At 51.0% G+C, this 49,574-nt stretch carries 39 protein-coding genes, 2 tRNA genes and 6 pseudogenes; 14 read left to right on the top strand and 33 right to left on the bottom strand.

What is annotated here, in order from left to right; genetic code table 11:
• Nucleotides 1–361: 361 nt before the first annotated feature.
• The 6 genes and pseudogenes from DXB00_RS12465 to DXB00_RS12440 all read right to left on the bottom strand — a co-directional run bounded on the left by DXB00_RS12465 (nt 362) and on the right by DXB00_RS12440 (nt 7,285).
• A complete protein-coding gene (locus DXB00_RS12465) occupies nt 362–592 on the bottom strand; it encodes a KH domain-containing protein (RefSeq protein WP_110435982.1) in 231 nt (76 codons plus the stop codon).
• Nucleotides 593–606: 14 nt separating this feature from the next.
• Complete coding sequence (gene rpsP, locus DXB00_RS12460; RefSeq protein WP_110435981.1) at nt 607–849, bottom strand: 30S ribosomal protein S16; 243 nt, start codon at nt 847–849, stop codon at nt 607–609.
• Between the two features lie 64 nt (nt 850–913).
• Nucleotides 914–2,271 (bottom strand): annotated as a pseudogene (ffh, locus tag DXB00_RS12455) (signal recognition particle protein).
• A 1-nt stretch (nt 2,272) separates the two neighbouring features.
• A complete protein-coding gene (ylxM, locus tag DXB00_RS12450) occupies nt 2,273–2,644 on the bottom strand; it encodes a YlxM family DNA-binding protein (protein ID WP_110435979.1) in 372 nt (123 codons plus the stop codon).
• A gap of 181 nt (nt 2,645–2,825) precedes the next feature.
• On the bottom strand, nt 2,826–5,819 hold the full coding sequence (locus DXB00_RS12445; protein WP_119215011.1) for a GGDEF domain-containing protein: 2,994 nt from the start codon (nt 5,817–5,819) through the stop codon (nt 2,826–2,828).
• 14 nt (nt 5,820–5,833) lie between these two features.
• Entirely contained in the window at nt 5,834–7,285 is a 1,452-nt protein-coding gene (locus DXB00_RS12440) for an extracellular solute-binding protein (RefSeq protein WP_243107221.1), read from the bottom strand.
• A gap of 256 nt (nt 7,286–7,541) precedes the next feature.
• On the opposite strand from DXB00_RS12440, the pseudogene DXB00_RS12435 reads away from it, so the two are divergent.
• Nucleotides 7,542–8,191 (top strand): annotated as a pseudogene (locus DXB00_RS12435) (DUF5662 family protein).
• 281 nt (nt 8,192–8,472) lie between these two features.
• Here DXB00_RS12435 and DXB00_RS12430 read toward each other — a convergent pair.
• From DXB00_RS12430 to DXB00_RS12400, 7 genes are all read right to left on the bottom strand, one after another.
• Complete coding sequence (locus DXB00_RS12430) at nt 8,473–9,486, bottom strand: sugar ABC transporter substrate-binding protein (RefSeq protein WP_118729649.1); 1,014 nt, start codon at nt 9,484–9,486, stop codon at nt 8,473–8,475.
• Nucleotides 9,487–9,565: 79 nt separating this feature from the next.
• Nucleotides 9,566–10,510 carry a sugar phosphate isomerase/epimerase family protein gene (locus DXB00_RS12425; RefSeq protein ID WP_118729648.1) on the bottom strand — a complete coding sequence of 315 codons (945 nt, stop codon included), beginning with the start codon at nt 10,508–10,510 and terminating at the stop codon, nt 9,566–9,568.
• Between the two features lie 96 nt (nt 10,511–10,606).
• Complete coding sequence (locus DXB00_RS12420) at nt 10,607–11,614, bottom strand: Gfo/Idh/MocA family protein (protein WP_118729647.1); 1,008 nt, start codon at nt 11,612–11,614, stop codon at nt 10,607–10,609.
• Between the two features lie 218 nt (nt 11,615–11,832).
• Complete coding sequence (locus tag DXB00_RS12415; RefSeq protein ID WP_118729646.1) at nt 11,833–12,867, bottom strand: LacI family DNA-binding transcriptional regulator; 1,035 nt, start codon at nt 12,865–12,867, stop codon at nt 11,833–11,835.
• 502 nt (nt 12,868–13,369) lie between these two features.
• A complete protein-coding gene (locus tag DXB00_RS12410; RefSeq protein WP_118729701.1) occupies nt 13,370–14,743 on the bottom strand; it encodes a YARHG domain-containing protein in 1,374 nt (457 codons plus the stop codon).
• Between the two features lie 3 nt (nt 14,744–14,746).
• Nucleotides 14,747–15,079 carry a DUF2085 domain-containing protein gene (locus DXB00_RS18290; RefSeq protein WP_442861148.1) on the bottom strand — a complete coding sequence of 111 codons (333 nt, stop codon included), beginning with the start codon at nt 15,077–15,079 and terminating at the stop codon, nt 14,747–14,749.
• A gap of 7 nt (nt 15,080–15,086) precedes the next feature.
• Nucleotides 15,087–15,776 carry a hypothetical protein gene (locus tag DXB00_RS12400; protein WP_110435973.1) on the bottom strand — a complete coding sequence of 230 codons (690 nt, stop codon included), beginning with the start codon at nt 15,774–15,776 and terminating at the stop codon, nt 15,087–15,089.
• 146 nt (nt 15,777–15,922) lie between these two features.
• Between DXB00_RS12400 and DXB00_RS12395 the strand changes: the two genes are divergently transcribed.
• Together DXB00_RS12395 and cas9 are read left to right on the top strand one after the other, a co-directional pair.
• On the top strand, nt 15,923–16,288 hold the full coding sequence (locus tag DXB00_RS12395; protein ID WP_118729644.1) for a helix-turn-helix domain-containing protein: 366 nt from the start codon (nt 15,923–15,925) through the stop codon (nt 16,286–16,288).
• 233 nt (nt 16,289–16,521) lie between these two features.
• A complete protein-coding gene (gene cas9 / locus DXB00_RS17355; RefSeq protein ID WP_119215010.1) occupies nt 16,522–18,516 on the top strand; it encodes a type II CRISPR RNA-guided endonuclease Cas9 in 1,995 nt (664 codons plus the stop codon).
• Here the strand turns inward: cas9 and DXB00_RS18285 are convergent.
• From DXB00_RS18285 to DXB00_RS12345, 8 genes and pseudogenes are all read right to left on the bottom strand, one after another.
• Nucleotides 18,516–18,719: pseudogene (locus tag DXB00_RS18285) on the bottom strand (N-terminal phage integrase SAM-like domain-containing protein); the annotation flags it as partial. The gene cas9 and the pseudogene DXB00_RS18285 sit on opposite strands and share 1 nt — an antisense overlap.
• A gap of 965 nt (nt 18,720–19,684) precedes the next feature.
• Nucleotides 19,685–20,695, bottom strand: a complete 1,011-nt coding sequence (locus DXB00_RS12380) for a succinylglutamate desuccinylase/aspartoacylase family protein (RefSeq protein ID WP_110435970.1) — start codon at nt 20,693–20,695, stop codon at nt 19,685–19,687.
• A 21-nt stretch (nt 20,696–20,716) separates the two neighbouring features.
• Nucleotides 20,717–21,760, bottom strand: a complete 1,044-nt coding sequence (locus tag DXB00_RS12375) for a M28 family metallopeptidase (RefSeq protein ID WP_158581319.1) — start codon at nt 21,758–21,760, stop codon at nt 20,717–20,719.
• Nucleotides 21,761–21,852: 92 nt separating this feature from the next.
• Nucleotides 21,853–22,386 (bottom strand): hypothetical protein, encoded by a 534-nt coding sequence (locus tag DXB00_RS12370; protein ID WP_119215008.1) that lies wholly within the window; start codon nt 22,384–22,386, stop codon nt 21,853–21,855.
• 3 nt (nt 22,387–22,389) lie between these two features.
• Complete coding sequence (locus DXB00_RS12365; RefSeq protein WP_158574692.1) at nt 22,390–23,586, bottom strand: amidohydrolase; 1,197 nt, start codon at nt 23,584–23,586, stop codon at nt 22,390–22,392.
• A gap of 81 nt (nt 23,587–23,667) precedes the next feature.
• Nucleotides 23,668–24,725: pseudogene (locus DXB00_RS12355) on the bottom strand (YfcC family protein).
• A 29-nt stretch (nt 24,726–24,754) separates the two neighbouring features.
• The gene (locus tag DXB00_RS17760; protein WP_119215005.1) at nt 24,755–25,069 is read right to left on the bottom strand and encodes a hypothetical protein; all 315 of its coding nucleotides are present in this window, start codon (nt 25,067–25,069) and stop codon (nt 24,755–24,757) included.
• 387 nt (nt 25,070–25,456) lie between these two features.
• Nucleotides 25,457–26,517: pseudogene (locus DXB00_RS12345) on the bottom strand (DinB/UmuC family translesion DNA polymerase); the annotation flags it as partial.
• Nucleotides 26,518–26,600: 83 nt separating this feature from the next.
• Between DXB00_RS12345 and DXB00_RS16200 the strand changes: the two are divergent.
• Nucleotides 26,601–28,280, top strand: coding sequence for a hypothetical protein (locus tag DXB00_RS16200; RefSeq protein ID WP_147358091.1), 1,680 nt, complete (start codon nt 26,601–26,603; stop codon nt 28,278–28,280).
• Between the two features lie 51 nt (nt 28,281–28,331).
• On the opposite strand, the gene DXB00_RS12335 is transcribed toward DXB00_RS16200, so the two are convergent.
• Nucleotides 28,332–29,552: a tyrosine-type recombinase/integrase gene (locus DXB00_RS12335; protein WP_118729638.1), complete on the bottom strand. Its 1,221-nt coding sequence runs from the start codon at nt 29,550–29,552 to the stop codon at nt 28,332–28,334.
• A gap of 118 nt (nt 29,553–29,670) precedes the next feature.
• Here DXB00_RS12335 and DXB00_RS12330 point away from each other — a divergent pair, with 118 nt between their 5' ends.
• Both DXB00_RS12330 and DXB00_RS16195 read left to right on the top strand, forming a co-directional pair.
• Nucleotides 29,671–30,093: a helix-turn-helix transcriptional regulator gene (locus DXB00_RS12330; protein ID WP_147359218.1), complete on the top strand. Its 423-nt coding sequence runs from the start codon at nt 29,671–29,673 to the stop codon at nt 30,091–30,093.
• A 23-nt stretch (nt 30,094–30,116) separates the two neighbouring features.
• Nucleotides 30,117–30,866 carry a hypothetical protein gene (locus DXB00_RS16195; RefSeq protein WP_147358090.1) on the top strand — a complete coding sequence of 250 codons (750 nt, stop codon included), beginning with the start codon at nt 30,117–30,119 and terminating at the stop codon, nt 30,864–30,866.
• Here the strand turns inward: DXB00_RS16195 and DXB00_RS12325 are convergent.
• From DXB00_RS12325 to DXB00_RS12310, 4 genes are all read right to left on the bottom strand, one after another.
• The gene (locus DXB00_RS12325) at nt 30,785–31,336 is read right to left on the bottom strand and encodes a recombinase family protein (protein WP_118729636.1); all 552 of its coding nucleotides are present in this window, start codon (nt 31,334–31,336) and stop codon (nt 30,785–30,787) included. The two genes, DXB00_RS16195 and DXB00_RS12325, sit on opposite strands and share 82 nt — an antisense overlap.
• A gap of 235 nt (nt 31,337–31,571) precedes the next feature.
• Entirely contained in the window at nt 31,572–32,510 is a 939-nt protein-coding gene (locus tag DXB00_RS12320; protein WP_118729635.1) for a class II glutamine amidotransferase, read from the bottom strand.
• 2 nt (nt 32,511–32,512) lie between these two features.
• On the bottom strand, nt 32,513–33,604 hold the full coding sequence (locus DXB00_RS12315) for an amidoligase family protein (protein ID WP_118729634.1): 1,092 nt from the start codon (nt 33,602–33,604) through the stop codon (nt 32,513–32,515).
• 264 nt (nt 33,605–33,868) lie between these two features.
• Nucleotides 33,869–34,888 carry a hypothetical protein gene (locus DXB00_RS12310; protein ID WP_118729633.1) on the bottom strand — a complete coding sequence of 340 codons (1,020 nt, stop codon included), beginning with the start codon at nt 34,886–34,888 and terminating at the stop codon, nt 33,869–33,871.
• A gap of 59 nt (nt 34,889–34,947) precedes the next feature.
• On the opposite strand from DXB00_RS12310, the gene DXB00_RS12305 reads away from it, so the two are divergent.
• The 3 genes from DXB00_RS12305 (at nt 34,948) to DXB00_RS12295 (ending at nt 38,590) form a co-directional block, all read left to right on the top strand.
• Complete coding sequence (locus tag DXB00_RS12305; protein ID WP_147359217.1) at nt 34,948–37,062, top strand: DNA primase family protein; 2,115 nt, start codon at nt 34,948–34,950, stop codon at nt 37,060–37,062.
• Between the two features lie 4 nt (nt 37,063–37,066).
• Entirely contained in the window at nt 37,067–37,261 is a 195-nt protein-coding gene (locus DXB00_RS12300) for a helix-turn-helix domain-containing protein (RefSeq protein ID WP_118729631.1), read from the top strand.
• A gap of 150 nt (nt 37,262–37,411) precedes the next feature.
• Nucleotides 37,412–38,590, top strand: coding sequence for a tyrosine-type recombinase/integrase (locus DXB00_RS12295; RefSeq protein WP_118729630.1), 1,179 nt, complete (start codon nt 37,412–37,414; stop codon nt 38,588–38,590).
• A gap of 113 nt (nt 38,591–38,703) precedes the next feature.
• Here the strand turns inward: DXB00_RS12295 and DXB00_RS12290 are convergent.
• The 6 genes from DXB00_RS12290 to DXB00_RS12260 all read right to left on the bottom strand — a co-directional run bounded on the left by DXB00_RS12290 (nt 38,704) and on the right by DXB00_RS12260 (nt 43,765).
• A tRNA-Ser gene (locus tag DXB00_RS12290) sits at nt 38,704–38,794 on the bottom strand.
• Between the two features lie 66 nt (nt 38,795–38,860).
• Nucleotides 38,861–38,949 (bottom strand) — tRNA-Ser (locus tag DXB00_RS12285).
• A gap of 516 nt (nt 38,950–39,465) precedes the next feature.
• A complete protein-coding gene (locus tag DXB00_RS12280; RefSeq protein WP_118729629.1) occupies nt 39,466–39,816 on the bottom strand; it encodes an arsenate reductase family protein in 351 nt (116 codons plus the stop codon).
• A 17-nt stretch (nt 39,817–39,833) separates the two neighbouring features.
• A complete protein-coding gene (locus DXB00_RS12275; RefSeq protein WP_118729628.1) occupies nt 39,834–40,673 on the bottom strand; it encodes a hypothetical protein in 840 nt (279 codons plus the stop codon).
• Nucleotides 40,674–41,016: 343 nt separating this feature from the next.
• Complete coding sequence (locus DXB00_RS12265) at nt 41,017–42,243, bottom strand: cation:proton antiporter (RefSeq protein WP_119215002.1); 1,227 nt, start codon at nt 42,241–42,243, stop codon at nt 41,017–41,019.
• 1,351 nt (nt 42,244–43,594) lie between these two features.
• On the bottom strand, nt 43,595–43,765 hold the full coding sequence (locus tag DXB00_RS12260) for a DUF362 domain-containing protein (protein WP_110435960.1): 171 nt from the start codon (nt 43,763–43,765) through the stop codon (nt 43,595–43,597).
• 317 nt (nt 43,766–44,082) lie between these two features.
• Between DXB00_RS12260 and DXB00_RS12255 the strand changes: the two genes are divergently transcribed.
• The 5 genes from DXB00_RS12255 (at nt 44,083) to DXB00_RS12235 (ending at nt 49,381) form a co-directional block, all read left to right on the top strand.
• Complete coding sequence (locus DXB00_RS12255; RefSeq protein ID WP_118361133.1) at nt 44,083–44,538, top strand: CtsR family transcriptional regulator; 456 nt, start codon at nt 44,083–44,085, stop codon at nt 44,536–44,538.
• Nucleotides 44,539–44,597: 59 nt separating this feature from the next.
• The gene (locus DXB00_RS12250) at nt 44,598–45,143 is read left to right on the top strand and encodes a UvrB/UvrC motif-containing protein (RefSeq protein WP_118729625.1); all 546 of its coding nucleotides are present in this window, start codon (nt 44,598–44,600) and stop codon (nt 45,141–45,143) included.
• Complete coding sequence (locus DXB00_RS12245; protein WP_118729624.1) at nt 45,140–46,141, top strand: ATP--guanido phosphotransferase; 1,002 nt, start codon at nt 45,140–45,142, stop codon at nt 46,139–46,141. The genes DXB00_RS12250 and DXB00_RS12245 overlap by 4 nt, the downstream gene beginning before the upstream one ends.
• 137 nt (nt 46,142–46,278) lie before the next feature.
• Entirely contained in the window at nt 46,279–48,774 is a 2,496-nt protein-coding gene (locus DXB00_RS12240) for an ATP-dependent Clp protease ATP-binding subunit (protein ID WP_118729623.1), read from the top strand.
• A gap of 202 nt (nt 48,775–48,976) precedes the next feature.
• The gene (locus DXB00_RS12235) at nt 48,977–49,381 is read left to right on the top strand and encodes a hypothetical protein (protein WP_118729622.1); all 405 of its coding nucleotides are present in this window, start codon (nt 48,977–48,979) and stop codon (nt 49,379–49,381) included.
• Nucleotides 49,382–49,454: 73 nt separating this feature from the next.
• On the opposite strand, the pseudogene DXB00_RS17345 reads toward DXB00_RS12235, so the two are convergent.
• Nucleotides 49,455–49,574, bottom strand: a pseudogene (locus DXB00_RS17345) (acryloyl-CoA reductase electron transfer subunit beta); the annotation flags it as partial.

The raw sequence follows: 49,574 nt of genomic DNA, 5'->3' as shown, positions 1-49,574 counted from the left end.
ACCTAGGTTGTCCTTCCTTTTGCCCCGCCGCGGGCGCGGCAACTCCCGCGCTCCGCACGAGCGCAACTCCCCGCTGAATCGCAGAGCGCAACTCCCCGCTGAATCTCAGTGAAAAACACCCTGCCCGTTAGGGACGAATACGCTTACGCAGTTCGTGCCCCCCCCGTTGAGTCAGTGCCAAAAAGGGTGCCTCCCAGACAGAGCGTATTGCTGACGCAACTCGTGTGCCCCGCATAATCGGTGCCCGATAAAAACAAAAAATCGCCGCGCTGCGGCGATTTTCGGAAAAAGCCAGCGCCTGACGGCACCGGCTCTTCATTCAAGTTGAAGTGATTAACACTTCGGCGCGATCCGCGCAGGCTCAGTCGAGAATATCAACTGTGACGCGCTTGTTCTCGCGATTGCCTGCCGCTTTCATGAGTGTGCGGATTTCCTTTGCGATGCGGCCGTGGCGACCGATAACGCGACCCATATCTCCCGGTGCTACACGCAGCGAGTAGGTGATGTTATCGCCGTCGATCTCCTCAGTAATGGCAATCGCAGCCGGATCGGAAACCAGATTTTCGACTATATAAGTCAGTAACTCTTTCATTTCGACGACCTCACTCAATTCAGCACACCGGCCTTCTTCAGAATACCGCGAACGGTATCGGTCGGCTGAGCGCCGTTCTTGATCCACTCCTGAGCGCGGTCAGCGTTTACGTTGACAACAGCCGGCTCTGCCAGCGGATTGTAAGTGCCGATCTCCTCGATGAAACGACCGTCACGCGGGTAACGGGAATCAGCGACAACGATGCGGTAGAACGGAGTCTTCTTAGCGCCCATGCGACGCAGTCTGATCTTTACCATTGAAATTTCACCTCCTGTTATAGAAATTTATCTATTGTAAATTTACTTTACAAACGAATAGCGATTAAAACGGCAGCTTGAAGTTGCCCAGTCCCGGGAAGCCGCGGCGCTTTTTGCCCTTGCTGCGTGCCATGCTGGTAAGCTGCTTGGTCATCTTCTGCATGGCCTCAAACTGCTTGAGCAGCTTGTTGACCTGCTCAACCGACAATCCGCAGCCGTTTGCAATGCGCTTCTTGCGGGAGTAGTTGATGATGGAGGGATTATCTCTCTCCTTCGGGGTCATAGACTGGATGATGGCTTCGGTATGCGCCATCTGCTTTTCGTCGATCTTTGCACCGGCGAGGGCTTTTGCGTCCACACCCGGCAGCATGCCGAGCATTTCCTCCATCGAGCCCATGTTTTTCATTTTCTGCAGCTGATCGTAAAAATCGGTCAGCGTCAGCTTGCCGGCCATCATCTTCTTGGCGGTTTCGGCTGCCTGCTTCTGATCAAAGGACTCCTGCGCCTTTTCGATCAGCGTCAGCACATCGCCCATGCCGAGGATGCGGCTTGCCATACGGTCCGGGTGGAACGGCTCGATATCGCCGAGCTTCTCGCCCGTGCCGATGAACTTGATCGGCTTGCCGGTAACGGCCTTGACCGAAAGCGCTGCACCGCCGCGTGCGTCGCCGTCCATCTTGGACATAAGCACGCCGTCGATACCGAGGGCTTCGTCAAAGGTCTGTGCGACCGTTACGGCGTCCTGACCGGTCATTGCGTCCACAACGAGGATGATCTCGGTGGGCTTAACCGTTGCTTTGATGTTCTTCAGCTCGTCCATCAGCTTTTCGTCGATGTGCAGGCGGCCTGCGGTATCGAGGAAAACCAGATCATAGCCGTTCTTGCGGGCAAAGTCGATGCCGTGCTTTGCGATCTCGACCGGATCGCCCTGACCTTCGTCAAAAACGGGGATGTTAAGCTGTTTGCCAACTACCTTTAACTGTTCGATAGCTGCCGGACGGTAAACGTCACAGGCTACGAGCAGCGGTCGGCGCTGCTGCTGCTTGCGGAGCAGAGCGGCCAGCTTTGCGCAGTTGGTGGTTTTGCCGGCGCCTGCAGACCGGCCATCATCACGATGGTGGGCGGGTTCGGCGATATAGTCAAACGAGTGGTCTGGCCGCCTAAGAGCGAAACCAGCTCCTCATTTACGATCTTGATGACCTGCTGGGTCGGAGACAGGCTTTCGAGGATCTCCGCGTCCGTTGCCTTTTCGTTAACGGTCTTGATGAAGTCCTTTGCGACCTTGAAGTTGACGTCCGCCTCGAGCAGTGCCATGCGGATTTCCTTCATTGCGTCCTTGATATCGGACTCGGTCAGCCTTCCCTTGCTGCGCAGGTGCTTAAAAGCAGATGAAATTTTTTCGGTAAGCCCTTCAAATGCCATGTTAAGCCTCCTGCCTGAGCTGTTCGAGCAGTGCCGTCATGCGGGAAACGATCTCGTCCGCCTCGGCACTGTGCAGTTGTGCGGCGTTCAATTCATGCAGCTGCTCAACCTCGTGCTGAAGTTCCTCTGCGCACCGCTCGGTGTCGCCGTATCGGGCCACCAGACCGAGCTTGTCCTCCATCTCATGAAGGGCGTGCTCCGCTCGCTTGATGCTGTCGCGCACACCCTGACGGGTGATGCCGGCGTGCTCGGCGATCTCGGAAAGCGAAAGATCTTCATTGTAATACAGATCAAACAGCTCGCGCTGCTTCTCGGTGAGGGTTTCGCCGTAGAAGTCAAACAGCAGGCTCATTTCAAGCGGTGTTGCCTTCATGGTGATCCTCCCTCCGAAGTGTAAAGTGTTTTGCCTTTACATCGAACGTGTTTATTCTATCTTATATCGGCTCTTTTGTCAAGAGGAAACTTTTCATATTGTAAAGTTTTTTTCGTGCCGGTTGCATCATCGGGAATTGCGGATGGAAACTGCAGCTTCTCCCGCTTTGCAAGCGACCCGCTCACCGATTCATCCACCGAATCACGCTCAGCGCCTGCGGCGCAATCTCACTCGGAGACGCCGCCGGCTTCGCCAGAAAATATCCCTGCAGCAGATCAACGCCCAACTCAATAACCTTGCGCAGCTCGGCTTCGGTTTCGATGCCCTCGGCAACGATCTTCATGCCGCGTCCGTGTGCGTATTCCACAATATCCTTGACCAGCTGTTGCTTATCCGCATCGGTGTCGATATCGCAGATGATGGTGATATCCACCTTGATATAGTCCGGCGACAGCTCGAGCAGACTGTTGCTGTTGCTGCAACCGCTGCCCCAGTCATCCAGCGCGAACGCGCCCTGATCGCCCAGTGCCCTGCGCTTGCGCTCCAGCGCCTCGCGGTCGATCTCCTCTTCCTCGGTGATCTCGATAACCAGATTATTCAGCAGCTCGGCAAACTGCGCCTTGAATTCCGCAACATCCTCATCCGTCAGACTGCTGTTGGCAATCGAGTTGAGAAACAGCTTGGTGTTACTATGCAGTCGCCCCCTGTTCTGCATCATCACAAACGTGGATGCCGCCTTGAAGGCGGTCAGCCGCTCAACCTCGTACAGCTTGTCCATCTCGCGCGCCAGCTTCATCACGGTCAGCGGCGAACTCAGAAGCGGCATTTTCACACGCAGCAGCGCCTCATACGCCTCTACCCTGCCGGTATGCGCTGAGAAAATCGGCTGAAAATGGTAGTCTGCACTGCTCTCACGCAGCATCTGCAGGAATTCCCTGCGCAGCTGTGCTGCGTAGACCTCCTGATTATAGGCACCGATATCAAATTCACCCATTTCGCCCTTGGACTCATGCTTCACCTGATACATGGCAAAATCCGCATACTTTTTGAGCGTAGCCAAATCCCTGCCGTTCTCCGGATACCACGCGATACCGCCGGAAATGCTGATGCGCATGGTGTCGCCGTTCGGCAGAAGCGCCGTGCGCTCCTTTATTGCTTCGGAAAGCCTGTTCAGCACCTGACGGATTTCGTCTCGTTCATCGTAATCATAGAACAGCACAATGAATTCATCTCCCGACATACGGGCGCAAATGGTATTCTGGGGCAGCGTCTGTGCAAAGCACTGACCCGCCAGATTGATATATCGGTCGCCCCAGTCATGGCCGAACGTGTCGTTGATCTGCTTGAGGTTATCCATATCCATCATCAGCATTGCAGCATGCCCCAGCTTTTCCGGCATACGGAACAATTTTTTCGCCCGTGCATCAAAGGCACGGCGGTTGTACAGACCGGTCAGCACATCGTAATCGCGCTCATGCTCGATGCGGCGGCGCTCAAGTGTCGCTGCAGTCACATCCTCGACCAGACCGACCTGCACCTCGTCCTCGCCGGTGATGCGCAGCATGACAAACCGCTCACTGCCGTCCTTTTGCGGAATGGTGAACACACAGCCGCCATCCTGCAGACTGAAGCTCTCCTTCTGCAGCACCAGCTCCTCCATCAGCATCTCAAACCGCTCCCGCGTCACATCATTCGGGTTGGCGTCCTGCATGCCGAGCATGGAGAAAAAGTTGTCGGTCACGAATACTTTATCGCTGTCCTCACGGATTTCATAGCCGCCGAGTTCAATACTTGCCATGTCCATAATACGCAGGAATTTCGTGGAGGTATCCAGAATATCCTGACTGAGCTGGGTGATTGCGGTGGAAAAGCCGTCTATCTCGCGGATGCCGGTGCGCGAGAGCTTTGGGATTTCCGTTCTCTTATCCTGTATAGCGGCTACCTCGTCGGACAGCTGCCGGATCGGATGCGCCAGTCCGCGGCTGACCAGATAGCTGCATACCAGACCAACACCCAGCGTCAGCACGACTGCCACCAGCAGCAGACTCTGCATATCGTTGGATATTTTATACAGCGTGCTGTTGGGCACAATGCCGAGCAGCAGCCAGTGCTCATTCGAAAATGGTGCGTTGCGGTCGTACAGCGTCAGCGGTTCCGCACAGGCGAAGTATTTTGTCTTATTGACGACAATGGTGCCGGCAGCACTGCTGTCCTGCATGACAATGCTCTGCGCGCTTTTCAGCGAACGATCCTGCGTAGAAAACGTCACCGGCTGCAGCGGAATGCTGCCGACCGGCTTTTCATCAGTCATTACGGCGAGCAGGTATGCGCCGGTGCCGTCATTCTGCAGCTCGGTCAGCGGCAGCTGCTCCTCCAGATAGCTGCACAGCAGCTCCACGCCGACAACGCCGTACACCGTGCCGTCCGGCAGGATGAGCGGCTGCGCGTATGCGATTGCTTCCCGCTTGTCTCCCGGCAGAACATACGGCGAGGTCGTCCAGCGGCCGTACTGCGCCATCAGCAGCTTGCCGCCGTCCTGATAGGCGGTCATGAACGGCTGATACACAAAATCATCAAGCTCTTCATAGTCCAGCGCGGGCTGCCAGCAGGAGTCCGTCGTAATACGCATGGACTTCACGATTCCTGCCGGTGCAAACGACAGCATCAGATCCTCGTTGCGCTCGGAAGCCGCCGCATTCGGGTCCAGATCGCGCAGATAAATGCCCGGCAGACGCCCATTGGTCTTGCGGGCATCCAGATCGCATGTATTGAGCACCACGAATACGCCCGTCACCGACGAGCTGCGCAGCTGCGTCACCAAATCATCCGCAATCGCTTCAAGCAGCGGCTCGCTCGAAGCGCTGCTCTGTCCCAGCGTATCCTTTGAGATTTGACCGGAGGTCAGCAGCGCTTCGGTCTTCTCGTTGATCCGATTCGGCATATCGCCGAGATTCTGCGCCTGCACGAGAAAATCCTCCAGATATCTGCTGCGGTTCTCAACCTGTTTGGCTAAAATATCCTCCGCATTCCGGTCCAGCTGCTGCGGCACGCGGCTTACCGCGATGGAGCCGATCAGCAGTGTGACCTCGACCGCCAGAATGACCAGTACCGATATAAATATAGTGGAAAAGACCGATCTTTCCCGTTTTTCTGTTGGCTTACTGCGAGCCTTCATACCGCACCGCCTGTTCAAACCTGATCTCTCGAGCTGTTTCTCTTATCCTTCGTGTGCCTGAAGCTGCGCCAGCGTATCCCGATACCAGCTGTCAAATATGCATCTGTCAGAAATTCCGCCTCGGCCTGCTCCGCGCTCTGCCCGGCTGCAATGCGCTGCTCCACCGTGTCGCGGTCTGCCACAGCAAGATCACTCATCGCGTATTCCAGCACCTTGCGCGCGTTCTTGCTGCCCTCGAAGGCACGGGTGGTGTACAGCTTATTCTCGTTTACCGTCTTGACCGCCATCTGCAGAACGGACTTGACCTCGGGTGTCATAGCAACCTCGCTGTCAGCCAGCATTTCTTCTTTATTCGCTTCCCGGGTGACCGGCAGATAACCCGAGCTGATCGAGAACTGAATGTTGTTCTCCGGTGCAGTGAAATACTTGAGGAAGATTACGCTCGCCTTGATCTCCGCCTCATCGCCCTTGGTGACAACCATGCCCGCACCCTGCTGCACCGAAACCGGTTCACAACCCGCAAAATGCGGATTCGGCAGCACTTTCAGCTCGATCGAATGGCTGTCGTCATCACTGGTCATTACGCTGTCCGGAAAGAAGGTCGCGCTCGAGCTGGAGCCGACATAGGACAGGATCGTACCGGTTTTGATGTCATCGCTGCGGAAATGGCCGTTTGCCTCAAAATAGCCCTTGATAAACGGCACATAGTAGTTGTCCCACAGCTTACGGATAACATTTTTATCAAAATCAAGCGTCATTTTGCCGTTCTGCACGTCAAAAATCGTGCAGCCAAGCTCCTTTGCACCGATGAGCAGATAGTTTGCCATCGCATCTCTGCCAAACAGAGCACGGCCGTCATCCGGCGCTTCGGTCTGCGCGTCCGTCCAGTTATAGTATTTCTCGGCTGCTGCGGTCAATCCCTCAACCGTCGCAAGATCGTCATAGGTCGTGCCGGTCGCCTGCGAAAACGCCTGCCAGTCGGTATCGTTCAGATAGAGCACCTCGGTGGCCTTTGCGGTCGGGAAAATCTTGATGCTGCCATCACCGTCAAAGTCGCCCTCGGTGAGATAGCCTTCGATGTACTCGCTTTTTTCGCTTTCGGTCAGGTAGTCATTCAGGTCCACGACCATGCCCTGCTGATCGAGCGCATAGGCGGTATCCGCATAGCCGGAGAAGATATTCGGCAGCTCTTCCGCACCGACCTTGCCTTCCGCAGCGTTCAGCACGTTAGTCTCCAGATCATTTACACTGCCCTGACTGGCGCTTTCCACCGTGATCCCCTGCTCTTTGCCGACCGTATCGTTGAACTTCTGCACCATCCGGTTGAATGCTTCGAGCTGCTCACCGTTATAGTAGTTCCAGATTGTGATCGTCACCGGCTTCTTTTCCGCACCGCAGCCGCCACATGTCAGCGCCAGCATGACCGCAGCCGCCGTTCCGGCGATCAACCGCTTGTATGCCTTCATAGTTTCCTCTTTTCCTCATGATAGTATGTAAACAAATTCATCCGATTCTATGTATTTTCCCATATGCACGGAATTTTTCTTTTTCCATTCCTATAAGGCAACACCGCACAATTAAAGCAGCGTGCACCGCGCGTAAAGAGCGCGGAAATTTTACGCGGGCATACTGCCGCATGGCAAATGAAATTGATAATGGTATTTGTGTGCTGTATGCATGCACCCGATGCAGTATCTGTCTGAACTGCTATAGTTTATCACAATGCGCAAAAAACGTAAAGCGCGAGTTCCCTGTGACACACATTGCACATTGTTTTTTGCTTTTCTTTTTCCGCACAGCATGGTAGAATACTATCAGTCCGAAAAAAGGAGGGCGCATGCCATGAAATGGCTTTCACATCTGCGCACGGTGCAGCACCATCGTTTTCTGGTTCTCCGGCACTGCTGGCGCGTTGGATTATACTGGCAGGGACTGACGCACGATTTGAGCAAGTTCAGTCCGGTGGAGTTTTCCGCCGGTGCAAAATATTATCAGGCAACCGCAGCCCGAACGAAATCGAACGCCGCGAAAAGGGCTACAGCGCAGCATGGCTGCATCATAAGGGCCGGAATAAGCATCATCTGGAGTACTGGATCGACTACGCCGCCGACGGCTCCGGTATGTGCGGCATGAAAATGCCCATTCAATATGTAATAGAGATGTTCTGCGACCGCGTAGCCGCCAGCAAGACCTATCGCGGTGCTGCCTACCGCGACAGCGATCCGTATGATTACTATGCACACTCGGTCGATCACTATATCATCCATCCGGATACCGCCGCCGCGCTGGAATCCCTGCTGCGTATTCTGCGCGACGAGGGCGAGGAAAGGGCGTTTGCGGCTGCACGAAAACTGCTTAAAACGGGATATTGAGCAAAAAGGAATCAGCCGACCGGCTGATTCCTTTTTATAATATGATGTGCAGCCGCAAAAGTATCCACAGGCTGTGGATACTTTTTGTTTATGTCCGCTTTGCAAGCAAAGAACCGAAACAGCGCACAGGACCTTCGTCCTGTGCGCTGTGTGTTTCAGCATTATCACCCTTGGGCAAATACCGCCGTCCCGAGGCGGTACGATTGGGAACGTTGGAGCGTCAGACCCGACCGTTTTTCCAAAGGAAAAAGAGATTTAACAGCGTGCAGCCGGTCTGCGAATTACTCCCACAGACCCTTAGCCTTCATGTCGTCGATGTACTCATCGCAGTTGGTGGAGTCAACGACCTTGGAACCGGAGTCGATGAAGGAATCAACCTGTTCGCCTTCCAGCGCCTTTACCGCAGCTTCCACTGCCTTATAGCCCATGTCGTAGCCGAGCTGGGCGATATCCATGCCGAGCGTACCGTCCTTGATGGCGGAGATAGCGGAGGTATTGCCGTCAAAGCCGCACACGATGGTGTCGGCATACTTGGCGTTGCCGGAGTCCTTGATGATCTTAACAACGCTCATTGCCATGTCATCGTTGGAGGAAAGAACAACATCAATGCCGTCCGGATACATCTGCATAACGGATTCCATTGCGGTTGCAGCCTTCTCAGCCAGACCGTCGCAGTACTGCACCTCAATGACCTCGCCGCCGGCTTCCTCAACGCCTTCCTTGTAGCCGGCCAGACGTGCTTCGTGCGTCTCGTCGCCCTGTACGCCGGTAACGATAAGGACAGTCGGCTTGTCAACACCGTTCGCCTTGGCGGCTTCTACGGCTGCCGTGCCGCCGCTCTTGGCAGCGTCCTTGTTGCCGGTGCCGACAAACGCGAGCTTCTTGTCCGAGGTAAAGTCGGTATCGAGTGCGATTACAACCTTATCGGTGTTCGCAACCAGCGTGGAAGCAGAATTCGACTGCAGCGGAGCCAGTACCAGCGCGTCAATGCTCGGGTTGCCGAGCGAGGTCTCGATCATGTTGACCTGCTCATCGTAGGACGTTGCCGACGTCGGAGACTGGATATCTACGTTTACGTTGTCGTGCTCATCGGCGTATGCTTTTGCACCTGCCATAACCTTGTTGAAGTGGCCGTCGGTCAGCTTTACGATAACCGAGATGTTGTAAGCGTTACCGCTGCTGCCGCTGTCTGCGGAGGAGCCGCCGTTGTCGCTCGCAGGGGAGCCGCCGCAGCCCGCCAGCATACCTGCACACAGTGCGCTTGCCAGAGTCATCGCTAACAGTCTCTTTTTCATGATAATTGTCCTTTCTTTCCTCTCGTTTTTCTCTTCAGGGGTCTCTCTTTTTTATTCAATAGCGCCGAAGCGTTACTTTTTACAGATCGCAGGGCATTGCTTCCTTGAGTACGGTGGTGGACTTTTTCAGTCCGGTCAGTGCCGGCATAGTCAGATCCTCCATCTCTTGGCTGATCGGGCCGTCATAGCCCTCCATGCTCAGGCAGGACAGGAATTCCTTCCACCAGCTGACATCATGGCCGTGACCGAGTGCAACATAGTTCCATGTGCGCTTTGCAAACTGGTCGATGGTCTTGGTGTCGAGTACGCCGTCCGGACCGATATAGTTGCGTTCGATGCGGACGTCCTTGGCGTGTACATGGTAAATGCGGTCCGCGCCCAGCTTGTGTACTGCGGCGACCGGATCGCCGCCCATCCACATCAGATGGCTCGGATCGAGGTTCATGCCGACCATCGGGCCGACTGCGTCACGCAGACGAATGAGCGTTTCCGGATTGTAGACCATCTGGCAGCCGTGGTTCTCGAGTGCGATCTTCTCAATGCCGTTGGCCTTTGCCAACTCGACGGTTTTCTTCCAGTACGGAATGAGCACCTCATCCCACTGCCAGTTGAGAATCTTGGTGGTGATCGGCGGCCAGCTCGTTACGATCCAGTTCGGGGTGTGATCCTCCGCCGAACCGCCCGGGCAGCCGCTCATCATAACGATTTTCTTGACGCCGAGTAGACCTGCCAGCTTAAAGGTCTTTTCGACTACCTCCTGATGCAGCTTGCCCTCCTCGTTCGGTGCAAGCTGGTTGCCCGAGCAGTTGAGCACCTCAAGCACCAGTCCGCGCTTTGTAATCGCATCCATGTAGTTCTTGCGGGTCTCCTCGCTTGCCAGCATGGCATCGAGGTCAATATGCGGCGCTTTGGACCAGTTGCCGCAGGCGATTTCGATGGACTCGTAGCCGAGTTCCGCAACGGTATCAAGCATTTCTTCAAACGGCATGTAGCCGAGACAGTCGGTATTTAAGCAGAATCTCATTTTGCATATCCTTTCAGAGTGTTCTTCGCTCGTGCCGCGGCGTCCGATGCACCGCGGCACGCGAAAGAGAAGTAGAAAATAAAAAGAGAAGATAAGTTATTTCTTATAGAAGTCCGGCATTGCGTCATACTTGATTTCAACAACAGACTGGGTGTCACGCGCCTCGGAAGCGGCCTTTGCAGTTACCTGTGCGGTATAGCCGTCCCACGCGGACGGACCGTCTACGCGGCCTTCCTTGCAGGCGTTGATCCAGGACTGGAATTCGATATTGTACGCTTCCGGGAAGCGCTCGGACCAGTCGTGGCAGATGGGCGTTACGCGGGAATCGTTGGTACGGATCATGGCGTTTGCCGGCTCGGGCAGGTTGATGCAGCCCTCCTCGCAGACGACCTCGCAGCGGACGTCATAGCCGTAGCGGCAATTTACGAAGGATTCTACATCAATGCGCACGCCGGATTCGGTGGTCAGATACATGATCTGCGGGTCGCGCAGCTCGCCTTCCGCGTTGCGGGTGGTCTTGGGGAATACGACCTCGGCAGTCTTGTAGTTTTCACCGAGCAGCCAGCGCAGAACGTCGATTTCGTGGATCATGGAGTTCTCAACCGGCATAGAAGTGGTAAAACCCGGTGCGTCATAGTTGCGGTGTACGCAGTGCAGCATGAGCGGCAGGCCGTACTTGCCGGAATCGATAGCTTTCTTGAGCTGATTGTAGCCCGGGTCATAGCGGCGCATGAAGCCGACCTGAACCAGCTGCTTGCCGGCGGCCATCTCAGCCTCTACGATGCGCTTGCAGGCATCCGCCTCGGGTGCCAGCGGCTTTTCGCAGAATACATACTTGCCGGCCTTGATTGCCGCCATGACGTACTGCTCGTGAAACGGATCGAGCGTGGTAACAACAACGGCGTCGATTTCGTCCGAAGCGATCATCTCCTCGCCGCTCTCCCAAGCCTTGATGGCGTACTTCTCGGCAACCGACTTGCAGAAATCAACATTTGCGTCCGCGCAGCCGACTACCTTTGCACCCTGCAGGGTGTTGTTGATACGCTCAATGTGCGTGCGGCCGATTGCGCCCGTGCCTACCAGACCGATTTTCAGTTCTTCCATGATATTTCCTCCTCAAGTATGTAATTTCTTCTCATTTATGCAATTTTTTCTTTACGAGGACGTACTCGTAATTCTCTATAAAAAATATCTGCTGTTATTTAGCAAATATCTTTTGACGGGATTTTATGTTTTTATCGCTGTATCAGCCGATTTTTCGATTTACGAGTACGTACTCGTAAATCTCTACAAAAAAATATCTGCGGGATTCGCAAATATTTTTATGAAAAACATTCCTTAACCAGAATACGGATGTCGGTAAAAATACGGTGGATCACGGGTTTTCTACCGAATACGAGCTGATCCATGATCAGCTTGACCGGAAGCGCGCCCTGCTCGTCTTTTTCACCGCCGAGTGTCCAATCTACAACGCCCTGTCGCATCAGCTCTACGATTTCGGGATAATCCTCGTAGCAAAGCACACGAACATCGTTCGCACGACCGGTTTCGATCAGCGCCCTGCCGACCTGTGCTACGCCGCCGCAGGTAATGTAAATTCCGCGCAGATTCGGCTGTTCTGCTAACAGCTGCACCGTTTTTTCATAGGTGATCTGCGGATTTTCGAAGCTCTCCACGCGCGATACGATCTCAATCTGCGGATACTCCACTTTCAGAAAATCCGCAAATCCCTGTTCACGCATCTGCACATAGTAGTTGTTGTTTTCTGTCTCAATCGCACTCGAAATGATGGCAATCTTGCCGTTTCCGTTCAGAAACTGCCCCATCAGCCGACCGGCAATGCGGCTGGCTCTTGCGCTGTCAATGCTGACACAGCAGGTACGGCGCGAACCGGCGATATCCGAATCGGTGGTGATAACAGGAATACCTGCATCAGCCGCCCGGTTAATCGCTCGACGCACACAATCTGCGTTGATCGGACTGAGGATGATGCCGTCGGACTGCTCGTTGATGGCCTTGTCGATATACTCGCTCTGCCTCTTGGCTTCCTGGAACCCGGTAACTGCATAGCTGACTTCAATATCGAAACCAGTCTGCTCTTTTACACCGCGTTCGATACCTTTTTTCAGGTACGGCAGTGCATCCACCTGCACCAGAATGGCAGAAATGCGGTACACTTTGCCTTGACGCTGCAGCACACGGCCGCTCGGATTGGGCGTATAGCCCAACTCGTTAATAATGGCCTGCACTCTTGCGCGGACCTCATCGCTGACACCTACACGGTGATGTACGACCTTATCGACCGTTGACGGATGAACGCCGGCACGCTCGGCGATTTCCTTCATGGTAACTCCCATGCCGAACGACACCTCACTTTCATCGGCATAACAGTGCTTTATTGGTTAACGTGTACGTCCTCGTTATTTTACGAGTACGTCCTCGTTATCTTACGATGTTATTGTAGCGCGATAAACACGCAGCTGTCAACTGTTTTTTACGAAGTTTTTGAAGTTTCATCTTTTTCATAAAAGCCATGCTATGTTTTTGGTGTTTTACAACAAATTCTGTCACGATTGCTGTCAAGGAAAGTTAAGTCGTTCTAAAAGTTATCGTTTTCCATTTATAAATGCAGAAAAGCTGCACTTCTCATAACAAAAAGTGCAGCTTTCATGGCGGAGACAGAGAGATTTGAAAAGCAAAGTTTTGATTTTTTGCATCTTTTTCTGTGTTATTCCGTCTTATTCAGTTCATCATCCCGTTTTTTGAGTACATATAGCACATACAGTTTCGGTTGTTTTTATCGTGATTGCTGTCACGTTGCTGTCAGCCCGAGCGGTTTCCCGCTCGGGCTTTTGGCTTTTATACCGGTCTAAACACACCGCCGTCCAGACGGCCGATTACCCATGCGTCAGAGCCGTTGACCTCTACAATATATTCGGCCTCCCATTCATACTCACCAATCTTTGCACAGACCAAATATTCGTTCTCTGCATATGGTCTAACATAGTCGAAACCGGTACAGTAATCGCCTTGGCTCTCCACATAGCTGCTGACCGCACCCTGCGCCAACTTTGTCGGCGAAACATCCTGCTCGGTCCAGCCCATCTTCTGCTCATATGCAGAAATAGTATCGACATTCGCCTTTTCTACATCACTCAAATCGCTTCCATCATAGGACGAATTTGGCGTATACCACGATTTAGCCGCAAAGTAATTCTGGATTTCCTGCGTCTTGAACACATAACCATGTCGAGCATAAATCTCATTGCGGGCCAGCAGCGCCGTCTTTTGATTCCAGCCTGCCATATTGTCCTCGGTGATGTACTGCCGATCACTCGGAAAAATGTAATCAGCCGACGAAGCATCCGCAGTCGATGCCGGTTCTACTGCTGTCGTATCAGCAGTGTCCTGCTGTGCATAGTCGTTCATATCCAGATAGCCATACGCATCCAGTACCCACGGAACCGAGGTTTCCAATGCGTCCTCACCAAACAGTGTACAAAGCTGTGCGCGATCACCCGTATAGTTTGCTGCCGCACCATACAACACTGCAGAACCAGAGATCTGATCCAGCTGATCAATAAAGACTTTCATCTTCTCTGCGCTGTCGAGTTCTGTTTCATGCTTTGTGGTGTAAGCCATAAAGTATAGACTGTTTAACTCTGCCGCAAGGTCGCTTGCCTTTTCAATCTCTGTATTGGGATCATGAAAAGCAGAAATTTTGAACACCTGCTCGTCCAGCATTTTGAACTGAATCGTTGTGTCGCCCACAGTTTCATCTGTATATTTTACTTCAACAATCTGCTGACCATCATCGTTCTCTCCGCCGTCCCACTCGGCTGTGCATCCCAGCAGATCTTCATAGTAGCTGCTGAGCAATTTCTGCACCGTCATATCGGTAAATTCGCCGAGATAGCCATTTTGTACGGTTTCGATATAAGTGTCCGTGCTGGTCGAGCCTGTATTACCACCAGACGTACCAATCATCACTGCAATCAAAATCAGTACAACCGCCACAATACCGCCGATGATAAACTTCTTTTTACCGCCCTTTTTCGATGGTACTGGCGCTCCCTGTGGTGGTATTACATTCTCATGAACGTTTTCTGTGCTTGCAGCAGCTTCCACCGTCTTTGTGTCCTCTTGAACTGCCTCTACGCCCAGCGGAGAGCCGCATTTCGGACAAAATGTTTTCTTCTCCTTAATTTCCGTACCGCAATTTGGACAGAACATCTTTTACCAACTCCTTAGCATTAAATTTTTTACGAATAACAGCAACGTTATCGCCATGGAGCAGATACCATATCCCGCTAAAGCGCCTGTTGCAAATCTTCTTCGATTGGTAGACACCCGCCACTCCCATAGCTGAGTTAAACCGTCTATCACCAGTGGGATACAGCAAACGGCATACACGCTCACGTTCTTTCTACAAACCGTATACGCTGGCACAGCGAGAATATATCCAACCAGAACACCTGTACAGCGGGCACACAGCGGAAACTTCCTGCCTTTCCAGTAAAAGCTCCTATCTGCGCGTTGATGACAGCCTGCTCGATGGCCGACTGCCATCAGCCATTCATACACCGTTTTCTTCATCACGAGCCTTTTTCAGTCTATCTAAATACTCTTTATATTTCTTTGCATTTTCGACTGCTTCGTTTAACTCGGTTAAGGCTGGTGATAGCTTTATGTAATACGGCGGCATCATGCACATTACTCCAATCACCATTGCAGCAAGAAACCAGATAATTATCGTAATCAGTTCGTCCATATCAATAGCCAGAAATGCTATAAAGCCCATCAATGCAATGATGATTCCTCTCCCAATCATCCGGAATGTATTCTGTACCTTACACGCCGGGTACTCTTGCAAAAATGCCTGCTTATCCGCTTTCAGGCGAGCTTTCAAAGCCTTATAGCGGTTTTCAGCTTCTATCACTTCGTTGTCGATATTCTGGAGTATTACTGGATTCGCTGCCGACAGCAATGCTTTTCGCCTGGCTTTTGCATTAAGTTCTTGTTGAATTTTCTCCTGCCGAGCCTTTTCCGCTGCTTTCGCAGTCCCCGCTTGAAACTTTTTACCGCAGGAATGGCACACCCAGTAATCATCGGTAAATCCCGGACTTGCTCCGCACAGGCCGCACAATATGCCGATCGGCCCGAAAATCATCATACCGCAGCAGGCATCTGTAAACGATCCGCTGCTGCCAGAATGATGAACAGCCACATACTGCGTATTTTCCGAACCGCACTTTGGACACTTCACGCGATCCCCTCCCCTTTGCTTTCTTATGCACAGTATATCATTTCCAGCCTCATTTGTGAATGATATAACAATCACTATTTACAAGTGTATATATCAATTTGCCGATTGGAACAACTACCTCTATGATGGTATGAGAGGTGTTGCCAATGACTGATATTTCGGCTGCAATCGGCAAACGAATCCGGACTTTCCGCAACGCACAGGGCATCAGCTTGGAAGAATTATCTTTCAAAGCCGATCTGAACGCTGCACACTTGGGACAAATCGAACGCGGTCTGCGCAATCCGACGATCGAAACGCTGAACCGTATTGCCACCGCATTGGATATATCGTTTTATGAATTGATCGTTCCTGCCGAGGAAGTCCCACAGAAACAACCGGAAACCAATGAGATCAAACGGAAAATCGACGCACAGTTGTCCTCCATGACTTTGGACGAGCAGAAGGATATACTGCGCATCATTCGCATATTCCGCCGCCGTTTTGATGAAGAAAACAAAAAGACTGACTGATATACTTATGTGGTATCAGTCAGTCTTTTATATTTTGTAGTTTATACACATTGTAAAATATTGCTATTTGATGCCCATTGTGGTAATATTAAACCAATAAAAGTTAAATTGTCGCAAAATAATTGGACAAAATACAAAGAGATCTCCTAAGAGATCTCTTGTTCCACACACTGTGGAGCCGCATACACGGCGCTTGCGCTAAAAGCTTATTTGAACTTGTAGTGTAATACCTAATGGTAGTAAATCATTGGTACATCGTTATTATCCACCAAAACCACCAATTTGTCAATCAGGGAGATAAAGAAAATGAAAGAAAAACACAGATTCCTTATTATCTCGGAATAGATGCCGGCAGCAGTTCTGTCGGCTGGGCCGTTACAGATACCATGTATCATGTTCTAAAATGTAAAGGGAAAGCCATGTGGGGTGTTCGTCTGTTCCCCGATGCATCAACTGCTGCAGAGCGCCGTACTCATCGTGCTGCAAGGCGTCGCTTGCAGCGCAGAAAACAACGTCTTGATATTTTAGAAATGCTCTTTGCTCCTGCATTAAATGAAAAGGATCCTCAATTTTTAGCCCGTATGCATGAGAGTGATTTATGGCAGGAAGATAAAAGTATAAATTCTAAATATTCTCTATTCTCCGATTCCAATTTTAATGACTGCGATTATCACGCCCAGTATCCAACCACATATCATCTTCGCAGTGAATTAGCACATTCCACAGATTCGCATGATGTCCGTCTTGTCTATCTTGCACTACATCATTTGATGAAATCACGGGGACATTTCCTCTACGAAATATCGGAAACATCGGACAATGACTCATCTTTAAGGGATAAGTTCGATGATTTTTGTACTCTTTTATCAGATGCATACGGATTGGATTTTGTTCCGCACAATACGGATAATTATCTAAACATTTTGAAAACTCCTAATATGCGAGTTACGGAAAAGGCAGCTTTACTTACCGAAGGTCTAAAGAAGCCCAGCAAAAATGAAGCCGGAATTTCTCCCTTTTACATTTCTGAATTGCTGGCAGGAAGGTCTGTTGCACTCTCCAATCTGTTCGGTGATGACCGATTTAAAGATGCCAAGAAAATTACGCTGCAAAATGATCTTGATGCAAATTACAATGAACTTTGTGAGGTATTAGATGATCATATATCCGTAGTTACTGCTGCCAAAGATGTATACGATGCCGCACGCTTTTCGGAAATTATCGGTACGCACAGATACCTTTGCGATGCCAAAATTGCTGTATATAAGCAAAATAACATTGACTTAAGAGCACTTAAAGATTATATTAAGGCGCACTGCATTGAACGATATAACTCTATTTTTTGTGACAAAGAGGACAAGCTTGATAATTATGCTGCCTATAGCCAATATCATCATAAAAGCGGCGATTACACTTGCTCACAGGAGGCTTTTTGCAAATTCCTAAAAAAGTCTTTGCCTGAAATGGCGGAATCCAAATCCCCTGTCATTGCAACTATATATCAAAAAATCGTTGATGGTTCTTTTCTGCCGCGTTTGCGAAGCTCTGAAAATGGAGTTATCCCCTATCAGCTTCAACTGCGCGAATTAGATGCAATATTGAAAAATGCTTCTTCATATCTACCTTTTCTGGTGCAACAGCAAAGTGATGGTTACACTCCCGCTGAAAAGATTAGAAAAACATTTGAATTCCGTGTTCCGTATTATGTCGGTCCACTAAATGATAAAGCAGCACATCACTGGGCTGTTCGTTCTGAGACTGGTAGCAAAGAAAAAATTTATCCTTGGAACTTTAATCAACTGATTGATCTTGATCATTCAGCTGAAGCATTTCTCGTCAATTTAATCGGTCGCTGTACTTACACAGGTGACCCTGTTCTGCCTAAGGATTCTTTACTATATAGCGAGTATATGTTGCTCAACGAATTAAATCCATTAAAAATTGATGGTCAACCGCTTTCTACAGAGCATAAAAAGCAGTTGATTAAAGATATGTTCATACACCCTGTTTCCAAGCAAAAAGGCAAAGTCACTAAAAAGAAAATCTATGAATATCTGAAATCAAAAGGCTGGATTTCTAAAGCTACAAATATAGATTCTATCAACGGAATTGATGATAAGATCAAATCTGATTTGCGCTCCGCCTTCGGCAGTGCACAGCCGTCTGCCGGATTGTGGGCGATCAGCCGCTGCTCGACTGCCAGCTTCAGGGCAGAGGAAATGATTTGATGGATGTTGCGCACTGTTTTGGCGCTCAGTCCCTTGGGCTGCTTCTGTGCTTCGATTCGCTCTACCCGCCCTTCTGCCAACAATTTCTTGTAGAACTGTTGCAGATGCAGCGTCGTCAGATCATTCAACGGGATCTTGCCGAGCTGCGGCTTGATGTGGTTTTCGATGTAGCCATGATAGGTCAGGTAGGTGGATGGGCGCATTTTGATTTTGGCATAGTTCTCATACCACACTTCTAACCAGTTACCCACGGTGTAGGTCTTGGCCCGTCCGTAGTCGATGCCCACATTTTCCTCGATGGCTTTCTTCAGCTTTTCCTTGACTTCCGCTTGCGTCTTTCCAAGGACGTTTTTAATGATGGCCTTTCCTGTTTCTGGATCGTGACCGACTGTGTACCGACCCTCCCAGCGTCCGTCCTTTCGTTTGCGGATATTTCCCTCCCCGTTTGCTCGTCGCTTTGGCATATGTTAAGCAACCAGAGATTACAAGCGGGAATCCTGTCCACAAAAGAGCCAGATCTGGAATATATGTTCCATCGCCATCCACAAAGCAACAAGAGCGGTATATGAGATACAACCTTACCCTACGGAACAATCTCAGTGCAGTCGATCACCAAAAGGGGCCCAATTACCCTCGCACAGGCCCTGCTCCTTGGAAAATGAGCAGATTCATTTTTTATCATCATGCCAGGTATGACCGCCCAAAAGATCAGGCATACTGTAGCAAAGGGGGCCTGCGTATGAGAAAACCAAGCCGCGAGGCTTTGACGAAACGAATCTGGTTTGATTACTTCAATGAGGTCCTTCGCAAACAAAACCTCATTGATTGGAACACCTATCAGAAAATCAAGTTGTCTATCCAACAATAAGAAGCTGTTGATTGCATAAGCTCAAGTCAAAACCACCAGCTAAGCTGGCTGTCAGCATGTCCAGACACCCGGTCATTGTGCTCCATTTTTCCCCGTTTCAGCATCCCTCACCACTCATTTTTCCCGTTTACAAACGAAAAAGCCCAGCTTTCGCTGGACTTTTTCGACAGACTGGGGCATCCAAAAGGGTGCCCTTTTTCATTTCTGCAGGCCATGTACAGCCCACTCTGCTTCTGCCCTGTTCGTATCTAGGATACTCAACTGGCACTTCGATTTGCAGGATGCATGGATCTGGGCGCTTTACTCCCCATCCACAGGCTTGCCAACCATGTATACCCAGCCATGAGGAGGACAGACAGAATATGTCCAGTACCCGATGACCACACCGTCAAAGGGAGCAATGACCCGATCCACTTCCTCTCCGAACAGGTTCGTAATGATGGAAAGCGTGTCGCCCTTACGCACAGAATCCATTGCCTTCTTCACAGGCACATGAATCCCGCCGTTGCGGTTATAGATATAATCAATGTCATAGTGGTGTACGCCCTCATTGGCGGGCACGCTGCCCTCCAGAATCCCCAGCAGGGTCATCACATTGCGAATTCCGGTCTCCAACATCTGCTTGTGCTCATCCCGCTGATACATGCGGGTGCACTGTCCGCCGATCTCGGGTGTAATGCAGGGAATGCCCATCTGATAGGCATACTCATCCTCAATTCCGCTGTTCTCCGCGTAGCGGGTGTTCTTCCACAAGACCTTAAAGCCAAAGCACTGGGCCATTTCACGGGATTTATACGCCACAGGAGACTCCTCTCCGCAGTACAGCACAACAGGCTCCAGATACTCGCTGTTGCCGCCGCCGTGGATGCAGATCACCGCGTCAGCCTTCTTGATGATGTTCTCACAGTACCAGCTGCACACATAAGCCGTCATGGGGCCGGTTCCGCCCGGATAGATGCGATTCAGATCCTGGGGCACAAAGTCCAGGGTATTATAGCGCTTCATTTCGGCAAAGGCCTCTGCATTCAGGGCAGGGATTCCAATGAAGCTTCCCTTCATCTTGGATACATCCAGCCCCTCAAAGGTCTTGATAATTCCCTCAGTACCCTCATACTCGTCGCCGTGGTTGCAGGCATCCACCACCAACGTGGGACCGTCCTGGGCGCCCACCGCCAGCATAATGGGAATATTCACCCATGAACCGTTGGCCCGCTGGGCCAAATGAATAAAACCATATTCCTTGGTGCCCTTCTTTTGGAGTGCCTGGGTAAGATCAAACGATTCGTCATACTCTTTGATATTGGTCTGCATAATCCATATCCCCTTTCTCTATCATACCACACTGTCCGCGTCGCTGTTCAGTGCTTGGACAATGCTTGTGCACTCAGATACAAAGCGGTTCACCTGCCGGCGGAAGGCTGTCCGCCAATACAAAAATTCCTGAGGTGGCAGGTCGTTGCGGTGCTTGCCCCTGACCAGCTGCAGACCGGGCAGCAGGCCCACTGCAAATGTGTTGTCAAAGTGATATTCATCACAGGCACTGCACAGCAGTCTCGTCAGCCGGCCTCCTGCCTCCTTCGCCTGTCTGTCACTGGAAAAGCAGATACGCCTGGCACAGGCCTTGTCCAGCTCCTCCAGTGCCCGTTCTACAGGAGCGAAATCAAAGTCATCGCCGCAATGGGTCCGGATGTCTGCCACAGTATCTCTCATTTGCGCCAGACACCCTGCCGCGTCAAAGGGAAGATGCGCTTCATCAGCAAACTCTTTTACCAGCTCCACCAGCACCCGTGTATCCCTCATCAGAAGCTGGGGGTCCACCTTATCCATGGTATCCTCCACGGAATGCCACCACCAGCCTCCGCCGCTGCCTGCACAGTGCCAGCGGCCACGGTTGGGCGGCGTCTGATAAAAGTCAAAGGACACCTGGATGGGAATGCGCGGCCCGAAAAATGACAGGTCTGATCCCCGCCCCAGCGGGCGGATCACCACCTCAGCCTGCCCGGTGCACCGACGCAGGATATCCCCAAGGGTATCCCCTGCCACACCGGACGTGGAAAACCCGATCTCCTGCGCTCCCATACAGCCGGGAGAGTCCATGTTGACCAGCGCCACACAACGGGCATCCAGGTCCTCAAACTGCTCATCGCAGTACCAAGTGCTCCCGGCATACCGTCCGTTGGAGTGGGCCGGCCACCACGCGATTTTGACACCCCGCCGCAGCTGCTTCTGGGACAGTACCCGTGCCAGTTCCAACACAGCGGCATTCCCGGTGGCATTATCCGTCACACCATAATCCCAGGAGTCATAGTGGCTGCCCACCAGCACATACTCCGGCGTTTCACCGGCCAGCTCGGCTACAGGGATCTGAAGACGCACACATCCACACTGCAGTACGCTGCGCACCGTCGCGGTACGGCTGCAGGCTCCAGGCGTCAGCAAGGGCAGTATGGATTCTCTGTCACAGCTTCTCAGGCCCACCACCGGAAAATCAGGATAGTTTTTCCGTTTTCAGGCTCCGCGGTGCCCCACACAGGGCTGACCGTCTCGTAGTGAAGCACAGGCTCCTCGCTGGTCCACAGATGGATCAGGCCCTTTACACCGTATCCCCGCAGCTTTTGAACATAGTCCTCATAAAAATTGTCCCCAATCACGATGCAGCCCCGCGCCCCCGCGTACCAATCCTGCTCCTGTCTGGGCTTCAGCTGGTCGTGGGCATGGACATCATAAAACAAGGGGGCGGTCACTCCGTCCGGACAATGGGCGGAGAAGGAACGGGGAAGGGCTTCAAAGGTCTGATCCATCCCCTCTACAGTAACTGACGCTTCTATAGGAGTGGAGACATATCCGTCACACTCATACACGCGGCATGGAATGCCCCATTCCTGCAGCTTCTTGATCAGATAGCCGCAGGCACGGTGCTCATCTTCCGAACCGCCGATGCGCTTCAGCCCGGAAAACACATCCAGTGTCTCCATCAGGCATTCCCGTGAGAGTTCTTCCATTCCTCAATTCTCCTTTTGGTGCGCAAGGAAACACTGGTACACATCCTGCCAGGCAGCCTCATCCGTCACAAGGCGGAAGGCAGCCAGTGCACAGCACACAGCACCGTCATAGATGCCCTGATGAGCCCGCGCCTCTTTCCCGGTCTTTACCCATGCGTCCGTGTGAGGAGGATCATCTGTCTCGATGGTCTTTACCCGCAGGCAGCAGCTGGGCAGCCGGTGGGTCACCGCGCCGAAATCGGTAGAACCGCAGTCCTTCCGGGGCGGAGCAATTCCGTCACACGCAAATTTTTCTGCACACTCCATCAGCAGCGCACCCATGGCATCATTGATGGTGGTGTTGTAAATATGCGCCACAGGGGTAATTTGTACCTGTGTCTGGGTAGCCATGGCAGCAGCCTGGGCAATCTCCCGGGTCCACTGCTCCACGCTCTCCAGATACGCCATGGAGGAGTGGCGGATCTCTACCTTAACCTTGGCAAAATCGGGCACGGAGTTGACTGCCGTCCCCCCAGCCAGCACAATATTGCTCACCCGGCTGGAATCCTTGAGGTGATTGCGCATGAGCCCAAGCCCTGTCTGCAGCATGGTCACCGCATCCACTGCGCTGCGCCCAGCATAAGGCGCAATACCCGCGTGGGCGGTTTTGCCGTGAAATTCCACATCCATCTCGATCAGAGCCAGAGAGGGCGTCTCCAGCTGGGTCAATGTGCTGCCGTGCACCATGAAGGCCACATCAATATGGTCAAACCCGCCGTGGGCGGCCATCTCGTTTTTGCCTCCGTCCAGCGACTCCTCGCTGGGCGTCCCGATCACATGGATCTCAAAGGGCTGGTCCGAAGACTCCAGCACTCCCCGCAGGGCCATTGCCGCGCCGATCATGGCAGGGGTCTGCATATGGTGGGCGCAGCCATGTCCCTGGCCCCGCAGCGCATCATATTCCCCTAAAAATCCTACTGCGCGCCCTCCGGCAGCCCGCCCTCCCTTGTGGCGGTACACGGCACAAAAAGCCGTATCCAGCCCGGCGTAGGGAATGGTTACTTCAAAATCGTGGGCTCGCAGCCACTTTGTCAGCGCAGCTGAGGAGCGGTACTCCTCATAGCCCGGCTCGGCGTAATCAAAAATTTCGTCGCTCAGCGCGCACAGCTGCGGCATCAGCTCTGAAACGATATTCGCAATTTGCTTCTGAATTTCTTCCATGGCATGTCCCATCCTATATCTTTGAAATTTATAATATCCTGCCGTCGCGCCATGCAGTTGCGGCGGCCAGCTCTAAACGGATCAGTAACCGATCACCACAGCCAAAGCCAGGAAGGCCATAGAAACCAGGCTGAGCAAAATCACCAGCTTAATGACGTACTTCAGCCACACGGAATAGGGAATCTTGGACGCAGCCAAAAATCCCAGCATGGTGGACGAAGTGGGGTAGATGGCATTGGTCAGGCCGTCACCCAGCTGGAAGGCCAGCACAGTGCTCTGGCGGGTCAGGCCCACCAGATCGCCCACAGGCGCATGATCGGCATGGTGGCTGCCGCCTGGCCCGTACCAGAGTTGATGGGCAGGTTGATGATGTTCTGCACCAGGAACATACCGATGATCTTTACCGAGCTGGGCAGTGCCACAATCGCATTGGCCAAGGCATTGATAATGGTATCAATGATCATGCCGTCCACCATAACGGTATTGATCGTACCGGCCACTCCCACAATCATCGCACCGAAGGTGATATTGGCCATGCCCTGCACATACAGATCGCAGATCTTGTTGCCGCTGAACCCGGCCAGAATACCGCATACCACACCCAGCGCCAAAAACAAAGTAGCCATTTCGGTGATAAACCATCCCAAGTAGGCCACGCCGTAAATCAAAACGGCAAGCGCGATGACAACGGCCAGAAGGATCAGCTTGTGCCGTCCGGTCACTTCAATCGCAGATACATCCACATCCTCCAGGTTGGAATCCTCGTTCCCCATCAGGTTCTTGGAGGGATTCTTCTTTACCTTCTCCGCGTAATGAATAATATACAGGCTGGTCACAACAATAAACGCCACCAGGATAATCCAGCGATACCAGGCTCCGGAGAACATGGGAGTCACACCCGCGATGGACTGAGCCACACCCACATTAAAGGGATTATAGATGCCCGCCGTAAAGCCCACGATGGAGCCCATGGCGATCATGGCTGTACCTGTGATGGTATCATAGCCCACTGCCTTGGCCACTGCAATCCCAATAGGCACAAACACCAGAACCTCCACAGACATTCCCATGGTGAAGCCGCCTACGGCAAAGACCGTAATGAAGATGGGGATGAGCAGCTTTTCTTTTCCCGCAAACATCTTGCCCAGCTTGGCACAAAAGGCGGTGATCATCCTGTCTGCATAATCAGCTCAAAGGCGCCGCCGATGATGAAAATAAAGAAGATGATCTCGTTTACGCTGGAGCTGCCCAGAGTTCTCACAAAAGCCATGGGGATTTCCAGCGGTGAAACCGGTGACGATTCCACCTGAGTGTATGTACCCGGTACAATCAGCATACGGCCGCTGGCATCCTCCTGGCGCTCAAACTGGCCGGCAGGAATCACGTAGGTCAGCAGGCAGACAACCAACACGATCAGAAACAGAATAATGTACGTGTGGGGCATCTGGATGCCTTTTTTCTTTTTCGACGTTTCAATGGACATTCTTCTCTGCACTCCTCACAATCAAGTGTCTAATAATTATACATTTATTTTTTTCTTTATGCAAGGGCAAATCGAGATTTATCGAGGAATCTGAATTTATCGTAAAAAACTCCCTTGAGCCGCCAGCGGCTCAAGGGAGTCTATGGATGTTTTGACCACTGTATCCACAAAAACTGATTAAAGTTCCAGCCCATTCCACGCTTCTGTCAGCCGACACAGCCGTTACAGAAGCGTGTGTGCTGCTGAAGTTTCCACTGGGCAGGCTGACACGGGCATAGCGGCCATCCCAAATTCAGTGTAAACTCCTCAGCTTGGAAGCGCGCAAAGTTTATCTGCAGCCACAGCAGATTCATCCCGCTGCCGCCTTCTCCTATACGATGTTCCCCCTCACAGACTGAGGGTACAGCTGTAACGGATGGGTCGAATATGTCCTGCAACCGTGCGGTCTATGCGCCGATAATTCATAGTTCGTATGGGCACCATCTTCTTAATAGTGAGCATAACCTCCTGCATTTTTCGCTCCCGATCCAGTTCTGCTTGCTCTTGTTTTCGACGAGCCTCAACGGCAGCATAATCGGTGAACAGATCCATCTGCTCAAATTTGCCCTCTCTGGCCATCGCCTCACTCTCTGAAATCACCCGACCCGCAACGATGTTAAGTCGCCGCACCATGAGGTCGGTATTCACAATACGATCAAAGAGCGCTGTAGCTGCCCCCATGATTTTCTTTGTAGAAGAGGTATAATCGTTCAGGCGCTCGGTTCCATGGGCGTGCTTTGGAACCTCGCGGCCATAGTGATCCTTGACTATTGGGCCATGATAACGATTTCGCCGTGCCGGATCAGTTAGGTTCTCAATGTCATAGCCGACCGTCAGAACAATCTGGTCGGTCATCAGCTTCTTACTCACCAAATCCAGTGCCAGTTGCTCTGCCATTTCTCTCAGCACCAACCGAGCCCTTTCTGCGGAATACGGGCAATGCAGAACCTGACCGGAACCAAGGCTGTTTTCACTGGATGATATGCCTTAACCGCTTGGATGGTACAGGGTTCCCAGCCCCACGAATGGTCAATCAACAACTCAGCGTTTTTCCCAAAGAGCTGGTAAAGAAGATCCTCATTGCATACCGACATTCGCGCAACATCGCCCATGGTAAACATTCCGTGTGCCTCTAACTTCTTGGCGTATCCACGTCCAACCCGCCAGAAATCGGTGAGTGGCTGGTGCGACCACATGGTTTGACGGTAGGTCATCTCATCCAGCTCTGCGATGCGCACGCCGTTCTCATCCGCAGGGATATGTTTTGCCAAGATATCCATTGCGACTTTACATAAATAAAGATTCGTACCAATACCTGCGGTGGCTGTAATTCCGGTATTCTCGATCACATCCAGGATAATTTTCATTGCAAGTTCTCTGGGGGTAAGTTTGTAGGTGGATAGATAATCGCCAAGCTGGACTAGAGCATATTATAGAGAATTCTACGGGCAATAACAATAAAATTTTCGCTGATTTAAGTTATGAAATGCGATTGAATTGTGAAGATTTGAACCGAATTGCTGATGTTCGTGTATATGTCAATGATGTGCTTGAGTCCTCTGTTTACAATAATGGACGAATTTATTTTCCTAGTCGAGGGATAAGCAATAGACGAATTTTTCTAGATTGTTATGGGTTTGCGGAGTTGTCTATTACGCTTATATTAGTAGATGGACAAGAATGTACGCTGAATTCAGAGTATTTACCGATTTTGGTGCGACGAGAGGAACTTAATAATTCGGTAGAAGCAATGGCTAGATTTGTTTATAATAATCAAGAATGGCTTTTGTTAAATGGAGAACTCAAACCGAAAAAACCATCTGGGCTTAAAGAGAATGGGTACCGTAGTCTTGCGACACAGATTTTGTTAGCAGAAGAGATTGCAGCTATATATGAGAGTAGTTATGGATATTTCAAAGCTAATAGCAGATTCAAGTTGGAAAAGATGTCTGTAATTGAGAGACTAGAGCGAATACAATATGTGACGCAGGGAACGCTGTCATATACAGCAACGCATCCAGAGTACTTGCGGCAAGTAAATAGTACGCAAGGTATATTTATTGGAAATCGTGTGTATCAACCACAGAAAACAGAAACTGTTCAAAATACACGCTCATATGATATATATGAGAATAGAGTGATTTTAGCATTTCTAAGGAATATGATTGATTCGGTACAATCTTTGCAAGGATATTGCTGTAATCTATTAAGTAAAATCCCCAATGATGAAGATTATAGCTCAGAGTACATTTATTCATCATTTTTTATGTTTTCTGAAACAAGAAAAATGATAGAGGATGGAAAGACTCAGTTGGAGAAATTGTCTGAAAAATTTACATATTTATGGGGAATGTATAGTGATATTCTTCGTATCCCCCTAGATCAACATATAGTACCCCCTAGACCGACTGCAATTTTTCTCTCCGTTCCACAATATAATCGAATATTCGTTAGAATTCATCAATGGTTTAGTTTTGGAATATATAATTTTTCTAAAGAACATTTTATGCTCTCCTTTATTAAAATTTCAGCTTTGTATGAAAGTTATCTTTTGGCGAAATTCCTTTGCTATTTCAGAGATAGAGGGTATTCATTGGAGTCTTCTAGACGTTGCGTATATCCGGTATCAAAACGATGGAAATACAAAAATACTTCTGTACGAAATACATTTGTATTAAAAAATGGTCAGAAAAGGATTACTTTATATTATCAGCCTGTAATTTTTGATACAGATCAGCGCTCTGTAAATGGTATCGGGTTGTATAGAAATAATTCTATATCTGTGTATGCGGGTAATGAAGATGACTGTAGGCAAGGCGGTCATTACTATGTGCCAGATTTTCTGATTAAAATTGAAGAAAATGGCGATTCCCAATATATGATCGTAGATGCAAAATTTAGTGATTATAGTAGTGTACGACGCTATTATGTAAAAGATTTGGTGTTTAAGTATTTATTTTCAATTAGTCCAATCGAGGAAAATGAATTAGTATGCGGTCTTTGTATTATGTATGGTAAATGCAAGTCTAAGGAACGACTGCAAACAGCATATGATAAGCAAATATTAGGCACTGAAATCTATCCATTTATAGAAATATTCCCCTTAATAGAAGGAATAGATTCTGCAGGACAGTATGAAAAGATGGATCGATTGCTGAAGAAATTACTATAAGATTTAGGCAAAAAAATAAAGCTGCCCGCTCGGGGCAGCTTTATTTCTCTCTCAAAAGAACTGGATCGGCTGACGCAGCGGCGGCTCCATATTATACATATTCGCCATCGTTTGCATCGCAGTCCATTTCTGGTCAGTCAGCACATGAGCATAGGTATCCAGCGTAAATCCAACAGAATAATGTCCCAGCAGGATCGAAAGCGTTTTCGCATCCATGCCCTGCTCCATTGCACGGGTCGCAAAGGTATGCCGCAGTGCATGAAAGTTGTAGTTCGGCAAATTGGCCGTAGCCAGCATCTTCTGATAATATTCGCGCATGAGGCGAGGCTCGACATAGAGGCCGTTCTCCTGCGTAGCAATCAGACCGCTGTCGAAGTAGGCAGTGCCTAGCGCGGCGGCATCCTGCATTTGCACGGTTCGCCAGTTCTGGAGGTCCATCACTAGTTCGGGCAGCATGGGGATACTGCGGATGCTGTTCTGCGATTTCGGTGTCTGCGTAACGATCTCGGTTTTGCTGTCGGCCTCGTCATCATCATAGCGCTGTAAACGATTGAGTGTCTGGTTGACATGAAGCATATTCGTATAGAAATCAATATCACACCAGCGCAGGCCGACGACCTCACCCAATCGTAAGCCAGTTACCAAGGTCATCCGCACGAATACGCCATACCGGAACTGATAGCTTGCCTGCACCAAGCGGGCCTGCTGTTCACGGGTCAAAACCTCAATATGCGGTTTGATGAGCGGCGGCAGGCTTACACTGCCAGACGGATTGGAGAGAATCAGTCCCTCGGACTGTGCCTGCGCAAGAGCCTTATGTAAACACATATTCAGATTGGAAATGGTTTTGGGAGATAATTTCTCCTGCTCCTGCTTGTAGTTGTAGAATATCTGGAGCGTACGCGGGGTCAGCTCTTTCAGCTTGATAGTGCCGAGCGACGGTTTGAAATGCTTGCGGACATAGGTTTCATAGCTCTTATAGGTGGACTGCTTGAGCGTGTGCTGCATATAAGTCGTCAGCCAGTTATCCAGCCATTCGCCTACGGTCGTATTGTTTTGTAAATACTGCGGTGTCTGTACCATAGCGACACTCAAAGCGTGCTGTATATCAACAGCTTCATCAAGTGTATCGGCGTACTTGGAAATACGAGTCGATTTACCGGTTTCCATATCTCGGCCGGAGATACGGACTTCGTAGCGCCCATTCGGTTTCTGGCGGATACTGCCCTCACCGTTGTGACGCTTTTTCTTAGTTTTCTTATTGTTGTTCATCTGTAATGCCTCCGATGCGGTTTTACTGATGAGTTCAGATCAGATTAGAATTTGATTTTAAGCGGAAAAGGTTCTGTGTTATAATGGGAATCAATAGATGACAGAAACGGTGATACAGATGGAAAAGACCACAGGCGAATTGATGGATATTCTGCGCAGCAAGCCAGATGCAGCAGCCTTTGTTCAGGAGAACGCTGACGAGTTGCAGAATAAAACCGTACCGGAGCTGTTAGCGGACCTGCTGGAACGCAAACAGCTGACAAGAGCGGCAGTAATCCGTGCGGCAGGCTTGGCGCGTACCTATGGCTACCAGCTTTTCGACGGTATTTATACACCGACACGGGACAAGCTGATACAGCTTGCATTTGGCTTTCAGCTTACGGTAGAGGAAACGCAGGCGCTTCTCAAAGCCGCAGGCCATGCTGTGCTGTACCCGCGAAACGCGTGTGATGTGGTCATTATAGAGTGTCTGTACCAGCGATGCGGCATCATTGCGTGCAATACCAAATTGGAGGCACAGAACCAGCCGTTGTTAGAGTAATTTAGGGAAAAGGAGAGTGCTTTATGAATACTAAGGATGTAATTAATCAGAAAATTGCGGATCTTGATAAATTGATTGAAAATCTGCGGCATCAAATAGATGATGCAGAGAAACAGCAAATTGAGCTGTATCAGCAATTAAATAATATTCAACGGCAGGAGATTGCTGATTCGTGTGTTTCTTGCATTTATGAGGTGAATGCAGATAATTCTATGTATGCATTTTTAGATGCAAGGACCAAAACTACACCGATTATGGATAAGTTCTATTATTCTAAAAAGAAGTTTTTAGTATTTAGAAAATTTGGTATTACATCTAATTGGAAGAGTTTATCGCTGGTTGTCATGAGAAGTCCTTATCAGGTAATAAAGACGAAAGATATTCTTACCATGACAGGTTTAAAGAAGCTCTCCGGAGCATATATCTCCAGTACTTATTTACGACGCCCTTCTTTTGCTGCCGAACTATTCAAGGAATTATCTCGTATTCCGGAAGGGAAGATTAAAGAGGGGGCAAGGATACCCTTCACAATGCCTTGTCACTTAGGCGGTCAGACTTTTATGAACCAAACGGGATATGGTTCTGAATATGAAGGAGATATGTTGGTTCATGAAGGTACATTATATATGGTGAAGTCACAGATTTTCAGATTATTGGCGTTATTGTGGAAGAGCGTTAATGCGGATGATTGCTACTTTAGATTCCGATACAACGTTGCCTTCTTCACCCCGGTCAGCTCCTCAATCTCCCGAACGGTATACTGTTTGGTATGATAGAGCTTCACAGCCTGCTTGACTTTTTGTGCATTGGTGCGCGGTCTGCCGCCGATATGGCCGCGTGCTCTGGCGGCATCCAAACCCTCTTTGGTGCGCTCTGCAATCACATCACGCTCGAACTGCGCGACGGCACTCATCAGCGTAAACAGCAGCTTGCCTGCCGGTGTGGAGGTGTCGATCTGCTCTTTCAGGCTGACCAGATGCACACCGCGTTCGCGGAACAGTTCCACCAGCTCAATCAGGTCTTTAGTGCTGCGGCCCAAGCGGGACAGGCTCTCAATCACCACCGTGTCGCCCTCCATCATACGGTCGAGCAGTTTGTTCAGCTCCGGACGATCGCGTTTGGTGCCGGTCATTTTCTCATTGAAAATGTAGTCCACGCCGTACTGTGTCAGCATATCAAGCTGTCGCGCAAGGTTCTGCTGTTCGGTGCTGACACGGGCATATCCGAATTTATAGTGCTTCATATCGTCCTCCTGTTGCAAAAATCTTCGTTTATGAAACAAAAAAATTTGCCCTCGGAATGTGGTATTCCGAGGGCAGTTTTTGTTCCAAAACTCGTTTCAAAATCAATGTGCCGAAAGTCAGGCGTTTTTGAAACTACACATCATCGGTCAGATCGAGCAGATCGTCCAATGCTTCCAGCACTTCACCGAGTACCCAAAGCACGCCGAATAAACCCATGTTATTCGTCCTCCTCTCTTAGTATGCATATAACAGCTCTCCGGTCACTTCATGGAGCAGCGGCGGGTCGTACAGCATTTCTTCGATCTCTTCCTCTGAACAGCCGTAGTCGAGCAACACCTGAATTTCATCTGCCGTTACGCCGAACGCCTTTGCTACGCTGAACAAATCGTCGTAGTGGGCAGGTGTGTCCTCATAATAGTCGCGGTAATAGGGATAACGCCGCCACCAGTGCTCATAGCTGGTTTTCGGCATAAAGCTGCCGGTAGTGATATGTCCCGCTCGGTCGATCTTCAAAATCTCGCCCTCCTTTGGCTCCAGAATGTCAGAGGGTGTGTTCAGCTTTAACTTCTTGGTGGTCTTGCACAGGATTTCCTGTGTGGAAGCGTAGAGCAGGTAGCCGTCGTAAAACATGATGCACAGCGGGTTATCGCCAACCACAAACCAGATAGCATCGTTCTTATCCAGCACCGTAAACACAAAAGAACCCTCGACCTTTTCAGCCATAGCTTGCAGGCTGTCAAAGTCGAGGGTCTTGTTCTTCTCTAAGAGCTGGACGGCAATGTAGCTGTCTGTTTCTACGCTCGTCAGCGGAAGATTTTCCGTAGCGCGGAGTTCCTTATCGTTCCAGAGAACGCCGTTATGCGCGAGTGCAAAAGCACCGCTGTCAACATGACCAAGGAACGGGTGGTTATTCTGGTTAAACTGTGCATTACCCTGTGTGGTCATACGGGTGTGTCCCATGACAACGTTCACGCCGTGCGGAATATGGATTTTCATTTTCCGAGCAGGAATCGGACGCTTGTAGATGCGCAGACGATCGTTGAAGTTATAGGCAATACCGGTCGCATCCGTGCCGCGCACCTGACACTCACGAGCCAGCGTATTCAGAATTTTGTTTTTCGTGTGAGTGTTGAGCACACCTTTGAAGTCGATTAAGCCAAACAGACTGCACATACTCATTCCTCCTCGCTTGCGGTGACAGGTTCGTTGACATACAGGCGGCGTTCCTTAAGATACTGGATAAGTTCCGGCTCCTTGATTTCGTCGAGGAAGTCAAACCAGCTCATGTCCTGTACCTGATAATCGGACAAAGAAACAGCCACCTCGACAAGATGGTTGACCATCTGCAAAGTGGCTTTCAGTGTGTTTAATTTCAAGGTTCCGCGGAACATCCGGATTTCTACGGTGTCAGAGTTCGTAAGGTTGACCGCCGTGTAACGTCCGGCGCAAGAGTTCTTCGCGTGGCTCATCTGCTCGGACGGCGTAAGACGGATACCATACCGAGCCGCCCAGCGGTTCATCTGGCTCTGCGTACGGCGGCTGAACCGCAGAAGCTCAGCCCAGAATTTCTCTACAAAGTAGAGCAGGCGGGCGATTGCGGCCTCCTGCTGTTCGTAGGTACAGCCAAATGCCAAGCGAGAGATATGAACGTGCAGGCCGCAGGTTCCTGCTGCATGGCTGAGATACCCCATGCGCTGTGCTTTGCAGAGTACCTGCTCCCACGGCATTTCGTTCAGATGGTATTCCAATGTCATGGGATGCGTGACAAGTTCCAAGCCTTCATCCAGACTGCCGTCTGTCTTAATGTACAGGTTTTCGGCGTTTGCGTTAGCAATGTCCAGCAGTTTCTGCGCGTTGCTGTTTACCGTGCCGCCCTCGTCGATTTCCAGTTCTACGCCAAAATGCCGCAGGCCCTTGCCGTGGAACACAAGGTCAGGCATATAGTTGTAGTCGTGAATCGCGCCCTCGTGATCGTCCCAGCAATCCGAGCAATAGGAATGATCGTCGTCATCGAAGTAGGCATCATAGCTGCGCAGGATGCAGCCACAGTCGTGGCAGCGGACATAGTGCTCGTCAAAACAGCCCTCGCAGAGCGTGTGATGATCGTCCTCAACGGCGCTTTCCTGATAGATGCGGTCGCCACAGTGGTCACAGATTACGGTCAAATGGTGGGCACAGTCCTCACAGAGCCAGTCACCCTCTACCTCAAACATCTTGCTGATTGAGTGCTCTGCACCGCAGTTGTCACAAATTCGAGTATCTTTCATTTTGGTTTCCTCCATTCAGTATTTGTTGGGTTATTGATACTTCATGGAGATAATATATAATTGAAAATACGCTTATTTACAGAAATAGTACAAATCCCCCATTTATGCACACATAAATGGGGTAAATCTTCTGTGTTCCGCGTTCCGCGTTCTGACGGTATACTTTTTACACTTATACTTATTATTACTATTATTCTTATTATACACTGTGGAAAAAGTATCTATGCGGAACGCAGAACGCGGAACAAATTTATTCTTTAAGAACTATTTGAACTGTTTTTTCGTATATTCATAATTTCTTATCATCATATCACGCAACTGCTCTTTATTATTGAGCGGATCAGAAGCAATTTCATACAACACCTCAAACAACTCTTCATTGCTAAAAATCAAATCCCAAATGACATGATATTTATGCTCTCCAGCTAATGAAGTTTTTTTATGAAACGTTAATCTGCGCTTAAACTTTTTTCGTTCATCTGGTGTAAGTTGCTCTGGATTAGCAGTATATTTCTTTTGCAATTCCCAACACTTAATAAAATTTTCCTGTTCTTCAAGTTCTGCGTGCGCTATATGATAAAAAATATCAGAATATATTGATTCTATTTTTTCGTTATTCCCTTGAGTATTTACTAAACCATCCTCTTTCTCAATAAATTCTTGAATAGTAACCTGTTCTTTCTTCCTTTGCTCCTCTTTTACCTTATCCGATGGTCGACCTGAAACAATAATAGGCTCAAACAATAATATATCACTTCTTTCAATAGTATCATCGTTATTCGTACGAACTACACGAGGACAATCTACCTGTCCTCCCAGATATTCAGCACTAACCCCAAATACCTTTGCAGCCCCACGACATATCCATTCAGATTTACTCTTCCCCTGTTCAACCTTCCACAACGACTGCTTCAATGCATCAACCCTTTTCTCCTCTTCCGATAACTCCTTTATCCTCGCCGCAACTTTGTCATTGGAGATATTTTTCTCTTCTCTTAACATCCTGTACCGTTCGCTAAAAGTCTTTGCATCAATCTGTAATTTTGTCGGAACCGCTACTCCTATATTACGCGACTTTGCTTGTAATTCTGGTATTAAACAAGGTTTTCCTTTTTCGTTATTTTCATCAACAGCCGCTTCGCTTTCTGCCGCATCTTGCTTGTTTTCCATCTCGCTGTCATCAATAATCTCATCTGGATTGACAGCATTTTTTTCGCTATTCTGACACTTATCGCCCTCACCGTTATCTGCCATTTTCTGCTTTTCTTCTTCATTACCCAGCATAATTTTAGCTTCCTTCAACTTTTGAAAAAATTACCTTTTATGCGAGCACTGTAAACTTTTTGAGCATCACAATTATTACTGTTGCCACTTTATTTTTATCACACGCCGCACACATCCAAAAAAGTTTCAAAAATCATCGTTTTTCGCGTTTTTCACAATTTGCAAACCACATATCACATCATGTAATATATAGCACGAAGAGGCCTCTAACACCAAAACAAGGAGGTATTCCTACGACATCAAACAATTACCCACTGGACAAAAACGGATACGCTATTCCCATCCTCTTTGATGCGATCAACTTCGGAAGCAACAAAGCAATACCCGCCGATTCACCGACAGCATCGCCAGAAGATGTGATGAACAATGTCCTGTCTGCATTTTGTTCCAATTCCTCTGATATTACTATATCACAACAGGAGTATACCAACAATACAGGCAGTCCAGAAAAAGCTATGTCCGTTCCCGCTCTGCCACCGGTTTCCTGTGCGCCTACACAGCAGGTAGCAGTTTCGATTCCACAGAATCAGCCTGCGCCAACAGAAACAGCCGTTTGTCCACCTGTAATAGAGCGTCCCAAAGCGGCCAATGCCGCGACTATCGCCAACCACATTGCCGCAACTGGAAAAATCCGCATCTACCAAGAGCACATTTACTGGTATGCGAACGGCTGGTATCACCTATTGCAGACCGGTGAGCTGCGCCGCCTGATGCGCGCGCTCTGTACTTCCGACATTGAAAAACACAGCAGCAAGCGGGTTTTCGAGGACATCGAAGTCTTCCTGCTCAGCAATTCCAAGCTGCTTGCTGAACCACCAGGCAACCATTCGCTGCTCTGCATCCAGAACGGTATCTATGATATGACAACGAACACCATATCGCCGCATACTCCTGCCTACTTTTTCACACATTGTCTGAATGTATCGCTGCCTACTCTGTGCCATGGTACGCCGCACTTTGACAATTTCATAGGTTTTATCACCGGAAATGATTACGCTCTGCAAATGCGTATCTGGCAAATGCTCGGCTATATTTTTGCCTGTGATACCGATGGTAAGGTATTCTTCCTGCTGCAAGGTGTCAGCAACAGCGGCAAAAGCGTGCTGCTTGAGCTGCTGCGCTCTATGTTCAATCCCGAAGCTGTGAGCACACTTGATCTTTACCGTCTTGGCGATCGTTTTTCCGGTGCAGCCCTGATTGAAAAGAAGCTCAATATCTGCGGTGATCTTCCTAATCGTACGCTCTCGGCACAGGCCGTTGCAACGCTCAAACAGATCACAGGACGCGATCTTATGACAGTGGAGGAAAAGTATAAGCCGCTTGCAACCATGGCACCAGCGATCAATCTCGTGTTCGCATCGAACTTTCCGATTCGGATGGCCGAAGAAGATACGGCGCTGTTATCCCGCATGGTGGTGATACCTTTTCGGTTCTCTATCCCTACGGAACAGCAGGATCATCTACTCACGCAGAAAATCCTTGCCGAGCGGGACGGCATCTTTCTCCGCGCAATCCACGCATATCACCGTCTGCTTGCGGACAAGTACATTTTTGCAGGACAGGCCCTCGTCGATCAACTGTTATCCCAGTCCTATGCATCGCCTATGTCCGAAAACCAGAATATCGCTGCATTTCTAAATGATTGCTGTATCCTGACCGACGATAACAGCTTTACCTCTACGCAAGACCTGCACGAAGCCTGCACCGCCTATTGCGTGGGACACGACTTGCCGATTATAACTGATCGAACACGCTTTTCGCGCATATTGCGCAGCCAGCTTGCGAATAAAGTCAAGCCGAAAAAAATACGGATCGGTGACAAGACCCACAATGGTACATCGGAATTAAACTATCGAACCAATAAGGAGAAACAAATTATGGGTAAGCATAAAAATAACTACAAAAGCAAAAATGGCCGCTACTATGTTCTCAAGGGCAGCAATGCCGTTATGATCGCCTACAACTGGGATCAGGCAAACGAATGTTTCCGGAAGTACATCTGCTCTCCTAAACGTCAAATCTCACACTGCTCTTACCTAGACGCACAGCACGATGCGCTGAACCACCTCAGAGAGATTGCACCCGGTCTTCCTATTCCACTCGAACTGCCGCTTGGCCGTATTATCACGGTCCGGTCGCTCATGCAGCAGTACTTAGGCAATACGGAGGTCTGATTCTATGGCAGCACAAGTAAAATGTATCACCTTATCCGCCCGTGATCTGGCTGAACTGCTCGGCATAAGCCGTAGCGCTGCCTATGCGCTCTTTCACCGTGAAGATTTCCCAACACTCAAAATAGGCCGCCGCCTGCTTGTAACACACGATGCACTGATGCAATGGCTCAAAGAGGACGCCGCCAAGAAAAGTGCCTGAATATGCAGCAGAGGGCAAGGTCTAAAACCTTGCCCTCATCTTATCTCACGCACAGCATTTATCCCCAGCTTGTGCAAAACTTGCATACCTGTGCTATACTATTTACATACAACCGAACTGTATGTGCCGGAAAGGAGTATTCTTTTACTTATGGCACGAAAAAATAAAAAGCGTGAAGCCGGAAGCGGCTCTATTACCAAGCGGAAAGACGGCCGCTGGCAGGGTCAGTATGTGTCCGGTTACGATCCGGAAACCGGAAAGCCTCGTCGTCATACCATTTACGGCCAAACACAGAAAGAAGTCGCAGAGAAACTGCGTGCTGCAACCTCCAGTATTGACAACGGCACCTTTCAGGAACCGCGTAAAATCACGGTAGCCGAATATGCCGCAGAATACATGACAACTCACGTTGCCACGCTGACCGATTCCACACAGCGCAGTTACGAGAAAAATCTTCGGCTGCATATTCTTCCCGCACTGGGTACTCGCCGTTTGACCGACCTCACCCACCGCGAGGTACAGCGCTTTGCTTCGTCTTTAGGCGCAGGCGGTAAAGGGCTTGCCCCCAAGACTGTACACACCGTATTCGGCACGCTGCACGCCCTGTTGACCGCTGCACAGCGCGATGAGATCTTACAGCGCAATGTTGCCGACTTCTGTTCTCTGCCGCGTGTAACGCAAACCCGCGCCAAAGCGATCACCTCTGCCGAGCTGAATCAGTTTCTCGATCTGATTCGCAAGGACGAATTCTATTATCTGTTCTTCCTCGATATTTTCTCCGGTATGCGCCAGTCCGAAATTCTCGGCTTGCGCTGGGCTGATATTGACTGGAACCGAAACAGCCTTGTTGTACGCAAGCAGCTCCAGCAGAAATGCAAGAAAGGTGATTACAGCTATACGCTCATTGACCCGAAAGAGAACAAGCAGCGGCGTATTGTTCTGGCTGACACCGCTATGCTTACCTTGCAGAAGCAGCGCACCAAGCAGCAGCGTCAGCGTTTAGCCGCCGGACCGCTGTGGAACAATTCGTTTGATCTGGTTTTCACCAATGAATTTGGCCGCGCACTCAACCACCAGACCGTATACAAGCACCTCAAGCGTCTGCTGCGTTCCTGCGGTATGGGGGATTATACGTTTCATTCTCTGCGCCACTCATTCGCTACGATTTCGCTGGAAAACGGCGATGATATTAAGACCGTGCAGACGAATTTAGGTCACAGTACAGCTTCGTTTACGCTGAAAACCTACGCTCATGTCAGTGACCAAATGCAGCGCAGCAGTGCCGCCCGTATGGAGGAGCTGATCTCCAGTTTGGGAGCCGTAAATTAGCCCGTTGCTGTCACGATTGCTGTCAAGGAAAATTAAGTCGTTCTAAAAGTTATCGTTTTCTATCTATAAATGCAGAAAAGCTGCACTTTTCGCAATAAAAAGTGCAGCTTTCATGGCGGAGACAGAGAGATTTGAACTCTCGCGCCGATTTCTCGACCTACTCCCTTAGCAGGGGAGCCCCTTCACCAGCTTGGGTATGTCTCCATGTCAAGGTGTTAAGTTGTGCGCGGAGTTATTCTCGATCGAACCCTCCGCGCGCAATCTCGTGATTGGCGGAACGGGTGGGATTCGAACCCACGCGCCCTTTCGGACAAACGGTTTTCAAGACCGCCTCGTTATGACCACTTCGATACCGTTCCGTATCTTGCCCGATAAGCAAGATATATTTTACACCAGATCCTCGTGTTTGTCAACACATATGTGAACATTTGTTCTCACTTTTTTCTTATCACAATTTCATGCAGAGATGCGACGCTCGCCGCGGGAGCAAAAAGGGTAGACATCTGCGGTTTCTACCCTCTTTGAACACCCGTTTCCCTTGGTAGCCTACCTTGGGTGCAGATGGTAGACTGCGTAAGCAGGAAAAGGAGTACGGCAGAGGATTTATTCTTCCGCGTTGTATCCGCATATTCGCATTTCGCTTACCGTACTGCTACACAGGTCGGCTACTCTACGCAGGCGCGGCACAAGGTGAATTGCCCGAAGGGCAAGAGAAGGTACTCTGAAGTATGACAGTGTCGCGCAACTCGTTGGTTTGTGCAGATTATTCATTTCCTGCGGGTATAATCACTGCTCGGTGTTAAATCTCTCCACTCTTAACTCATATTGCCAACAAAAAAACAGACGAACCACAAGGGTTCGTCTGTTTTTGTGCCTTATTTCAGCTTTTCTTCCCATTCTTTTACCTTAAAACCCGGAAGAGCAAAGTCCTCTCCGATGAGCAGCGGGCGCTTGACCAGCATGCCATCGGTCGCGAGCAGCGCATACTGCTCGTCCTCGGTCATGGCCGGCAGCTTATCCTTGAGCCCCAGCGCCTTATACTGCAGGCCGCTCGTATTAAAGAACCGCTTAAGCGGCAGACCGCTCTTTTCGTGCCACGCACGCAGCTCCTGCTCGGTCGGATTGTCCTGCTTGATATCACGCTCGTCAAACGCCACGCCGCGCTCCTGCAGCCACGCCTTCGCCTTCTGGCAGGTCGAGCATTTGGGATAGCATACAAACAGCATTTCGGTGTCCTCCCCTGTTAATCCTCGGCTGCCGTCTGCGCTGCGTCCGAGCGGCACAGGCAGAACAGCTCAGCAGCCAGCATAACGCACGCTGCTGCAGCCAGAATGCCGCGCAGCACCATTTTGATCGACCACATGGACGGAATGCCCATCAGCATAGCCAGACCGTAGCCGCCGATATCCGACACCGACATGGTGACCGCCACTGCGGCAAAGAACGCCAGCATAGCCGGCGCCGGCTTGCCAAACAGCAGACGCGCCAGTTCATAAAACGCCAGCACAATCATCACATCGGCAACCAGACCAAAGCCGAACGACGCCAGCTTCGGATCGGTGCAGGTCATGCGGTAGTTGACCAGCAGATGCAGGCAGCTCCAGAACAGCGGTACGAGCGTCATTGCGGCGCTCTTTTCCGTCATCTGTACGCCCTGTGCCTTGGCCAGACCGATCATGCAGCCGCCGGTCAGCACGCCCATGATCGCGTAGACGATCTCCAAAACGCGTGCCCATGCAGCTGCGTCCTGCTCTACCGTGGTGATGGTCAGATACAGGTAACCCAGACTGCCCGCCGCTACAATCAGTCCCGCAACGACAGCCGCCATGCGGAACAGCACCTCTTTCGTGCCGAGCAGCTGCTCAAACGGTACCTTATTGCGCGTCTTAAGCGGCAGCGCCAGCACAGCATATACGATTGCACTGATAGCGAACAGCGCGATCACGAACCAGATCCATTTATCGCCTGCCGTCGGCAAGCCGGTGCTTACGTCAAAACCGTTCAGCAGGTGCAGCGCGCGCAGCGCAATCCCCGGAACGCACAGCACGACCGCCAGAATCGGCAGAAGCTTCGTTGCTTTCATGTTGTTTCCTCCATTAAGAGATAGTATTAAACGCTACTATTATAGCATACTTGCCGCAAGGCTTCAATACAGCGAATAATTGATATTTGCATATAAAAACAACCGCCTGTTCAAAACAGACGGTTGTTTCGCGCATTGCGCGTGTTCAATAGAATTTGCCGTGCAAATTCCAAAAATCCGGGAGCATGTACCGGCGCAGCGCGGCCGAGAAGCCGCGCAAGGATAGCGCAGGATTTTTGACTTTGAGAGGGAGAAAATTTCCGTACGGGAACTTTCGGACAACTTTGGAACAGCCTGCGGTCCGTTCCTGCTTGCCGACGGAACCATGGTTCTGCGACAGCAATCAGTGCTGGCTTACCTTGGGCATCTGCACCTTTTCCTGTGCATTGAACTCCGTGTTTGCCGGAGTCTGCTTACTCATGCCGAGCTTGAGCAGAATCGGCGTTACCAGCGTAGTAACGATAACGACCAGTACGATCGGCGGGAACATGTGCGGGTCGATCAGACCGGCCTGCTCGCCCTTCTGTGCTACGATCAGTGCAACCTCACCGCGGGATACCATGCCCAGACCGATGGAGAACGCATCATAAGTCTGGAAGCCCATGATGCGGGCACCAATGCCACAGCCGATGATCTTGGTCAGGATTGCAACGATGGTCAGTACCACTGCGAAGATCGCCATGGTGCTGGTCAGACCTTCCAGGTTGGTCTTAATACCGATGGAAGCGAAGAACAGCGGAGAGAACAGCATGTAGCCGAGCACGTTGGTCTTGCTTGCAACGTAGTCACGCGCAGAGGACAGACGGCACATTACGATGCCTGCGAAGTATGCACCGGTGATATCTGCAATACCGAAGTAACGCTCTGCAACGTAGCTCATCAGGAATGCGAATGCTACCGCATAGATTGCAATACGGCGATGATGATGCCACTTCTCCTCCATCTTGAGGAATACGCGGTACATAACGAGACCAACAACCAGTACGAAACCGAAGAACGCAACGATGCGGCCGAGTACCAGAATCGGCTTTACCGACGGGTCAGTCAGTGCGGTCAGAATGGTCAGCACCACGATACCGAGGATATCGTCGATTACAGCCGCGCCGAGGATTGCTGTACCGACTTTACTTTTCAGCTTGCCCATCTCACGCAGGGTCTCGACGGTGATCGAAACCGAGGTAGCGGTCAGAACGACACCGATGAAAGCAGCCTTCAGCATGTTCATCGGGTCAGTCGGATCATTGTCGAACGCCAGATAGCATGCAGCACCACCGATCAGCGGCACGATAACACCGATCAGCGCAATAACGAAGGACGCAAAACCGGTGGTTTTCAGCTCGTCCAGATCAGTATCCATACCTGCGTTAAACATCAGGATGATTACACCGATCTCAGCGGCCTTTACCAGAAAATCGGTCTCGCCTACCCAGCCGAGGCAACTCGGGCCAACCAGCACACCGGCAATCAGTGCACCGACAACCTGCGGCATATGCACGCGCTCCGAAGTAAGGCCGAATACCTTTGTGAACAACATGATGATCGCAATCGTCAACAGAAAGTCATATGACATTGTTCCCACCCTTTCTTAATGTGATAACCTTTTGCATAGAATATTATACTCTTTTTCGCGCAAAGAACCAGATAAGATTTCAATTTTTACTCCGTGATTTTGAACGAAATTACCAAACAGCGCATTCAATCTCTGTGCACTCTGCCAGTTTCGCTATTTTCTGACATTATCCAGCAAATCCTTCCGAAATCGCCTGTTCCTCCTCATCAGCCACGTGCGTGCGCGCGCCCATGCGGCTGCGGAATACGGCGCGGCAGAACGGACCGACCACGAAAATCCGCAGCGGATACGCCAGCAGAAAGCCTAACTCGTCTAACTTGGATTGTTTTTTCTGCCCCGTCTATGCCGCAAGGCAAAAAAAGAACGCCTTGCGAGCATAAGCTTGCAAGGCATTGAAATTTCAGTTTTTCCATTATATCATATTGTGTGGAAATTTCAAGTGTTTTTTTTCTTCGCCTATTCCTATTATATATAGTCGCCGCTTGAGAAGCGAACGAAATGTGCGCTGACGCCGCGCGGGCGCACAAGAGGGTAGACACCTGCGGTTTCCACCCTCTTGTGTATCTCCCCTTTCCCCTAGAGGGTCTGGCGCAGACCAGAGACCGGCGACCGCTCCGAAATGGGGGAACGGCAGTCGGGTTACCGTTGCGTGTCTTTCGTGAAATATTCGCAGTTCACAGATAGATTACTGCTACACAGGTGGTTTACTCTACGCAGGCGCGGCATAACCGTGCCGCGCAATTCGTTAGCGCGTTATGATAGACAGCACCTACGAGGATAAATTGTACCAAACGTCTAAATTCGTAGGTGCCGTGCGTTACAACGTGCCAAAGTGTTGCGCGGCACTGCTATGCCGCGCTCTGCGCAGAGTAGCCCGTATGTGTAGCAGTACGCTGTCTGTGAACTGCGAATAGGTTGCAAAACAAACGCTGCGGTAACCCGACTGCCGTTCCTCCATTTCGGAGCGGTCGCCGGTCTCTGGTCTGCGCCAGACTATCTAATAAGGGAAAGGCAGGAGTTCAAAGAGGAAGGGAAACCGCAGGTGTCCCTTCCTTTTTGTCCCCGCCGCGGATGCGGCAGTCTCCCGCGCTCCGCAGAGCGCAATTCCCTGCTGAGGTTCAGCGAAAAACTCTCCGCCCGTTAGGGTGAACTGCCTGCTCGGTTCAAATACCCCGCTCATCCGGTGCAGAAAAAGGTGCCGTCCGGAAAGGGACGAACACGCTTACGTAGTTCGCGTACCCCAACCATCCGGTGCCAAGAATGCCCGACCGCTCTGCTGTTTTAGGCAAAAGTAAAAACCCCATTCCGAACGGAACAGGGTTTTGTACTTCGCTTTATATGTGTTCAGGAATTAGCCCTGAGAGATAGCGCCTACCGGGCAGGAACCTGCGCAGGTACCGCAATCTACACATGCGTCAGCGTTGATCTCGTACTTGCCGTCGCCCTCAGCGATAGCGCCAACCGGGCACTCGCCAGCGCAAGAGCCGCACATAATGCAGCCGCCACCGATAACATATGCCATTGGTATTGCACCTCCAAATGTATTTTACAATTATCATTTTACCACAAGATTTAAAAAAAGCAACAAAAATAAGTGGTTAGTCTTTGGTAACTTTTATCATAGTACACAATTTGGGTCAGTTTATGAAAAACCGAGAAAAATCGTGATTCAAAGCGATATAACGAGAAAACCAATGGTTAGCCTTATCTACCTCTCTTTAATAGTCAGAAATGGTCAAATTTTTCTCTTGATTTTGGACGCCTCCGGATATACAATATAGACAATGATCAGGGAAGGTCAGATGAGTGAGTGCCTTTCCCGGAAGGAAGTGAAACACCATGAAAATGTCCGATGTGATCGCCGACTTCATCGGTGAGATGCTGTCAGACGGCGGCGGCGTTGCTGAGCTGCAGCGCAAAAGCCTTGCTGACCGGTTTTCGTGCGTACCGAGTCAAATCAATTATGTGATAGAGACCCGCTTCACACCGGAGCATGGTTATCTGGTTGAGAGCCAGCGCGGCGGCGGCGGTTTCATCCGCATCATCCGCCTGCTGGATGACAAGCAGCGCACGCTGCTCGAAGCGGCACGCGGTATTGGCGGACGGCTAAGCCAGAACGACGCGGCGCGTCTGACACGCGCTCTCGTTTCCGCTGAGCTGCTTACCCAGCGCGAAGGTCAGCTGCTGCTGTCCGCCTGCTCGGACGGTGCGCTGGCGGAGGTTGATAAAACCGACCGCGACAGACTGCGTTCTGCGATTTTCCGATGCGCAGTCATGGGCGTTGCAACAACGTGATGCCCTTTTCTCCGTAAACACTACATTATATATAATCTCTCAGAGAGGAGTTTTGACTTATGAAATGCGAAAAATGCGGCAAGAATGAAGCTACCATGTATTATAAGGAAATCGTAAACGGTGTCACCCGTGAGATGCACCTGTGTCCGGAATGTGCACAGAAGGAAAACCTCGGCGGTGCGTTTGAAAACGCATTTCAGTCGATGAACCACTTCTGGAGCGATCCGTTCCATTCGTTCCTCGGCGGCGGCTTTGGCAGCCTGTGGAATGACATGCTGGGCGAGGCGGCTCCGACCGCTACCATGCTCGGCACCGAGCGCAAGTGCCCGACCTGCGGCATGACCGAAAGCGAGCTGCGCCGCACCGGCCGCGTCGGCTGCCCGGACTGCTACGCCACGTTTGCGGATATTCTGAATCCGTATGTACAGAAGATTCACGGTGCAACGCGTCATATCGGCACGGCACCGGCGGCGCCCGAACAGCCCAAGGCTGACCCGGTGGCTGACCTCAAGGCACAGCTGAAAGCGGCAGTTGAAAGCGAAGATTACGAGCGCGCAGCAAGCCTGCGCGATGAGATCCGCAGAATGGAGGGCGAACAGAAATGAGTATGTTTGAGATTCACGGCGGCTTTACCGGTCTGGCTGCATCCAGCCGCGTCCGCCTGGCACGAAATATTAAAGGCTATCCGTTCCGTCTGACCGAACAGCAGCACAGTGAAATTGCTGACAAGATATTCGCTGCACTGAAAGAAAATCCGACCATCGGTCCGGAGTTTGACAAGAAGCAGATCATCCCTCGTTCGACCGAAGCCTCTCAGCTGGTCGAGGAACACCTCATCTCCCCCGAGCTGGCGCAGAACGGCGGCTGGCTGATTGTCTCCAAGGACAGCGGCGTGTCCATCATGGTCGGCGAGGAAGATCATCTGCGTTTGCAGGTCATCGGCACCGGCCTTTGCCCGAAGGAATGTCTCGAAACCGCAAACCGTGTAGCTTCGCTCATCGAAGCGGCGCTGCCGTTCGCGTATGACGAGCGTCTCGGCTACCTGACCGCCTGCCCGACTAATATCGGCACCGGTCTCCGCGCCTCCATCATGCTGCATCTGCCGATGCTGACCGCAACCGAGCAGATGGACCGCATCATCGGCTACGCGGGCAGCCGCGGCTGTGCCGTTCGCGGCACCTACGGCGAAGGCTCGCAGGCGGTCGGCGGATTCTATCAGGTGTCCAATCAGGTTACTCTCGGTGCGTCTGCCGCAGAGCTGACCGACAAGCTAGTAGAAACGGCAACCACCATCATCGACGCAGAGAAGAAAGCGCGCGAGCAGGTACGCAGCCAGAACGAACCCGCACTGCGCGACCGTATTTACCGCGCAGCAGGCACGATGAAGAGCGCCTACCTCATCGACACGAGCGAAGCCGTACAGTGCATTTCCAATGTTCTGATTGGTCTGCAGATGGGTTTCCTGTCCGGCATGGACGCGCAGAAGCTGTACGCACTGGAGGAGCACATCCGTCCGGCAATGCTGAACGGCGCACCGCAGGACCGCGATAAGAAACGCGCGGAAATCCTGCGTGAAGCGACAAAGTCTATTCAATTCAACTAATCACCTGTCCCGCAGGGGCGCACAGTGTGCGCCCACTCCAACCACGATGCTGAAATCCGGACGCACACTGTGCGCCCCTGCGAGGACGTTTTACCTCTAAATCAAGCTATTTTCCTACTCTGAAAGGAGTGTTATTTATGTTCTATCAAAACCGTTTTACCGAGCGTGCCCGTCAGGCACTGACGCTTGCACAGGAAGCGGCCGCTTCGTTCGGTCACAGCTACATTGGCTCGGAGCACCTGCTGCTCGGCCTGCTGCGTGAAGGCGGCGGCCCGGCCGCCAAGGCACTCACTGCCGCAGGCGTGACCGACGAAGCTCTCGTTCATCAGATCGAGGAGCTGTCCGGCCGCGGCACCCCGGATTCCACTGCGCCGCAGGGCATGACGCCGCGCACCAAGCGCATTGTAGAGCTGTCCGTACAGTCCGCGAACGAGATGGGCACCGGCTATGTCGGCACCGAACATCTGCTGCTCGGCATCCTGCGCGAAGGGCAGAATGTGGCACTGACCGCGCTTGCTAACCTGAAAATCACCCCGCAGATCCTTGTCGAGAAGCTGAATGAAGCGCTCGGCGGCGTACAGGACAGCGTTTCCGGCGAGCCTGGCACTGCTGCAAACGGCGGCGCTGACAGCAAGGACGCGCTCAGCCAGTTTGGCCGCGACCTGACAGCCGCTGCCAAGGAGGGCAAGCTGGACCCGGTTATCGGCCGCTCCAAGGAGATTCAGCGTGTCATCCAGATTCTGTCCCGCCGCACCAAGAACAACCCGGCGCTGATCGGTGATCCGGGTGTCGGCAAGACCGCCGTTGTCGAGGGTCTGGCCCAGAAGATTGTTTCCGGCGACGTACCGGAGACCCTGAAAGGCAAGCGCCTGATTTCGCTCGACCTGACCGGCATGATCGCGGGCACCAAGTACCGCGGCGAGTTCGAGGAGCGCATCAAGAAGGTCATTGAAGAGCTGACCGCCAAGAAGGACACCATCCTGTTCATTGATGAGATGCATATGCTGATGGGTGCCGGTGCGGCTGAGGGTGCAGCGGATGCTGCGAATATCCTGAAGCCGGCACTGAGCCGCGGCGAGGTACAGGTCATCGGCGCGACCACGCTTGACGAGTACCGCAAGAATATTGAGAAGGATGCCGCTCTGGAGCGTCGTTTCCAGCCTGTTCAGATCAACGAGCCGTCCGCCGAGGATGCCGTTGAGATTTTGAAGGGTCTGCGCGACAAGTACGAAGCACATCACCGCATCAAGATTCCGGACGAGGCTATTGAAGCCGCTGTCAAGCTGTCTGTCCGCTATGTAACCGGCCGTTACCTGCCGGATAAGGCAATCGACGTAATTGATGAGGCCTGCTCCCGCGTTCGCCTGTCCAGCCTGACCACTCCGCCGGATTTGAAGCAGCTCGAGGACGAAATTGCCGCCGTTGCTGCAAAGAAGGAAGAGGCCGTCAAGGGTCAGGACTTTGAGAACGCCGCCAAGCTGCGTGACGAGGAGAAGTCCAAGCGCGAAGCGATGGAGGCCCGCAAGAAGGAGTGGGCTGACCAGCAGACCAAGTCGCACGGTGCTGTCACCGAGGACGACATTGCAGCCGTTATCTCCGGCTGGACCGGTGTTCCGGTTGCTCAGCTGACCGAGGACGAGGGACAGCGCCTGCTGCACCTCGAGGATACGCTGCATCAGCGTGTCATCGGCCAGAGCGAGGCTGTAACCGCCGTTGCTAAGGCAATCCGCCGCAGCCGTGTCGGCCTGCGCGACCCGAAGCGCCCGATCGGTTCGTTCCTGTTCCTCGGCCCGACCGGTGTCGGCAAGACCGAGCTGAGCAAGGCACTGGCCGAGGCCATGTTCGGCGATGAAAATGCGCTGATCCGCATTGATATGTCCGAATATATGGAGAAGCACGCCGTTTCTCGTATGATCGGTTCGCCTCCGGGATATGTTGGCTACGATGAGGGCGGTCAGCTGTCCGAGAAGGTTCGCCGTCATCCGTACTCGGTTGTCCTGTTCGATGAGATCGAGAAGGCACACCCGGATGTATTCAACATCCTGCTGCAGATCCTTGAAGATGGTATCCTGACCGACGGTCAGGGCCGCCATGTAGATTTCAAAAACACCATCATCATCATGACGTCCAACATCGGTGCACAGAAGATCACCGGCAGCGGCCGCAAGTCGCTCGGCTTTGCGGACGGCAAGCCGGAGGACGCTGCAGAGCGCACCTTTGAGCAGATCAAGGCCGACGTTATGGCGGAACTCAAGACCGCGGTTCGTCCGGAGTTCCTCAACCGTATCGACGACATCATCGTGTTCAACCGTCTGAATGAGGACGAGATTGCACAGATTGCCGACGGCATGCTCCGCAAGGTTGCTGCCCGCATGCAGGATATGGAGATCACCATGGATTGGACCGAGGCCGCTAAGAAGCATCTGGCTAAGGCTGGTTTTGATCCGGTTTACGGTGCCCGCCCGCTGCGCCGCGCTGTTACCAACGAGGTCGAGGATCTTGTTGCCGAGGAATCCCTTGAGGGCAAGATCAAGAAAGGCGACAGCGTAACGCTCGATGCCGCCGACGATAAGCTGGTGCTGACGCATAAGGATGCAAAGGCTTCCGCAGAAACTGAAAATAAGGACGAATAATCCTTATCCGGATAGCGAAAGAGGTACGATTCGTGAGAATCGTACCTCTTTGGGTTTTGCGTCTTTTTGGTCTGTGCACAGAATTGAGAATGAAAAATGGAGAATGGAAGCACCCGTAATTCGCAACCAATCGAAATCTATTCTTCCAAATCGGACCGATTTTATAGTATAATGAACATATACAAGACAAGGCGGTGATACCATGCTGAAGCCACGAATCAAAGCAATTTTCGTCCTGCTGTTCGCCACCATTGCGATTATGGCTGTAACGGTCAAAAACACGCCGCCGGTTTCGGAATATATGCAGACCGGAATCCGGCTGTCCGACCTGCCAGACAAGGAGTGTGTTGCATTTATGGCATCCAAAGGGGCACACATGCCGGGTCATTACAAGCAATCGCTTTATTTTCCGGCTGCAACCAAGGACTATATCACCACTTTCGAGCAAAACCCGTATAAAACACTGCGTGGCGTATACAGCGACACATCCACAAATCAATACGTCGAAGATGTCCGCAAAATCGTGAACGACTATTACGGGATTTACCATGTCGAATATTATCTTGACCGCGACCCTGAGTATCCCAGTGTAGGCGCCGAACAATGAACCCAAACAGCACAAAAAGCCTCTGTCCATCGGACAGAGGCTTTTCTATCAAATCTGAACGATATTCAGTTGATTACTTAGCAGCCTTAGCAGCCTTGATTGCGTCGATCATCATCGGAACAACCTTGAACAGGTCGCCGCAGATGCCGTAGTCAGCTACGTCGAAGATCGGAGCGGAATCAGACTTGTTAAC

Source organism: Butyricicoccus sp. OF10-2, assembly GCF_003481925.1.
In the GTDB taxonomy this organism is placed as follows: Bacteria; Bacillota; Clostridia; order Oscillospirales; family Butyricicoccaceae; genus Agathobaculum; species Agathobaculum butyriciproducens.
The sequence above is the reverse complement of the archived record's forward strand: the minus strand, read 5'-3'. Positions and strand labels throughout refer to the sequence as shown.

Excerpts from the sequence above, each read along its gene's own strand:
- DXB00_RS12465 (WP_110435982.1), bottom strand. The coding sequence starts at position 592 with ATGAAAGAGTTACTGACTTATATAGTCGAAAATCTGGTTTCCGATCCG.
- rpsP (WP_110435981.1), bottom strand. The coding sequence starts at position 849 with ATGGTAAAGATCAGACTGCGTCGCATGGGCGCTAAGAAGACTCCGTTC.
- ylxM (WP_110435979.1), bottom strand. The coding sequence starts at position 2,644 with ATGAAGGCAACACCGCTTGAAATGAGCCTGCTGTTTGACTTCTACGGC.
- DXB00_RS12445 (WP_119215011.1), bottom strand. The coding sequence starts at position 5,819 with ATGAAGGCTCGCAGTAAGCCAACAGAAAAACGGGAAAGATCGGTCTTT.
- DXB00_RS12440 (WP_243107221.1), bottom strand. The coding sequence starts at position 7,285 with ATGAAGGCATACAAGCGGTTGATCGCCGGAACGGCGGCTGCGGTCATG.
- DXB00_RS12430 (WP_118729649.1), bottom strand. The coding sequence starts at position 9,486 with ATGAAAAAGAGACTGTTAGCGATGACTCTGGCAAGCGCACTGTGTGCA.
- DXB00_RS12425 (WP_118729648.1), bottom strand. The coding sequence starts at position 10,510 with ATGAGATTCTGCTTAAATACCGACTGTCTCGGCTACATGCCGTTTGAA.
- DXB00_RS12420 (WP_118729647.1), bottom strand. The coding sequence starts at position 11,614 with ATGGAAGAACTGAAAATCGGTCTGGTAGGCACGGGCGCAATCGGCCGC.
- DXB00_RS12415 (WP_118729646.1), bottom strand. The coding sequence starts at position 12,867 with ATGGGAGTTACCATGAAGGAAATCGCCGAGCGTGCCGGCGTTCATCCG.
- DXB00_RS12410 (WP_118729701.1), bottom strand. The coding sequence starts at position 14,743 with ATGTTCTGTCCAAATTGCGGTACGGAAATTAAGGAGAAGAAAACATTT.
- DXB00_RS18290 (WP_442861148.1), bottom strand. The coding sequence starts at position 15,079 with ATGGCAGTCGGCCATCGAGCAGGCTGTCATCAACGCGCAGATAGGAGC.
- DXB00_RS12395 (WP_118729644.1), top strand. The coding sequence starts at position 15,923 with ATGACTGATATTTCGGCTGCAATCGGCAAACGAATCCGGACTTTCCGC.
- cas9 (WP_119215010.1), top strand. The coding sequence starts at position 16,522 with ATGGTAGTAAATCATTGGTACATCGTTATTATCCACCAAAACCACCAA.
- DXB00_RS12380 (WP_110435970.1), bottom strand. The coding sequence starts at position 20,695 with ATGCAGACCAATATCAAAGAGTATGACGAATCGTTTGATCTTACCCAG.
- DXB00_RS12370 (WP_119215008.1), bottom strand. The coding sequence starts at position 22,386 with ATGGAAGAACTCTCACGGGAATGCCTGATGGAGACACTGGATGTGTTT.
- DXB00_RS12365 (WP_158574692.1), bottom strand. The coding sequence starts at position 23,586 with ATGGAAGAAATTCAGAAGCAAATTGCGAATATCGTTTCAGAGCTGATG.
- DXB00_RS17760 (WP_119215005.1), bottom strand. The coding sequence starts at position 25,069 with ATGTCCATTGAAACGTCGAAAAAGAAAAAAGGCATCCAGATGCCCCAC.
- DXB00_RS12335 (WP_118729638.1), bottom strand. The coding sequence starts at position 29,552 with ATGAACAACAATAAGAAAACTAAGAAAAAGCGTCACAACGGTGAGGGC.
- DXB00_RS12330 (WP_147359218.1), top strand. The coding sequence starts at position 29,671 with ATGGAAAAGACCACAGGCGAATTGATGGATATTCTGCGCAGCAAGCCA.
- DXB00_RS16195 (WP_147358090.1), top strand. The coding sequence starts at position 30,117 with ATGAATACTAAGGATGTAATTAATCAGAAAATTGCGGATCTTGATAAA.
- DXB00_RS12325 (WP_118729636.1), bottom strand. The coding sequence starts at position 31,336 with ATGAAGCACTATAAATTCGGATATGCCCGTGTCAGCACCGAACAGCAG.
- DXB00_RS12320 (WP_118729635.1), bottom strand. The coding sequence starts at position 32,510 with ATGTGCAGTCTGTTTGGCTTAATCGACTTCAAAGGTGTGCTCAACACT.
- DXB00_RS12315 (WP_118729634.1), bottom strand. The coding sequence starts at position 33,604 with ATGAAAGATACTCGAATTTGTGACAACTGCGGTGCAGAGCACTCAATC.
- DXB00_RS12310 (WP_118729633.1), bottom strand. The coding sequence starts at position 34,888 with ATGCTGGGTAATGAAGAAGAAAAGCAGAAAATGGCAGATAACGGTGAG.
- DXB00_RS12300 (WP_118729631.1), top strand. The coding sequence starts at position 37,067 with ATGGCAGCACAAGTAAAATGTATCACCTTATCCGCCCGTGATCTGGCT.
- DXB00_RS12295 (WP_118729630.1), top strand. The coding sequence starts at position 37,412 with ATGGCACGAAAAAATAAAAAGCGTGAAGCCGGAAGCGGCTCTATTACC.
- DXB00_RS12280 (WP_118729629.1), bottom strand. The coding sequence starts at position 39,816 with ATGCTGTTTGTATGCTATCCCAAATGCTCGACCTGCCAGAAGGCGAAG.
- DXB00_RS12275 (WP_118729628.1), bottom strand. The coding sequence starts at position 40,673 with ATGAAAGCAACGAAGCTTCTGCCGATTCTGGCGGTCGTGCTGTGCGTT.
- DXB00_RS12265 (WP_119215002.1), bottom strand. The coding sequence starts at position 42,243 with ATGTCATATGACTTTCTGTTGACGATTGCGATCATCATGTTGTTCACA.
- DXB00_RS12260 (WP_110435960.1), bottom strand. The coding sequence starts at position 43,765 with ATGGCATATGTTATCGGTGGCGGCTGCATTATGTGCGGCTCTTGCGCT.
- DXB00_RS12255 (WP_118361133.1), top strand. The coding sequence starts at position 44,083 with ATGAAAATGTCCGATGTGATCGCCGACTTCATCGGTGAGATGCTGTCA.
- DXB00_RS12250 (WP_118729625.1), top strand. The coding sequence starts at position 44,598 with ATGAAATGCGAAAAATGCGGCAAGAATGAAGCTACCATGTATTATAAG.
- DXB00_RS12245 (WP_118729624.1), top strand. The coding sequence starts at position 45,140 with ATGAGTATGTTTGAGATTCACGGCGGCTTTACCGGTCTGGCTGCATCC.
- DXB00_RS12240 (WP_118729623.1), top strand. The coding sequence starts at position 46,279 with ATGTTCTATCAAAACCGTTTTACCGAGCGTGCCCGTCAGGCACTGACG.
- DXB00_RS12235 (WP_118729622.1), top strand. The coding sequence starts at position 48,977 with ATGCTGAAGCCACGAATCAAAGCAATTTTCGTCCTGCTGTTCGCCACC.